Annotated in this window: 54 protein-coding genes, 1 other RNA gene and 1 riboswitch (2 of these 56 cut by a window edge); of the genes, 23 read left to right on the top strand and 32 right to left on the bottom strand. The window is 63.0% G+C overall.

All coding sequences use genetic code 11. The features are described from left to right. Window positions 1-333 carry the 5' portion of a thiamine diphosphokinase gene (locus tag ACO06J_RS01435; protein WP_421758920.1) on the bottom strand. 342 nt of this gene lie to the left of the window's left edge, so the window shows 333 of its 675 coding nt (coding positions 1-333); its start codon is at window positions 331-333; the stop codon falls past the left edge of the window. Window positions 334-407: 74 nt separating this feature from the next. Next, window positions 408-505, top strand: a riboswitch (TPP riboswitch). A 66-nt stretch (window positions 506-571) separates the two neighbouring features. Here ACO06J_RS01435 and thiB point away from each other — a divergent pair. The 3 genes from thiB to ACO06J_RS01420 are packed head-to-tail and all read left to right on the top strand — an operon-like array spanning window position 572 to window position 3,792. Beyond that, a complete protein-coding gene (gene thiB, locus ACO06J_RS01430) occupies window positions 572-1,570 on the top strand; it encodes a thiamine ABC transporter substrate binding subunit (RefSeq protein ID WP_421758919.1) in 999 nt (332 codons plus the stop codon). Further along, window positions 1,545-3,164 carry a hypothetical protein gene (locus tag ACO06J_RS01425; protein WP_421758918.1) on the top strand — a complete coding sequence of 540 codons (1,620 nt, stop codon included), beginning with the start codon at window positions 1,545-1,547 and terminating at the stop codon, window positions 3,162-3,164. Before thiB ends, ACO06J_RS01425 begins: the two co-directional genes overlap by 26 nt. Beyond that, entirely contained in the window at window positions 3,151-3,792 is a 642-nt protein-coding gene (locus ACO06J_RS01420) for an ATP-binding cassette domain-containing protein (RefSeq protein WP_421758917.1), read from the top strand. The genes ACO06J_RS01425 and ACO06J_RS01420 overlap by 14 nt, the downstream gene beginning before the upstream one ends. Before the next feature lie 55 nt (window positions 3,793-3,847). Here ACO06J_RS01420 and ACO06J_RS01415 read toward each other — a convergent pair whose 3' ends face one another. Together ACO06J_RS01415 and ACO06J_RS01410 are read right to left on the bottom strand one after the other, a co-directional pair. After that, entirely contained in the window at window positions 3,848-6,004 is a 2,157-nt protein-coding gene (locus ACO06J_RS01415; protein WP_421758916.1) for a hypothetical protein, read from the bottom strand. Window positions 6,005-6,051: 47 nt separating this feature from the next. Further along, the gene (locus ACO06J_RS01410) at window positions 6,052-7,341 is read right to left on the bottom strand and encodes an adenylosuccinate synthase (RefSeq protein ID WP_421758915.1); all 1,290 of its coding nucleotides are present in this window, start codon (window positions 7,339-7,341) and stop codon (window positions 6,052-6,054) included. 1,076 nt (window positions 7,342-8,417) lie between these two features. On the opposite strand from ACO06J_RS01410, the gene ACO06J_RS01405 reads away from it, so the two are divergent. After that, a complete protein-coding gene (locus tag ACO06J_RS01405; protein WP_421758914.1) occupies window positions 8,418-9,386 on the top strand; it encodes an IS110 family transposase in 969 nt (322 codons plus the stop codon). A 1,386-nt stretch (window positions 9,387-10,772) separates the two neighbouring features. Here the strand turns inward: ACO06J_RS01405 and serA are convergent. From serA to ACO06J_RS01390, 3 genes are all read right to left on the bottom strand, one after another. Further along, complete coding sequence (gene serA, locus ACO06J_RS01400; RefSeq protein ID WP_421758913.1) at window positions 10,773-12,356, bottom strand: phosphoglycerate dehydrogenase; 1,584 nt, start codon at window positions 12,354-12,356, stop codon at window positions 10,773-10,775. 181 nt (window positions 12,357-12,537) lie between these two features. Continuing rightward, complete coding sequence (locus tag ACO06J_RS01395) at window positions 12,538-13,710, bottom strand: phosphoserine transaminase (RefSeq protein ID WP_421762421.1); 1,173 nt, start codon at window positions 13,708-13,710, stop codon at window positions 12,538-12,540. A 448-nt stretch (window positions 13,711-14,158) separates the two neighbouring features. Then, window positions 14,159-14,584 carry a MucR family transcriptional regulator gene (locus tag ACO06J_RS01390; RefSeq protein WP_421758912.1) on the bottom strand — a complete coding sequence of 142 codons (426 nt, stop codon included), beginning with the start codon at window positions 14,582-14,584 and terminating at the stop codon, window positions 14,159-14,161. Between the two features lie 290 nt (window positions 14,585-14,874). Here ACO06J_RS01390 and ACO06J_RS01385 point away from each other — a divergent pair, with 290 nt between their 5' ends. From ACO06J_RS01385 to ACO06J_RS01360, 6 genes are all read left to right on the top strand, one after another. Continuing rightward, complete coding sequence (locus ACO06J_RS01385) at window positions 14,875-16,809, top strand: BTAD domain-containing putative transcriptional regulator (RefSeq protein ID WP_421758911.1); 1,935 nt, start codon at window positions 14,875-14,877, stop codon at window positions 16,807-16,809. A gap of 23 nt (window positions 16,810-16,832) precedes the next feature. After that, complete coding sequence (locus tag ACO06J_RS01380; protein WP_421758910.1) at window positions 16,833-17,051, top strand: hypothetical protein; 219 nt, start codon at window positions 16,833-16,835, stop codon at window positions 17,049-17,051. Between the two features lie 63 nt (window positions 17,052-17,114). After that, the gene (locus tag ACO06J_RS01375; protein WP_421758909.1) at window positions 17,115-18,236 is read left to right on the top strand and encodes a YcaO-like family protein; all 1,122 of its coding nucleotides are present in this window, start codon (window positions 17,115-17,117) and stop codon (window positions 18,234-18,236) included. Beyond that, a complete protein-coding gene (locus ACO06J_RS01370) occupies window positions 18,233-18,946 on the top strand; it encodes a TfuA-like protein (protein ID WP_421758908.1) in 714 nt (237 codons plus the stop codon). Before ACO06J_RS01375 ends, ACO06J_RS01370 begins: the two co-directional genes overlap by 4 nt. An 82-nt stretch (window positions 18,947-19,028) precedes the next feature. Beyond that, a complete protein-coding gene (locus ACO06J_RS01365) occupies window positions 19,029-21,083 on the top strand; it encodes an ATP-dependent helicase (RefSeq protein WP_421758907.1) in 2,055 nt (684 codons plus the stop codon). Continuing rightward, a complete protein-coding gene (locus tag ACO06J_RS01360) occupies window positions 21,071-22,222 on the top strand; it encodes a winged helix-turn-helix domain-containing protein (protein WP_421758906.1) in 1,152 nt (383 codons plus the stop codon). Before ACO06J_RS01365 ends, ACO06J_RS01360 begins: the two co-directional genes overlap by 13 nt. Here ACO06J_RS01360 and ACO06J_RS01355 read toward each other — a convergent pair. The 20 genes from ACO06J_RS01355 to ruvC form a co-directional block, all read right to left on the bottom strand. After that, window positions 22,219-22,911 carry a pentapeptide repeat-containing protein gene (locus tag ACO06J_RS01355; RefSeq protein WP_421758905.1) on the bottom strand — a complete coding sequence of 231 codons (693 nt, stop codon included), beginning with the start codon at window positions 22,909-22,911 and terminating at the stop codon, window positions 22,219-22,221. The genes ACO06J_RS01360 and ACO06J_RS01355 overlap by 4 nt on opposite strands. 106 nt (window positions 22,912-23,017) lie before the next feature. Continuing rightward, window positions 23,018-23,773, bottom strand: a complete 756-nt coding sequence (locus ACO06J_RS01350; protein ID WP_421758904.1) for a hypothetical protein — start codon at window positions 23,771-23,773, stop codon at window positions 23,018-23,020. Window positions 23,774-23,975: 202 nt separating this feature from the next. Then, window positions 23,976-25,337: a phosphoglucosamine mutase gene (gene glmM, locus ACO06J_RS01345; RefSeq protein WP_421758903.1), complete on the bottom strand. Its 1,362-nt coding sequence runs from the start codon at window positions 25,335-25,337 to the stop codon at window positions 23,976-23,978. A gap of 154 nt (window positions 25,338-25,491) precedes the next feature. Further along, window positions 25,492-26,586 carry a hypothetical protein gene (locus ACO06J_RS01340; protein ID WP_421758902.1) on the bottom strand — a complete coding sequence of 365 codons (1,095 nt, stop codon included), beginning with the start codon at window positions 26,584-26,586 and terminating at the stop codon, window positions 25,492-25,494. Between the two features lie 297 nt (window positions 26,587-26,883). Then, on the bottom strand, window positions 26,884-28,815 hold the full coding sequence (gene ftsH, locus ACO06J_RS01335) for an ATP-dependent zinc metalloprotease FtsH (RefSeq protein WP_421758901.1): 1,932 nt from the start codon (window positions 28,813-28,815) through the stop codon (window positions 26,884-26,886). A gap of 139 nt (window positions 28,816-28,954) precedes the next feature. Further along, window positions 28,955-29,995, bottom strand: a complete 1,041-nt coding sequence (tilS, locus tag ACO06J_RS01330; RefSeq protein WP_421758900.1) for a tRNA lysidine(34) synthetase TilS — start codon at window positions 29,993-29,995, stop codon at window positions 28,955-28,957. Then, on the bottom strand, window positions 29,980-31,023 hold the full coding sequence (gene ybgF / locus ACO06J_RS01325) for a tol-pal system protein YbgF (RefSeq protein WP_421758899.1): 1,044 nt from the start codon (window positions 31,021-31,023) through the stop codon (window positions 29,980-29,982). The genes tilS and ybgF overlap by 16 nt, the downstream gene beginning before the upstream one ends. Window positions 31,024-31,207: 184 nt before the next feature. Further along, a complete protein-coding gene (pal, locus tag ACO06J_RS01320; protein WP_421758898.1) occupies window positions 31,208-31,690 on the bottom strand; it encodes a peptidoglycan-associated lipoprotein Pal in 483 nt (160 codons plus the stop codon). 173 nt (window positions 31,691-31,863) lie between these two features. Continuing rightward, entirely contained in the window at window positions 31,864-32,376 is a 513-nt protein-coding gene (locus ACO06J_RS01315) for a GNAT family N-acetyltransferase (RefSeq protein ID WP_421758897.1), read from the bottom strand. A 5-nt stretch (window positions 32,377-32,381) separates the two neighbouring features. Next, window positions 32,382-33,689: a Tol-Pal system beta propeller repeat protein TolB gene (gene tolB / locus ACO06J_RS01310; RefSeq protein ID WP_421758896.1), complete on the bottom strand. Its 1,308-nt coding sequence runs from the start codon at window positions 33,687-33,689 to the stop codon at window positions 32,382-32,384. A 32-nt stretch (window positions 33,690-33,721) separates the two neighbouring features. Beyond that, window positions 33,722-34,843, bottom strand: coding sequence for a hypothetical protein (locus tag ACO06J_RS01305; RefSeq protein WP_421758895.1), 1,122 nt, complete (start codon window positions 34,841-34,843; stop codon window positions 33,722-33,724). 4 nt (window positions 34,844-34,847) lie between these two features. Beyond that, a complete protein-coding gene (gene tolR / locus ACO06J_RS01300; RefSeq protein WP_421758894.1) occupies window positions 34,848-35,303 on the bottom strand; it encodes a protein TolR in 456 nt (151 codons plus the stop codon). After that, window positions 35,303-36,007 (bottom strand): protein TolQ, encoded by a 705-nt coding sequence (gene tolQ / locus ACO06J_RS01295; protein WP_421758893.1) that lies wholly within the window; start codon window positions 36,005-36,007, stop codon window positions 35,303-35,305. The genes tolR and tolQ overlap by 1 nt, the downstream gene beginning before the upstream one ends. A 172-nt stretch (window positions 36,008-36,179) precedes the next feature. Beyond that, window positions 36,180-36,575: a YbgC/FadM family acyl-CoA thioesterase gene (locus ACO06J_RS01290; protein WP_421758892.1), complete on the bottom strand. Its 396-nt coding sequence runs from the start codon at window positions 36,573-36,575 to the stop codon at window positions 36,180-36,182. Beyond that, entirely contained in the window at window positions 36,572-37,090 is a 519-nt protein-coding gene (locus ACO06J_RS01285; RefSeq protein ID WP_421758891.1) for an NUDIX hydrolase, read from the bottom strand. Before ACO06J_RS01285 ends, ACO06J_RS01290 begins: the two co-directional genes overlap by 4 nt. Then, complete coding sequence (gene ruvB, locus ACO06J_RS01280; RefSeq protein ID WP_421758890.1) at window positions 37,090-38,133, bottom strand: Holliday junction branch migration DNA helicase RuvB; 1,044 nt, start codon at window positions 38,131-38,133, stop codon at window positions 37,090-37,092. The genes ACO06J_RS01285 and ruvB overlap by 1 nt, the downstream gene beginning before the upstream one ends. Next, a complete protein-coding gene (locus ACO06J_RS01275; RefSeq protein WP_421758889.1) occupies window positions 38,130-38,528 on the bottom strand; it encodes a PIN domain-containing protein in 399 nt (132 codons plus the stop codon). Before ACO06J_RS01275 ends, ruvB begins: the two co-directional genes overlap by 4 nt. Continuing rightward, window positions 38,525-38,800, bottom strand: a complete 276-nt coding sequence (locus ACO06J_RS01270) for an AbrB/MazE/SpoVT family DNA-binding domain-containing protein (RefSeq protein WP_421758888.1) — start codon at window positions 38,798-38,800, stop codon at window positions 38,525-38,527. Before ACO06J_RS01270 ends, ACO06J_RS01275 begins: the two co-directional genes overlap by 4 nt. A 59-nt stretch (window positions 38,801-38,859) precedes the next feature. Further along, window positions 38,860-39,477: a Holliday junction branch migration protein RuvA gene (gene ruvA / locus ACO06J_RS01265; RefSeq protein ID WP_421758887.1), complete on the bottom strand. Its 618-nt coding sequence runs from the start codon at window positions 39,475-39,477 to the stop codon at window positions 38,860-38,862. Further along, on the bottom strand, window positions 39,474-39,977 hold the full coding sequence (ruvC, locus tag ACO06J_RS01260) for a crossover junction endodeoxyribonuclease RuvC (protein ID WP_421758886.1): 504 nt from the start codon (window positions 39,975-39,977) through the stop codon (window positions 39,474-39,476). The genes ruvA and ruvC overlap by 4 nt, the downstream gene beginning before the upstream one ends. 212 nt (window positions 39,978-40,189) lie before the next feature. Here ruvC and ACO06J_RS01255 point away from each other — a divergent pair, with 212 nt between their 5' ends. Then, the gene (locus ACO06J_RS01255; protein WP_421758885.1) at window positions 40,190-40,918 is read left to right on the top strand and encodes a GGDEF domain-containing protein; all 729 of its coding nucleotides are present in this window, start codon (window positions 40,190-40,192) and stop codon (window positions 40,916-40,918) included. A gap of 92 nt (window positions 40,919-41,010) precedes the next feature. Further along, window positions 41,011-41,793 carry a GGDEF domain-containing protein gene (locus ACO06J_RS01250; RefSeq protein ID WP_421758884.1) on the top strand — a complete coding sequence of 261 codons (783 nt, stop codon included), beginning with the start codon at window positions 41,011-41,013 and terminating at the stop codon, window positions 41,791-41,793. A gap of 7 nt (window positions 41,794-41,800) precedes the next feature. Here ACO06J_RS01250 and ACO06J_RS01245 read toward each other — a convergent pair whose 3' ends face one another. The 4 genes from ACO06J_RS01245 to ssrS all read right to left on the bottom strand — a co-directional run bounded on the left by ACO06J_RS01245 (window position 41,801) and on the right by ssrS (window position 44,261). Further along, window positions 41,801-42,547, bottom strand: a complete 747-nt coding sequence (locus tag ACO06J_RS01245; protein ID WP_421758883.1) for a YebC/PmpR family DNA-binding transcriptional regulator — start codon at window positions 42,545-42,547, stop codon at window positions 41,801-41,803. 74 nt (window positions 42,548-42,621) lie between these two features. Then, the gene (locus tag ACO06J_RS01240; RefSeq protein WP_421758882.1) at window positions 42,622-43,437 is read right to left on the bottom strand and encodes a TIGR00282 family metallophosphoesterase; all 816 of its coding nucleotides are present in this window, start codon (window positions 43,435-43,437) and stop codon (window positions 42,622-42,624) included. Then, a complete protein-coding gene (locus tag ACO06J_RS01235; protein ID WP_421758881.1) occupies window positions 43,434-44,030 on the bottom strand; it encodes a 5-formyltetrahydrofolate cyclo-ligase in 597 nt (198 codons plus the stop codon). The genes ACO06J_RS01240 and ACO06J_RS01235 overlap by 4 nt, the downstream gene beginning before the upstream one ends. 74 nt (window positions 44,031-44,104) lie before the next feature. Beyond that, window positions 44,105-44,261: non-coding RNA, 6S RNA (ssrS, locus tag ACO06J_RS01230), on the bottom strand. A 91-nt stretch (window positions 44,262-44,352) separates the two neighbouring features. On the opposite strand from ssrS, the gene ACO06J_RS01225 reads away from it, so the two are divergent. Further along, window positions 44,353-46,029, top strand: a complete 1,677-nt coding sequence (locus ACO06J_RS01225) for a cation:proton antiporter (RefSeq protein ID WP_421758880.1) — start codon at window positions 44,353-44,355, stop codon at window positions 46,027-46,029. A gap of 51 nt (window positions 46,030-46,080) precedes the next feature. Here ACO06J_RS01225 and ACO06J_RS01220 read toward each other — a convergent pair whose 3' ends face one another. Both ACO06J_RS01220 and ACO06J_RS01215 read right to left on the bottom strand, forming a co-directional pair. Then, on the bottom strand, window positions 46,081-46,446 hold the full coding sequence (locus tag ACO06J_RS01220; RefSeq protein WP_421758879.1) for a cell division protein ZapA: 366 nt from the start codon (window positions 46,444-46,446) through the stop codon (window positions 46,081-46,083). A gap of 4 nt (window positions 46,447-46,450) precedes the next feature. After that, window positions 46,451-46,738, bottom strand: coding sequence for a DUF4164 family protein (locus tag ACO06J_RS01215; RefSeq protein ID WP_421758878.1), 288 nt, complete (start codon window positions 46,736-46,738; stop codon window positions 46,451-46,453). A gap of 214 nt (window positions 46,739-46,952) precedes the next feature. Between ACO06J_RS01215 and tkt the strand changes: the two genes are divergently transcribed. The 10 genes from tkt to ACO06J_RS01165 form a co-directional block, all read left to right on the top strand. Next, window positions 46,953-48,929: a transketolase gene (gene tkt / locus ACO06J_RS01210; RefSeq protein WP_421758877.1), complete on the top strand. Its 1,977-nt coding sequence runs from the start codon at window positions 46,953-46,955 to the stop codon at window positions 48,927-48,929. Window positions 48,930-48,977: 48 nt separating this feature from the next. Further along, window positions 48,978-49,985, top strand: coding sequence for a type I glyceraldehyde-3-phosphate dehydrogenase (gene gap, locus ACO06J_RS01205; protein WP_421758876.1), 1,008 nt, complete (start codon window positions 48,978-48,980; stop codon window positions 49,983-49,985). A 157-nt stretch (window positions 49,986-50,142) separates the two neighbouring features. Further along, on the top strand, window positions 50,143-50,430 hold the full coding sequence (locus tag ACO06J_RS01200) for a hypothetical protein (protein ID WP_421758875.1): 288 nt from the start codon (window positions 50,143-50,145) through the stop codon (window positions 50,428-50,430). A 78-nt stretch (window positions 50,431-50,508) separates the two neighbouring features. Continuing rightward, window positions 50,509-51,708 carry a phosphoglycerate kinase gene (locus ACO06J_RS01195; protein WP_421758874.1) on the top strand — a complete coding sequence of 400 codons (1,200 nt, stop codon included), beginning with the start codon at window positions 50,509-50,511 and terminating at the stop codon, window positions 51,706-51,708. Between the two features lie 92 nt (window positions 51,709-51,800). Next, window positions 51,801-52,826 (top strand): class I fructose-bisphosphate aldolase, encoded by a 1,026-nt coding sequence (locus tag ACO06J_RS01190; protein WP_421758873.1) that lies wholly within the window; start codon window positions 51,801-51,803, stop codon window positions 52,824-52,826. A gap of 121 nt (window positions 52,827-52,947) precedes the next feature. Continuing rightward, window positions 52,948-53,496: a thiamine phosphate synthase gene (locus tag ACO06J_RS01185; RefSeq protein WP_421758872.1), complete on the top strand. Its 549-nt coding sequence runs from the start codon at window positions 52,948-52,950 to the stop codon at window positions 53,494-53,496. After that, complete coding sequence (locus ACO06J_RS01180) at window positions 53,493-54,611, top strand: tetratricopeptide repeat protein (protein WP_421758871.1); 1,119 nt, start codon at window positions 53,493-53,495, stop codon at window positions 54,609-54,611. The genes ACO06J_RS01185 and ACO06J_RS01180 overlap by 4 nt, the downstream gene beginning before the upstream one ends. 69 nt (window positions 54,612-54,680) lie before the next feature. Beyond that, on the top strand, window positions 54,681-55,472 hold the full coding sequence (locus tag ACO06J_RS01175) for an inositol monophosphatase family protein (protein ID WP_421758870.1): 792 nt from the start codon (window positions 54,681-54,683) through the stop codon (window positions 55,470-55,472). Between the two features lie 136 nt (window positions 55,473-55,608). Beyond that, window positions 55,609-56,604, top strand: a complete 996-nt coding sequence (locus ACO06J_RS01170) for a flagellar motor protein MotA (protein WP_421758869.1) — start codon at window positions 55,609-55,611, stop codon at window positions 56,602-56,604. A gap of 23 nt (window positions 56,605-56,627) precedes the next feature. Further along, window positions 56,628-56,768: the start of a peptidoglycan -binding protein gene (locus tag ACO06J_RS01165; RefSeq protein WP_421758868.1), read on the top strand. The gene runs 888 nt beyond the window's last position; the window shows 141 of its 1,029 coding nt (coding positions 1-141); it begins with the start codon at window positions 56,628-56,630; the stop codon falls past the right edge of the window.

The following is a 56,768-nucleotide window of genomic DNA, read 5'->3' as shown; positions in this document are numbered from 1 at the left end:
CGCGGCGTATCGCGTCACCGCGTCCAGCGCCGCGAGCGTGTGATCGAACCGGCGCCCGGTCATTCCCATGGCCACGGTCACCGGCGCACGGGTCGAATAGAGCGCCTTTTCGAAGTCGGTGGTCTCCTGCTCGCTGATCTGCATCAGACGGGTTTTGCCCAGCCAGCTATGCGGATCCTTCAATGAATCGAAGTCGCCGACGATCAATTCGGGCTTGAGGCCAGCCGCAACGATCTGGTCGGCGCCGCCGTCCGCGCCGACGAGGTGACCGCCCGAAGCGTAGAGATCGGTGAGCAGTTCGGCATCGACCGTGCCGCCGCCAACGATGATCAAGAGGTCCTCGAAGACCGCTACGGAAGTTTGAGGGGGGTGCGCTTGCAAGGGAAGAAAACTCTGTCTATCTGTCAGGTGTCTCGCTGGGGTGTTCCGGATTTTCCGGAGCTGAGAGTTACCCATTGAACCTGAACCAGGTCATGCTGGCGGAGGAAGTTCGAGATGGCAAGGGCGCTTCGGCGTCCGACCCATACACGTCCCCTTCATTCACATGGCCGCAAAACCGAAGGGAACGACCATGCTTTCGTTCATGCGCTTCGCGTTGGCGGCAACCGTCTGCGCCATCGCTTTTCCTGCCCTCGCCGAGGACAAGCCCGTCCTCGACGTCTACACTTATGACAGCTTCGCAGCCGAGTGGGGCCCCGGCCCGGCGCTGAAGGTCGGGTTCGAAAAGACCTGCGGCTGCACCGTCAAGTTCACCACCGCCGAGGACGCGATCTCGACGCTGCGCAAGATCCAGCTGGAGGGTAAGACCACCAGCGCCGATGTGCTGGTGGGGCTCGACACCGCCACAATGGGCGAGGCGCGCGCCACCGGCCTCTTCGCCCCCACAGGCATTGTGCCGCCCGGATTGTCCCTGCCCAAGGCCTGGACTGATCCCGACTTCGTGCCCTTCGACTACGGCTATTTCGCCTATGTCTATAATAAGGAAAAGACGCCCAACCCGCCGACCTCCTTCGAAGAGCTGATCGCGCTGCCGCCGAGCTTCAAGATCGTCATCGAAGATCCGCGCTCCTCGACGCCTGGCCTCGGCAATGTGATGTGGGTGCAGGCCGCCTATGGTGATCGGGCGCCGGATATCTGGAAGGGGTTGAAGCCCCATATCCTGACCATGAGCAAGGGCTGGTCTGAAGCTTATAACCTGTTCCTCGACGGGCAGGCGGATATGGTGCTCAGCTACACCACGTCGCCCGCCTACCACGCAATCGCCGAGAACGACACCAAGTATGGCTTCGCGCCGTTTAGCGAAGGGTATGTGGCCCAGGTCGAAGTTGCTGGTTTGTTGAAGTCGGCCGACCAAGTCGAGCTTAGCAAGGCCTTCCTCGCCTATCTGATGACGCCGGAGGCCCAGAAGATCATTCCGACGACCAACTGGATGTACCCGGTGGTCGATCTCGGCGCTGACCTGCCGGCTGCGTTCGGCACGCCACCAGACAAGGTGCTCGACATCGACGAAGCATCGATCATCGCGAACAGCCGGGCCTGGGTTGATGCTGCGCTTACCGCGCTTCAATAGCCACGTCCTGCCAAACCGTCCGCTCCGGCTGATTGCCGGAGCGGCGGTTGCCCTCGCTATCGCCGGCATGGTCGCCCTCATCCTGCGGGCGATCCTCACCACCGCTGCCGAGGTGCCCCCGGCAACTGGCCATAGCGTCGATCTCTGGCATCTGGTCAGCATGACGGCGATCCAGGCGGGGCTGACCACTGTGCTCTCGCTCACTGTCGGGACTGCGCTCGCCTGGGCGCTGAACCGTCTGCACTTTCCCGGCCGTGACCTAATCGTCGGACTGTTTGCCTCGGCAATCGTCACGCCCGGGCTGATCGTTGCCTTTGGATTACTGACGATCTGGGGCCGCGCGGGCTGGATCAACCAGGCGGCACTGGCGCTTTTCGGCAAGCCGCTCGAGTTGCCGATCTTCGGGCTCGGCGGCATCCTGATGGCACACGTGATCCTCGATGGCGCCTTTGCCGCACGCATTCTGCTGGCCCGGCTCGACGCTATTCCTGCGCCACGGCTGAAGTCCGGGCAGAGCCTTGGCCTCTCGGCTGTGCAACGGTTCACCATCATCGACTGGCCCATGCTGGCGGGGGCGCTTCCGGGGTTGGCGGCGTTCATCTTCCTCCTTGCATTCACCAGTTTTCCCATCGTGCTGCTCCTCGGGGGCGGACCAGCCAACCAGACGCTTGAAGTGGCGATCTATTCCGCTGTCCGGCTCGATTTCGACCTCAACGGAGCCGTGCAACTGGCAATGGTGCAGATCGGCATCTGTGCCTCCGTCATTCTTGTCGCCGCTATTTTCGCTCCGGTCTCAGCGACGACCGGGCGCTCGCCTCCTTCCAGCTGGCGCGACGCCTTTGCGCCGAGGGTCCTGCAGTGGGTGATCCTCTTGTTGGGCATCGTGGGATTTGGCCTGCCGCTGCTGGCGACCCTGATTGGCGGGATTGGGCCAGGTCTTGCAGAGGTTCTGGCCCGGGAGAGCTTCTGGCGGGCGCTCGGCACCAGCGTGGCGCTCGGGGCAGGTTCCGCAGCCCTGACCCTGATCCTCGCGCTTGTGATAGCGCTGGGACGGGCGGCTACCCTGGCGCCGCTCTATCGAGTGAGCATTGGCACACCGGCATACGCATATCTCGCAGTGCCCTCTGTCGTGCTCTCGCTCGGGTTCTTTCTCCTGGTGCGCAATATGGGCCTGCTGCCGTCGGCGGCGGCACCAGTGGTGGTACTCATCGCCAATGCCTTACTTTCTCTGCCATTCGCGTTGGCAACACTGGGCCCGCCGCTCGATGCCATTGCGCTTAGCCGGGGCAAGCTGATCCGGTCGCTTGGACTTGGTGGCTGGTCGCAATGGCTGGCCGTCGAGTGGCCGCTGATTGCCCGCGACGCCGGCGTTGTGGTGGCGCTGGCCTTCTGCTTTTCGCTCGGCGACCTCGGGGTGATCGCCCTGTTCGGCACCGAGGACTTCATCACCCTGCCGCTGCTGATGTATCGCGCCCTCGGCGCCTACCGCTCCAACGACGCTGCCGCGATTGCGGCCCTGATGCTGGCGCTGACCATTGCCGCCTTTGTGCTGGTCCCAAAACTGTTCGGAAGGCTGACAGATGCTTCAAGCTGATCGCCTCGCCTATACCTACCCGGGCGCTGACCGGCACTACGAGCTGAGCTTTTCGGCATCTCCCGGAGAGGTGACCGCGGTCAGCGGGCAGAGCGGGGCCGGAAAGTCCACCCTGCTGGATCTGGTCGCCGGGTTCCTCATGCCGACAAGTGGCAGCCTAACGCTGGACGGAAGAGACCTCCTGCCACTGCCGCCGGAGCAGCGGCCCGTCTCCATCTTGTTTCAGACTGAAACCCTGTTCGACCATCTGACTGCTGCGCGCAACGTTGCCCTAGGATTGCCGCAACATACACCCGCCAATGATGCACGGGGACAAGTCGAGGCGGCGCTGACCGAGGTGGGGCTCGCCGGGATGGGGCCGCAGCGCGCGGCAACGCTCTCAGGAGGAGAGAAGCAGCGGGCGGCGCTGGCCCGGACGCTGCTGCGCAACCGGCCGGTGCTGCTTCTCGACGAGCCCTTCTCGGCGCTCGACGACGAGACCCGCGGCACGGTGCGGGAACTGGTGCGGCAGCTGACCGTGCAGCATGGCTGGACCACCATCCTCGTCAGCCACCATGTCGATGACATCGAAGCGCTGGCGGCAAGGCGCTACCAGTTGCACGATGGACGCTTGGCGCTCGTCCCGTAAATGCAAAAGGCCCCGGTGAACCGAAGCCCTTTATCGCTGAACGTCGCCAGTGGGCTTATGGCTTGGCGGCAACTTTGTTCCAGGCACCGATCACATCGTCGAACATCTTCTGGGCCGTCTCGTCTTTTTCCAGCGTGATGATGGCCCGCTGGCCCGTGGCGTAAATCAGGGCCAGATCCATCCACTTGCGCGACGTCAACAGCCCAGTATTGGCCGCGACGTCACTCGGCGAAGCGCTGAGCGCAAACAGGAACGAGTTCCCCACGACGCGCGCGGAGGCGCCGACGAGCGGCGTGCCCTGGACCAGCTCTTCGTTCTTGAGCAGCACGCCAGGCAGACCGGCAATCGACCCACCGATGAAGGTGTCATTGACCCGGAAATTGATTTCCATCAGGTGACTGGCCGGCAGGCTCGGGTCGGAATTCTTCCGGATCAGCACGTCAACCGAGAGGTTACGCGCCGGGATCACGGCCTTGCCGATCAGCGTCGGGAGGCCCGTCTCGTCGGTGCCCTTTGACCAATCGACAGAACCGGAGAACGGAACTGCGCCGGTTTTGCCGTTTTCGGCCGCTTCGAGCAGGAGCGACTGGCTGCCCGCTGCGGTGGCCGGATCAACGGAAGCCACGGCGGCAGCGGCGCTGTCGGCGCCAGGGGCATCGGTCGCACCGAGGCGCTCTTCGGTCTTGCCGGGATCGACCAGCGGCAACGCCTGCGTATCGGCCGCAGGAGCGGCAGCGAGGCGATCGTCCGCTTTCAGCTCAACCGCAGGTGCGGAAGTGTCTGCGGGCGTATTGGTATTTCCCGGACCGGTCGCCGGTGCATCGGCCTGACCGCTCGCAGGCGTTACCAGTGTCACCTTGGCCTGCTCGGAAACGGTGGGGCCACGACCGAACATGGCATCGAGATTGATGAAGCCTTCGCGCCAGGCCCAGAGGCCAGCACCACCGGCGCCCAGCAGCAGAACGGCAAAGACGATGAGGAAGATGGTAACCGCGCCGATACCGCGCCGGTCATCCTCGACCCGCGCCCGGGGGAAGGCCTGTTCAGCCGGACGTACGTCGCGCCTGGCCGCCTTCTTGGCTTTGCCTTTGGCCTGGCCACCGCGTGCATCTCGGGCGAACGACGAGGCGTTGGCTGACACGCCGTCACGGGTCTGGCGGGGCAGCGCGATCGGGTCGGGCGCTGGGGCAAATCCACTCTGCCGCGCAGGCCGCTCCTCGGCCTCCTCGGTCTCGTAAGCCTCGTGATCGACGCCATTGGCGTAGGTCTCGTCGGCCTCGCCGCGCGCCTCGCGATCAAGCGTCGCAATGGCGCGATCGATGGCGCCCTGCGGATCGACCGACTGGGGCTCGAGATCGACCTCGCGCACCGCCGACATGGCGGCCGCGATCGGCGGATCCACATAGGAAACGGGCTCTGAAAGCTGGCGTGCGGCAATCTGCTGGTTGGAACGCGGTGCCGCGATCTCACGGCGCGGTTCAAGCGTCGGGCCACGGGCCGGACCACCAATGGCAGCGCCGAACGGGGACGCTCCGGTGCGGCTCTTGGCGGCTTCAGCACGCGCGACGATAGACGGCAGCGGACGCCCGACCGGCAACTTGGACACCGGACGGGACGGCGGCGGCGGCATCGCCGGGAGCTCATCGGCCTCGTCTTCGGGCTCCGGATCAGGCTGGCGGCGCGAATCGGTCAACTGCGCCTGCGGCCGCGGCTGGGCGACCAGCTTGGGAACAGGCTTGCCCATCGGCTTGTCTGGGCGGACGACAGCGCGGGATTGATCGGGTGAGCGCTCGACATGTTCGGCATTGGCTGCAGCGATGATCTCTTCGATCGACCCGCCAGCCGGCAGAGGGCGCGGCGGCTCCTTGGCGGGCGCGGCAGGCGGCTTGGCGACGGGCTTCGCGACAGCTGCAGGCAGTACTTTTTTCGCCGGCGGATCAAAATACACCGGCGGCGGGGGCGGCGCTTCCTCGCGGGAGCTGCCCAGCCCGGCGATCACGGCTTCGCTGGCTTCCTGCTCGACCTGGCGGATGCAATCTTCGAGCTGCAGGCGGTGGGCGGTGATGTCGCGCGCGGCAAGCGGGGGATTGATGGCGCGCAACTGCCCGACGAGAGCGGCGCGCGCCTTCTCGTAGACGGCGCGCCGCGCCGCGCCGTTGTTTTCGGGCAGAGCGTCTACTGCCCTACGTAACAGCTCTTTGTAGTCCGCCATTCGCTACACGACATCCGTGATTTGTGGGTCAGTTTTAGCAAAAAAACTCAGTCTTGAAACGGGTCCTGCACAAGGATGGTATCCAGGCGCTCCGGGCTCGTTGAGAGCATCGCCACTGGCGCGCCGATCAACTCTTCGATGTACCGGACGTATTTTACCGCCTGTGCCGGCAGTTCCGACCAGCTTCTTGCGCCAGCCGTCGTTTCTGACCACCCCTCCAAGGTCTCATAAATCGGCTTAACAGCCGCTTGTGCTCCCATTGAGGCGGGCAAGTAGTCAATTTTTTGACCGTTCAGCTCGTACCCGACACAAACCTTGATTTCTTTCATACCGTCCAGAACATCAAGTTTGGTCAGCGCAATACCGTTTATCCCCGATGTTTTGACGGTTTGGCGCACCAGCACCGCGTCAAACCACCCGCAACGGCGCGGACGGCCGGTATTTACGCCCACTTCGCGACCAACGGTGGAGAGGTGGCGGCCCACATCGTCGAACAGTTCGCACGGGAACGGGCCCTCGCCGACGCGAGTCGTGTAGGCCTTGGTGATCCCCAGCACGTAGCCGATGGCGGTGGGGCCAAGGCCCGAACCGGCTGCGGCCTGGCCGGCGACGGTGTTCGATGAGGTGACGAACGGATAGGTGCCGTGGTCGTTGTCGAGCAGAGCGCCCTGCGCGCCTTCGAACAGGATGCGCGCGCCGGCCTTGCGCTTTTCATCGAGCAATCGCCAGACCTGATCGACATAGGGCAGGATCTTGCCAGCCACTGCGATCAGCTCGTCGTAAAGCACCTGCGCCTCGACTTCGGCCATGCCCATGCCGCGGCGGAGCGCGTTATGGTGGGACAGCAGCCGCTCGATCTTGGGCATCAGCGTTTCGGGCTCGGCGAGATCGCAGACGCGAATGGCGCGGCGGCCGACCTTGTCTTCATAGGCGGGGCCAATGCCGCGCTTGGTGGTGCCGATCTTGAGGCCGGTATTGGCGTTTTCGCGCACCGCATCGAGCTCGCGGTGGAGGCTGAGGATCAGCGGCGCGTTGTCGGCGATCTTCAGGACGTCTGGGGTGACGAGGATGCCCTGCCCCGCGATCTTTTCCACTTCCATGACGAAGTGATGCGGATCAACGACCACGCCATTGCCGATGATCGAGAGCTTGCCGCGCACCACGCCTGAGGGCAGCAGCGCCAGTTTGTAGCTGGTGCCATCGATGACGAGGGTATGGCCCGCATTGTGACCGCCCTGGTAGCGCACCACCACATCGGCGCGCTCGCTCAGCCAGTCGACGATCTTGCCTTTGCCTTCGTCACCCCACTGGCTGCCGACGACGATCACATTTGCCATGCGTTTTATGCCCCTCGAGCGGCCGGGCCAGGCGATTGAACGCCACAGGCGGAGCCGCAAAAACCTTGTTCAAGTTCGGCGCATCTGCCGGCTGGGCTCATCTGAGGCCCAGACTGTTCGGCGGCAGTTGCGTGAGACCCTTAAACCAGTCGGTGCCGGATGACAAATCATCCTGCCAACGATCCTCATGTGCTTTTGCCGCAGGCCGAAGCGCCCGACCGCCATTGGCGTCGGGATGAGTGACAGTGAAGCGGGGCCGGCGAGGCGTTGGCCTCGACGCGGGTAGACCGCAAATGGAGTGAGGCTCCAGCCATTCGAGCGTAGCTCTCATGGCCTCCCTTCTCTCGAAAAGCTCCACTGGAGCTTTTCGTCGGCAAAGCCGAACGTTCGGGAGTCTCGCCGGCCGACCGGGGTTTTGGGCTTATGCCATGGGAGGCCGGGTGCATCCGTGCCGCATCGCGAGAGGTCTGGGGGGCAGAACTTTGGCAGCCTAGCCGCAAGAGTCCTGCTGGTCCCGGCCGCGTTATGCCGCGCAGCCTTGACCCCCTGGACCCTCCGGCATCGGAGAGCCCTCGCGTTGGTAGCGACGTCACCGGCGAACCGGTGCATCCCGCCATGGTTTGGGCCTGGAATGCAGCGACCCGCACCCCACCCGATCCCCCTCACACCAACCACTCGTCATCATCTCGCTTCGATGCGATGGGTGGGAGGAGAATACAGCAAGTGGAGAGGGTGGGGATAAGTGGGGGATTTCGTAGTTCTTTCAAAGCGCTGGCCCCTCTTGCCTTCTCCCCTTGCGGGAGAAGGTGGCGCGCAGCGCCGGATGAGGGGTTCTCTCCGAGCACTGTGACCGCTCGTCGCTTCGCTCCGATCGCGCAACACCGTGGTGTTGCGGACCCCTTGCATGTTGGTTTTTGCGGCATTTGTTGGAAGGATGCCGCGATCCCCGGCAGATGGCCGTCTGCCGGGGATCGGACGTGCGGGACCGTCGACCCCTTGGGCTTTGGCCCGTGGATGAGTTTGGTCCGTTCGTCCTTGGCGCTGGTCCTGAACAGATGATGGGGAGCAAGTCCCGCATGCAAGGCAAGGTAATGCCCGAACCAAACGCGACGCCAGTTTATGCTGGTGTCGATGTGTGTAAAGAGTGGCTGGATGTGCACGTGCACCCGTCCGGCCAGACGCTGCGTGTCAGCAATGATGGGGTCGGTCTGAGGCGGTTGAAACGGCTGCTGGGTGGACTGGTGGTCTGCCGTGTCGTGATGGAAGCGACAGGTAAGCATCATCGGGCGGCACTGCGCTCGCTGCATGCGGCGGGTCTGGCGGTGGCGGTGGTCAATCCGCTGCGGGCCCGGCTGTTCGCCGAAGCGGCCGGCCAGCTCGCCAAGACCGATACGATCGACGCCAGACTGCTGGCGATCATGGGTGCGGCGCTTGAGCCGGCCGTGACGCCGCCACCGCCTGAGGCGCTGGAGGAGGTGTGCGAACTGGTCAATGCGCGCACCGCGGCCATGGCTGAGCGCACTGCGTTGTCCAACCGGCTGGCGACCGCCGGGACAGCCTTTCTCAAGACCGAACTGCGGCGTCTGCTGCAGACCTCGGAGCGCCATATCAAGCGGCTCGATGCCGAGATCGAACGGCGCATCATGGCCGACCCCGGGATGGCACGACGCCATGCGATACTGTGCTCGATACCAGGCATCGGATCGGTCACCGCAGCCAGCTTCCTCACTGGCCTAGCCGAACTCGGACACTGTTCGGCAAAGCAGGCCGCCATGCTGGCCGGCGTCGCGCCCGTCGCCGACGACAGCGGCGCGCGAACCGGCCGGCGCGCCATCAGGGGAGGAAGGAGGCAGGTCAGGAACGCAGCCTACATGGCCGCGCTCTCGGCAAGCCGCTACAACCCCGACCTCGCAGCCTTCGCACGACGCCTCCAAAGCACCGGCAAACGACCAAAAATCGTCCTCGTCGCCGTCATGCGAAAACTCATCGTCCTCGCCAATACTCTCATCAAACAAAATCGCCTCTGGAGCCCAATCAACCCTTGACCGAAAACACAGATGCTCATCCGGCGCTGCGCGCCACCTTCTCCCACAAGGGGAGAAGGAGATCGCCGAGAGTTCAGTGCACCCCTTCCGCAAGATTGCAGCAGTCGAAGAATCAAGTTTCACCTCTAGAGGATAGTCGTCAAAATGAGACGCTCACCTACTCAATAAGCGCCGTGTCAGATACATTTTCTGGACAGCTTGTATCTAACAGAGGAGGAACTAGAGATGGCAGCTCCCCGTTACTTTAAAGTTACAAACGTGCAGGGTTCTGACTACGGTTTGTGAGAGGTTCGACAGGGTACGGCCGACAGACTGTTAGGTCATGACGTCGAACGGGGTCCCGGGAACCGATTCATACTGGAAGTAGGAGAGGACTTTGAAAGTGGGTTTGTTCGCCATCATGACGGCCCTAGTCAGCTGCGCTTTATTGTGCACGAACTACGTGCCCAGATCGGGGTAGTCTTCCCTCGAATTGGCAGGCCACGCCTGGGTGTACACACTAAGTTCCTGGAGGAGCTGACCGGCATCTACCAAAACCAGTTGGCGATCGCTGGTGGACAAGTGGCGAACCTGACCGCTCGGCTCGCTGAACTCTGTCAGGTTGTTCATCCTGATGGAACCAACCTCCAAGCATACGGCCACGAAATCCGAAATCTGCTACTCCTTGCTTCGACAGAAGCTGAGGCCCAACTGAGAGCGGTGCTGGAGGCTAACGGCTACGTTCGCCAGAGCAAAATGTTCAGGACACAAGCGACTACTGGGAACTGCGCGATCCAATGCGGCTTGATGGTTACCGGCTCGTTCCGGTCCACTACCCTTGGATGAACGCGCTAACGCCCTTTGCAGGTTGGGATGTCTCATGCGCCACTCAAAGTCTCCGATGGTACGATGCCTACAACTCGGTGAAGCACAATCGAGAGACTGAGTTTTCTAGCGCTACGCTAGAGAACGTATTCGATGCCGTTGCCGCTTGCCAGATTCTCCACCTAGCTCAAGGTGGGCTGCCGCAGGGGCTAATGTTCTTCAACGTCGAATTCCCACCGTTCTCCCTCACTGACTGCTATTTCTCGCACCCGATGTCCGACGATGTCTGGACGACGACAAACTACCCGTTCGGAAGCAGTAGCGTAGCCACCGATACCACCCCATAGTGGTTGTTCAAGTCTGGACCTGATTCAAGCCTAGACTTGAACTGAGCGCAACGCGATTTGAAATCGCGCGCGATGGCAGCGGCCCGCACGCCAACCGCCCCCTTCGGGCGCGAAAGGCGCCTACGGTCCCAGCTTTCGCTGGCATGACATCGTGTGAGGGGAACCGCCGTCGCCCTAGAAACACCAAAGGCCGGAGTTGCCCCCGGCCTTTGCACCATTCAGCTCTGCCTCACCCTCAGAACTTCAGCGCTTTCGCCTGCTTGACGCCTTCCAGCGCGGCGATTTCCTTGAGTTGGGGCTCGGTCAGGGTGCCGTCGATCGAGAGGAGCGCGATGGCGTCGCCGCCGACTTCGGCGCGGCCGAGGTTGAAGTTGGCGATGTTGATGCCGAGTTTGCCCAGGAGCGTCCCCAGCCGGCCGATATGGCCCGGCTTGTCCTCGTTGGTGACATAGAGCATCGAGGGCGTGAGTTCGGCCTCCATGTTGATGCCCTTGACCTGGATGACGCGCGGCTTGCCGTTGGCGAACACCGTGCCGGCGACGCCGCGTTCCTGCCGCTCGGTGATCACCGTCAGCCGGATGTAGCTTTCATAGGCGCCCTGCTGGTCGCGGTTGGTGACCTCGACCACGATGCCGCGATCCTTGGCGATCTGCGGGGCCGAGACCATGTTGATCTCGCCCATCTGCGGCTTCAGGACGCCATTGATCGCAGCGGCAACCATCGGCTTAGTGTTGAGGGCGCTGACGGCGCCTTCGAACTCGACCTTGATGCCCTTGATGGCGGTTTCGGTGAGCTGGCCGGCGAACGAGCCCAGCGTTTCGGCGAGCTTGACCCAGGGGGTGAGCCGCGGCGCTTCCTCGGCGGTGATCGAGGGGAAGTTGAGCGCGTTGGCGATTTCGCCGGTGTTGAGATAGGCCGAAATCTGCTCGGCCACCTGCAGCGCCACATTCTCCTGCGCCTCGGTGGTCGAGGCGCCGAGATGCGGGGTGCAGATCACGTTGGGCAGTTCGAACAGCGGGTTGTTCTCGGCCGGCTCGACATTGAACACGTCAAGCGCGGCGCCGGCGATCTTGCCCGACTTGAGGCCATCGTAGAGGGCCTTTTCGTCCATCAGGTCGCCGCGGGCGCAATTGATGAAGCGCACCCCGTCCTTCATCTTGGCGATGGCTTCGGCATTTATCATGCCTCGCGTTTCGGCGAGCGAGGGCGTGTGGATGGTGATGAAATCGGCGCGGCGGTAGAGCTCGTCGAGGTCGACCTTTTCGGCGCCGATTTCCATGGCCTTTTCCGGCGACAGGAACGGATCGTAGGCGATGACCTTCATCTTGAGGCCCAGCGCGCGATCGATGACGATCTTGCCGATATTGCCCGCACCGATAACGCCGAGGGTCTTGTTGGTGACCTCCACGCCCATGAAGCGGTTCTTTTCCCACTTCGACGCACGGGTCGAGGCATCGGCTTCGGGCAGCTGGCGGGCCAGCGCCATCATCATAGCGATGGCGTGCTCGGCGGTGGTGATCATGTTGCCGAAGGGCGTGTTCATCACGATGATGCCCTTCTTGGTCGCAGCCGGAATATCGACATTGTCGACACCGATGCCGGCGCGGCCGATGACCTTGAGATTGGCGGCGGCGGCGATGATCTTTTCGGTGACCTTGGTCGCCGAGCGGATGGCGAGACCATCATACTGCCCGATCACCTCGAGCAGCTTTTCCTTGTCCTTGCCGAGGTCCGGCAGGTAGTCGACCTCGATATTGTTGTCCTTGAAGATCTGAACGGCAGTCTTCGAAAGCTTGTCCGAAACGAGAACCTTGGGCATGGGAGCGATCCTGGATGTGGGTTCGGCCTTGGGGCCGTAGAAACAGTCGGAAACTGGCGCGTGGGGCCCACCCCCTCCCATTCTCCCCCATCAAGGGGGAGGTGCCGTTCCGTGAGTTGGGCACCAACTGGCCTCAATCACCGGCAGTAAGGGTTGGGGAGGGGTGTGCGGCGCGCTAGAACTAAGCCGCGGCCTTGCTGAGGGCGGCTTTTTCGGTGGCGAAGGCGAAATCGAGCCAGGGCGTGAGAGCGGCGAGGCTATCGGCATCGACGGTAGAGCCGGCCCAGATGCGGAGGCCCGTGGGGGCATCGCGATAGCCGCCGATGTCATAGGCGACGCCGGCCTTGTCGAGGCGGGATACGATTGCCTTGGCGAACGCCGCCTGGGCCTCGTCGGAGAGCGCGGTGATCGCCGGGTCCTTGATCACGAGGCAGACCGAGGTGTTGCTGCGCTCGGCCGGGTTCTTGGCGAGGAACGCCGCCCAGTCGGACTTGCCGACCCAGTCGTTCAGCACCTTGAAGTTGGCGTCGGCGCGGGCCTGCATGGCCTTGAGCCCACCCAGCGACTTGCCCCACTCCATCGCATCGACCGCGTCTTCGATGCAGAGCATCGAAACGGTGTTGATGGTGGCGCCCTCAAAAATATCGGCCATCAGCTTGCCGCCCTTGGTGAGGCGGAAGATTTTCGGCAGCGGCCGGTCGGGCTTGAAGGTTTCGAGCCGTTCGACGGCGCGGGGCGAGAGGATCAGGATGCCGTGCGCAGCCTCGCCGCCGAGCGCCTTCTGCCAGGAGAAGGTGACGACATCGAGCTTGGCGAAATCGAGGTTCTGCGCAAAAGCCGCCGAGGTGGCGTCGCAGATAGTGAGGCCGGCGCGATCGGCCGGGATCCAGTCGGCGTTCGGCACGCGGACGCCTGACGTGGTGCCGTTCCAGGTGAAGACCACGTCATTGTCGAAGTTGACGGTCTTCAAATCCGGCAGCTCGCCATAGGGCGCGGTGAGGGTGCGCACGTTCTGCAGCTTCAGTTGCTTGACCACATCGGTGACCCAGCCTTCGCCGAACGATTCCCAGGCCAGCATGTCAACGCCGCGGGCGCCAAGCATCGACCACATCGCCATTTCGACGGCGCCGGTATCGGAAGCGGGAACGATGCCGATCAGGTAGTCGGCGGGCACTTCAAGCAGCTCACGGGTGAGCGCGATGGCCTTCTCGATGCGGGCCTTGGCGGGCTTGGCACGGTGCGAGCGGCCAACCAGCGCGCTCGCCAGCACATCCACCGTCCAGCCAGGACGCTTGGCACAGGGGCCCGACGAAAAATTGGGGTTTGCCGGTTTTACTGTCGGCGCAGTGAGCATATCAGCCATGGCGACCCTCCCAGGTCGAAAGCCTTGCGTTAGGGCAAGGTGTCCTAACGCGGTGGATACGCCCGCCGCCGGGTCGCCGTCAATGGGATGTTTAGTGAGAGCCTGGCTGGGTCATACGGCCGCAGGTTCGGTCTGCAGGCGCATCTTCGCGGCAGCACCGGATAACGCCAGCGTCACGCAGGGTGCTCTAGACAGGCTGGGCATGGGAAATTCGGGTCCTGTGTCGACTGCTTCCTCCGCAAACCGGGGGAAGCAGTCACCCTCAACGAAGACCTCCAATAACTTCTGGCTTGCAACAAGCTCCGACATTGCGCCTCCGGCACCAACAGGTTTGGTGCCGGATCTCTCTTTGCTGCCAATTCTGGCGCTTGAAAAGCAAACGACGCCCTTCTTGGGGGCGCCGTGCAAGTCGCTGAGATATAAGTGGAAACCCGTAGTTCTAGACGGCCTTGACCTTGGCGCCGCGGCGCGCCGGCACCGGGGCAGCTTCAACCTTGCGGCCGAGCCCGATGCTCTTGGCGAGACGCGAGCGCGCCTCCGAATAGCTCGGTGCAACCATCGGATAGTCTGCCGGAAGGCCCCACTTGGCGCGATACTGATCTGGGGACATGTCATACTCAGTGCGCAGATGGCGCTTGAGCGACTTGAACTTCTTGCCGTCTTCAAGGCAGATCAAGTAATCGGGCGTGATAGACTTCTTGACAGGCACTGCGGGGCGCACGTCAACAGGCGCTTCCGGCTCCGAGACACCGGCCAGACCCAGCAGCGCCGAGTGCACCTGAGCGATCAGTTTCGGCACATCGGTGGCGCTGAGCGCATTGTGACTTACGTATGCACCAACGATCGTAGCACTCAACTCGATCATTTTAGCACTTCGCAAATCACCGGAAGCTGCAGAGGCACCCGCGGATCCTGACACCATTGACTCCATATTCGATCTCCATTTCCGCTCACGGGGACAAGCGCACGAATATACGCGTTATACACCTGACCAGTCACCACGCGGTGGCCGATAGCTTAGCCTTGTGAGGGTCTTTTCTGTCTGTTATTTAAACGCGTTATCTCATCGTTATCTGGTTACACTTTGGTCTTTACTTCGTCAAGGGAAGTTAGGTCACGTGAAGTAGGGCAAAAAGTGGCATGGGACCAACTATCGTGCGTGAGACGATCACACTGCAGCTGCTGGGCACACCTGTGCTGCGACTTGCAGACGGCACTGCTGTTGAATTGCGGCAGAAGGCCTATGCACTTGCTGCGGTCCTGTATCTCGAGTTTCGCGAACGCGCCCGCCGCTCCGCAGTAGCCGAGAAAGTCTGGGAGGCAAGTACCCCGGAGCAGGCTATGACCAACCTGCGGCAGACCTTGCTGCACACACGGGGTCTCGAAGCCCAATATGGCTTCGAATTGTTTGACGCCGACTCTTCAAAGATCGAACTCAACCGCACTATCTCATTGGATTTGCGAGAGATCGGCCGCATTCGTACTGCCAGCGACGCGGCTGAACTGGAGCGGCTGGTTGGCCTCTACAATGGCGAGCTACTGGGCGGGGCGAGCGATCTGGGGCCTGAATTCACCCAGTGGCTGCGCACCGAGCGGGTGCATATCGAGGAAGCTTTCGCCAGCCAGGGCGTCGAGGCCGCGCTGCGTATCGGGGGCACTGGCGGCATCGCGGTGCTGACGAAAATGAGCACCCAATTGCCCCTCAGCGAAGAGGTTTGCCGGGCATTGATGACGCTGCATTTGCGGAACGATAACGATACCGCCGCAAAATCGGTTTTCAACAGCTTCCGAAACCGCCTCATCCGCGAAGTGGGTGCGGAGCCCTCCGAAGAGACCACTTCGCTGATTCGGCACCCGGTCGAGCGGCCTAGTGCTAAAATCTACGCCCTGCCCAGCAACCAGATCCTCGAGCGGGCGCGGCCGGCGTTCGTTCCGCGGGTGGTGCTGCTGCCGCCTCTGCAGGACCTCAAGCAGGGCCGCCTGCCCCGCCACCTGGCGCCGGCACTGATCGAGGACGTGACCATCGGGCTGACCCGGCTCAAGTCGCTCTCGGTCATCGCTCCTCACACCGCCTGGCAGCTCGATCCTTTTTCAGCGCTCGATGAGGTACGTGCACATCAGATCGACTATGCTGTGGAAAGCCGGGTCGCCCCGGATTTCGCCTCCGACGCGCTCTCGATTGCCATCCGCCTGGTGCGCTCGGCGGGCCGGGAGATCGTCTGGGCTGATAAGTTCGTGTTCCGCAGCAGCGACGCACCGGAAGTCTATTGGAACTTCGCCAACGGCATCGCCCGCTCGCTGGCGGACAACATCGAGTCGGCCGAGTTGGCCAGCGAGCGCACGATGCGCGACGCGGATGCCTATGGGCACTATCTCAACGGGCGGCACAATTTGCGCTCGTTCGACCTGCCCAAGATACGTCGCGGCCGCAAATCGCTTCGACTGGCGCGGGACATGGACCCTGAGCAGGCGAGCATCGAAAGCCTGCTGGCCCGCAGCTATGTGGTCGAATGGGTCCTGCGCTCCGGCTCTGATCGTACCTTGCTGAGCAAGGCGAAACTCCATGCCGAGCGCGCCGTTGCGATCGATCCCAATGACGGCACCGCCTATCGTGAGCTGGGGCGCGTGGCACTGTTCGATCGCGACCTCGATGGTAGCCTTGCCCACATGAGCATGGCGGCAGAACTGGCCCCCAACCACGCCGATGTGCTGGCGGACTACGCCGACACACTTGCACACAATTCCAACTTCACCGCCGCGCAGCAAAAGATTGAAGAGGCGATCCGGCTGAACCCCATCGCTCCGGACGAATACCTATGGACACTGGGCGGCATTTACTTCTTCCGCGGGCGCTGGGAAGAAGCACTGAGCGCGCTGCAACAGATGCGCAACCAGGACCCGGCGCTGCGGCTCATGGCGGCTGTCGCCGCCATGGCTGGGCAAATGGACCTGTCGCGTACCTACCGGTTGCGAGCTCTCGAGCTGCAGCCGGACTTCAACGTCGCCCGCTGGGCCTCGCGCATGCCGCAAAGGGACCCGGCGGACGTCGACTTCTATGTAGAAGCCTTGATCAAAGCCGGTTTCCGGTAACCCAATCCAGAAGGAAAAGATCTATGCGCTATGTGATTATTGGACAAAAGGGTGACTCCCAGCTGCTCGTCGTCGATACTCAGCAGATGACGGTGATCCCTATCGATTCCGCCAACGTCATGCCGGACAAGCTGCACTCCATGCGTGCCGAGGGCGGCGCGGTGAGCGATGGCATCGACCTCGCCATCACCGCCGATCCGCGCGAAGACGGCAGCTCGATCTGGTATTTCCAGGGTAAGTAAACCTTCATGCTGACCGGGACGTCTGATCCCGGAAGTCCCGCGGCGCTGCTGCGGGACTTGTCTTTGCATTTTGAAACGCTTGGCATCACCCGGCTCGCCGGACAGACCGGGCTCGACCGGCTGGGCATTCCATGCGTCGCGGCGATCCGCCCAAATTCGGCGACGGTAGCGACCCATCAGGGCAAGGGGATTGATGAGGCGTCCGCCCGCATCTCGGCCGTGATGGAAGCAGCGGAGTATGCGCTGGCGGAAGTGCCCGATGTGGCGACGCTGACCATGACCGCCAATTCCGCAAGCCTCGCAGGCTATGCCCGGATGAGCGTGGCGCACCTGATGCCGCACACTTGGACGCTGGATGAGGAGATGCCGCTCGACTGGCTGCAGGGCGAAGCAATAGGCGACCCGTTCCCTGTTCTTGTTCCTGCCGAAGCGATCGTGCTCGGCCGCGCACCGCGCCAGCTCATCGGCATTTCGCAATCGACCAACGGGCTGGCCGCCGGCACCAGCCGTGACGGTGCCCTGCTCCATGCGCTCTGTGAACTGATCGAGCGCGATGCGGTGTGCCTTTGGGGGTTCAAGTCCGATGCGGCGGCGCACGCGACCGCAGTGGCGCCGGAGGCATTCGCGGACGCCGAGATCGACGCGCTTGTGAGGCGGATTGCAACCGCAGGGTTTAGGCTCAACATCTACGACCAGACAACCAATACCGGCGTGCCGTGCATCTATGCGGTACTGTCCCCGGACGGACGCCCCGATCGCCATTTCGACGCCGCAACCGGAGCAGGATGCCACCCGGTGCCGGCAATTGCGGCGCGGCGGGCCATCGTGGAGGCGGCACAGACCCGGATCAGTATCATTGCCGGGTCCCGAGACGATATCGCCGAGGCGGACTATGGCGGGCGTCTGAGCCGCGACGTTGCTTTGCTCACCGCGCCCGGAGCAATAGCGACCCGCCCTGCCCCAACGGGATTGGGGCGGAACACGAGCCTGTTGGCGCAACTGGAGTTCGTGAAAGCCGGGCTGGCGAAAGCGCAGCTCAACCGGATCATCGTGGTCCCACTGGGTGGCGGGCGGTTTGGCATCCATGTGCTCCGCGCCTTTGTGCCCGGGCTCGAGGACCGCCTCACCAACAAGCACTGGCGGCCCGGCCCGCGAGCGACGGCAGCCATGCTGGGGTTCGCATGAAGGTGCTGTTCGCCGGCCCATCGCTCCATGGTCAGGAGTATGTTCGTGCCGAGCTCGAGCTTCGGGCACCGGCGCGTCAGGGCGACGTCTACACTGCTGTGCGCGAGGGGGCGGTGGCGATCGGCCTCGTCGACGGGGTGTTCGGCGCGGTGCCGTCGGTGTGGCACAAGGAGATCCTGTTCGCACTGTCAGAGGGCGTACGCGTGATCGGCGGGGGCTCGCTCGGGGCGCTGAGGGCCGCTGAATGCCACGCCTTCGGCATGGAGGCGATCGGCACGATTGCAGCGGACTATCTGAGTGGCGCGCGGACAGAGGATTCCGATGTTTGCCTTGCCCATTGCCCGGCCGAGCTTGGCTTCATGCCGCTCAGTGAACCGCTGGTGGATGTCGAGACGACGCTGCTGGCGCTGGAAGCCAATGGAGTGATTTCAGCGGCAGAAGACACGGCTCTGCTTGCGGCGGCCAGCGCGCTCTACTTCGGCGCTCGCACGGTGGAGGCGCTGACCGGCGCCACTGCGCTCCCTCCAGATCGATGCGCCGCCATCGAGCGTGCCTATCGCGCGGGACGGATCAGTGTGAAGGCAACAGATGCACTTGCCGTAATCGACAGGCTTCGCGCCCTGCCCGATGAGCGCGGCAGCCGTCCGGGCTGGAGGTTTGTTGAGTCTGATCCGTGGCGGCACTTTCTCACCCAGCAAGCAGGCGCATAGTGCTCCCGGTCAAAAACCCGGTCGTTGCGAACAAAACGGGAATAGTGCTCACTGGCAGCTCACTGTTCCCGGATCGATTCGCGTGCTGGACACCCCGAGCTATCTCGACAAGCTGAACCCTGAGCAGCGGCTGGCTGTGGTGCACGAGGATGGCCCGCTGCTGGTGATTGCCGGGGCGGGTTCGGGCAAGACCAATACGCTGGCGCATCGGGTGGCGCACCTGATCGTCAATGGTGCCGATCCGCGCCGTATCCTGCTGATGACCTTTTCACGCCGGGCGGCGAGCGAGATGCAGCGGCGGGTGGAGCGTCTGCTGGCGCAGGTGATGGGCCCTAAAGCGGGACTGATCACCGATGCGCTGAGTTGGGCCGGAACGTTTCACGGCATCGGCGCGCGACTGTTGCGCGAACATGCAGAACAGATCGGGCTCGACCCTGGCTTTTCGATCCATGACCGTGAGGACTCGGGCGACCTCATCAACATCATCCGCCACGAGATGGGGTTTTCCGAAGCCAAGGAGCGGTTTCCGACCAAGGGCACCTGCCTTGCGGTCTACTCGCGCGTGGTCAATGCGCAGGATGAACTGGATGCGGTGCTCAAACAGGCGTTTCCGTGGGTCGCGATGTGGAGCGACCAGCTGCGGCAGCTGTTCGGCGCCTACGTCGAGGCCAAGCAACGCCAGCAGGTGCTCGATTACGATGACCTGCTGCTCTACTGGGCCGCCATGATGCGCGACACGGCAGTGGCGGCGGACCTCGGATGCCGCTTCGACCATGTGCTGGTCGACGAGTACCAGGACACCAACCGGCTGCAATCCTCGATCCTGTTGGCGCTGAAGCCAAATGGGGCCGGACTGACGGTGGTGGGCGACGACGCGCAATCGATCTACTCGTTCCGCGCCGCCACGGTGCGCAACATTCTCGAGTTCCCGCAGAGCTTTACCCCGCCCGCGCGCATCGTGACGCTCGATCGCAACTATCGCTCGACCCAGCCGATCCTCGCGGCGGCCAACGCGGTGATTTCGGAGGCGAGCGAGCGTTTCACCAAGAACCTCTGGACCGAGCGGCTGGCGACAGAAAAGCCGCGGCTCGTTGCCATCAAGGACGAGGCAGACCAGGCTCGCTATGTGGTCGAAAGCATTCTCGCCTGTCGCGAGGGTGGCACGGCGCTGAAGCAGCAGGCCGTACTGTTCCGCACCTCGAGCCATTCGGCGGAACTGGAGATCGAACTCACGCGCCGCAACATCCCGTTCGTGAAGTTCGGCGGGCTGAAGTTCCTCGATAGCGCACACATCAAGGACCTCTTGGCAGTGCTGCGCTTTCTCGAGAACCCGCGCGACCGGGTGGCTGGGTTCCGTGTGCTGCAGCTGCTGCCAGGGATTGGTCCGGGGACGGCCGGTAAGGTGCTCGACGCGATGGCAGAAAGCGATGCGCCGCTGAATGTGTTGCTCGCCACCCCACCGCCGCCGCGCGGCTCGGAAGGCTGGCCGGCGCTGCTTGAAATGGTCGGCGACATCGGCGCGCGAACTGCTGGCTGGCCGGCAGAACTGCAGCGCGCGCGGCTCTGGTATGAGCCGCTGATGGACGCGGTTTATGACGACGCCATGGTGCGCAAGGAGGACCTGTACCAGCTCGAACAGATCGCCTCGGGTTACCAGAGCCGCGAGCGCTTTTTGACCGAACTGACACTCGATCCGCCGGACGCGACCTCGGACCAGTCGGGCGTGCCGCTGCTCGATGAGGACTATCTGATCCTCTCGACCATCCACTCGGCCAAGGGCCAGGAGTGGAAGAACGTGCATGTGCTCAATGTGGTCGACGGCGCTATTCCGTCGGACCTCGGCACGGGCTCGACCCATGAACTCGAAGAAGAGCGGCGGCTGCTCTATGTGGCGATGACCCGGGCCAAGGACGAATTGCACCTGATGGTGCCGCAGCGGTTCTATGTGCACCAGCAGGCCCAGTATGGCGACAAGCACGTTTATGCGCAGCGCAGTCGCTTCATCACCAAGGCCATGCTGCCGCTGTTCGAGGATATCTTCTGGCCGCTGGTGAAACCCGCCGCGCTGAGCCCGCTCAGCCCCGGCGCGCCGCGCATCGATATCGGCGCGCAATTGCGGGGCATGTGGCAGAAGTGAAAAAGCCGGTTGAAATCAGCCAGCGCGAGGCGCGGCGCATCTGGCTCAGGGCGCAGCGGCTCGACACGCGCGCGCCGTTTGGTGCGGGACCGGTCGCCACACAGGCAGCGGTTGAACACCTCGGTTATGTGCAGATCGATACGATCAACGTCATCGAGCGCGCTCACCACCACATCCTCTTTTCCCGCATCCCGGATTACCGGCGCAGCGACCTGACGCAGGCGCAGTCGGCCGACAAATCGGTGTTCGAGTACTGGACGCATGCGCTGGCGTTCGTCCCGACGCGCGATCTTCGCTATTACGTTGCCGACATGAAGCGGCATCGTGATGAGCCGCTGAAATGGTCCGCCAATGCCAATCTGGGTGATCTGAAGCGGCTGTTGAAGCAGATCGAGGCGGAGGGACCGATTTCGATCCGCGACATCGAGGACGATGAACTGGTTGAGAAGGACCATCCCTGGGCTAGCAAGAAGCCGTCCAAGCGCGTGCTGCAGTTTGGGTTTTTCAGCGGCGCTCTGACGATTTCCGAACGGAACGGCATGCTGAAGAGCTACGAACTGATGCACCGGCACTTCGGCTGGGCGGCGGCGCCGAAGCCGGCATCGGAACGGCAGACGGCAGAGTATCTGCTGGACCGCTCGTTACGCGCGCATGGGCTGATCAGCGCCGCATCGGTGATGTATCCCAAACTGCGATTTTCGGAGCCCCTGACGCAACTGGTGGAGAGCCGGGTGCGCCGGAAACTGTTGGTGCCGGTGACGGTCGCGGGCGATCCGACGGCGTACTGGGCAACGCCAGAGACGCTGGCGCAACCGGTGACCGACACCGAGCCACTTGCGCATATCCTCTCGCCCTTCGATCCACTAATCATCCAGCGGAAGCGGACCAGCCAGTTCTTCGGCTACGAACACGTGTTCGAGGCCTATGTGCCCAAGGCCAAGCGGCGGTACGGCTATTTCACCCTGCCGGTGCTGGTGGGCGACGAGATCGTGGCGGCGCTCGACCTGAAGACAGACCGCGCGGCAGGCAAGCTGCTGATCCAGGCTTGGCATTGGGTCGGTGCGGGTGATCCGGGGCTGCACAAGGCGGTGATCGAAGCCGAGCTCGGGCGCTTCGAGCGGTTTCAGCTCTCCAGCTAGCGCGCCCGAACCCTGAGGCCGACCTCGCTGAGGATCAGCTCAGCCTGCGCCGCCGAGACCACTGCGCCACGGAAACGCACCGCCTCACGCAACAGCGTCAGCCCGCCAAGATCGGCGCCGCGCAGATCGGCATCCTGAAACTTCGCCTGTTCGATATTGGCTTCGCGGAGGCTCGAGTTTTCGAAGATCGCGTCGCGGAAATCGCAGTTGGCCAGATCGGCGCTGGAGAAGTCGAGCCCAACGAGCTTCAGTTTGCGGAAGGAAACGCCGGAGAGCTTGGCCGACACCAGCAGCGTGTTGGCGAAGTGCACATCGAGCGTCTTGGCGTCAGAGAAATCTCCGCCCGTCAGCTTGCAGTTGTCGAACTTGGCTGACGAAAGCACCGCGCTGCGGAAGCTGGAATTGTTGAAATCGGACGATACGAAGGCCGCGTCTTCGAGATTGGCGCCCTTGAAGCTGGCGCCGGGGCCCTTGCAATGGCTCCACTTGCTCAGCTCCAGCGTCGCCTTGGCGAGGTTGGCCTGCTTGAAGCCGCAGCGCTCGAACACCCAGCCGGTGAGATCGAGCCCGCTGAGATCGGCTTCTTCGAAATCACACGCCACAAGGCGCACTGCGCCCTTGCCGCTGAGAGGAGCAATGTCAGATCGGCCCAGGGACCGGTCGGCGAATTGGGCGATGTATTCAGTCATGCCCGCTTCTAGTCGCCGGCGGGCCGAGTCGCAAAAGCAAACGGCACCCTTCTGGGTGCCGTCGCCTTGAACCTGGTGTCGTCTGGCATAGAGCCGTGGGGCTCGTTTAGTCGAAACGGTAACGGACCGTGCCGCGGATCTCGTTGATCCAATTGTTGTCGATCTCGAAGGCGCTGGACGTCGAGGTGTCGGTCGGCGCGTTGCTGATCTGATTGATGTAAAGGCCGCGATAGCCGACATCGGCGACCCACTTGCCCATGTCGTAGCCGACACCGACCATAAACGCAGCGGCGCCCGAGACGTTGGTGCCGGTGGGAACCGGGATCGGTACGCCGACCGGGGAATTGGTTTCGACGTGGTTCCAGGCGACACCGGCGCCCGCGCCGACATAACCAAAGGCACCGCCGCCGCCAGAATAGCCGCTGACGCCGCCATCAAAGCCGAAATCATAGTAGACGTTGGCCAGCGCCACGGTGGAGCGCAGCATCAGCGTGTAATCGCCGGCATCGCCGGTCGGCGGAGCCGTGCCGGTCTTGGTGATCTTGAGACCCGAGGTTTCGACCGAGTCGATCGTGCCGTCGAAGCGGAGGCCGGTGCCGGTTTCGTAACCGAAGCCAGCGCCCCAGCTATAGCCGTAGCCATAGTCGACGATCTCATCGATGTCCGTCGAGTCCCACGGGTGTTTGACTTCCGGAGCCCAGTGCCAGTTCAGCGCCGCGCTGCCGCGCAGGTAGAACGAGCCGCCAACGCCGTAGTCGACATCGGGAACTTGTACGTCGGGATATTCAGGCATGTCGGCCGCCATGGCCGGGCCGGCGAGCAGGGCAGCTCCCAGAGCCGCCGAAGCAAAAAATCTACGCATTGAACAGGTCCTTGTTGCCATCACGACACCAGTCGAGTGAGGCCACTATGCCTGCCGTTTGTTAAAGGGCACTTAACCCTAACGCTTAACCCTAACAGCCGATGAAAATGACAGGCGCCAACACTTAAGGAAGTGTTGACGTCGACTTGCGGTCTACTTGGAGCTGTTGCGGAAACGCGATCGCGGCCGGGCCCCGCCGGCGTCAGGCGACCTTCTTGATGGTCGCTGTGATCTCGCTGACGATCGCAGCAACAAGGCTCTCGTCGTCGCTCTCTGCCATGACGCGGATCACTGGCTCGGTGCCGGACTCGCGGATCACGAGGCGCCCGCTCTCGCCGAGCCGCGCCCGGCTCTCTGAGATAACCTGCAGCACCAGCTTGTGCTCGAGTGGCTTGCCGTCTTTGTAGCGCACCGACTGCAACAGCTGCGGCACCTTGTCGAAGCGGCGGCAGATTTCGGAGATCGGCTTGTTGGCCAGCTTGGCCACCGCGAGCAATTGCAGTGCCGCGATCAGGCCGTCGCCTGTCGTGGTGAAATCGGTGAGGATGATGTGGCCGCTCTGCTCACCGCCGACATTGTAGCCCTTGGCCCGCATGGCTTCGAGCACGTAGCGGTCGCCCACCTGGGTGCGTTCGAGCCCGAGGCCGATACCAGTAAGGTAGCGTTCGAGGCCAAGATTGCTCATCACAGTCGCCACCAGCCCGCCGCCCTTGAGTTCGCCACGGCTGTGCCAGCTCTCAGCGATCACCGCCATGAACTGGTCGCCATCGACGATTTCGCCCTTCTCGTCGACAATGATCACCCGGTCCGCATCGCCATCGAGCGCGATGCCGATATCTGCGCGGTGCTCGCGCACCTTGGCCCTAAGCGCGTCGGGCGCGGTGGAACCCACACCATCATTGATGTTGAAGCCATCCGGCTCGACGCCAATGGAAAAGACCTCTGCGCCCAGTTCCCACAGCGCGATCGGCGCGACCTTGTAGGCCGCGCCGTTGGCGCAGTCGACCACGACGCGGAGGCCGGTGAGGTCCATGCCCTTGGGCAGCGTGCGCTTGGCATATTCGATGTAGCGGGTCTGCGACGCCTCGCCACCGGCGGGACCCGCGTCGCGGTGGGCGCGGCCGATCCCCCTGCCCTTCGACAACTGGCTCGACAGGTCCTCATCCATCATCCGCTCGATATCGGCTTCGACGGCGTCAGAGAGCTTGTAGCCATCGGCGCGGAAGAGCTTGATGCCGTTATCGTCATAGGGGTTGTGCGAGGCGGAGATCATCACGCCAAGGTCCGCCCGCAGCGAACGCGTCAGCATGGCAACAGCGGGGGTCGGCATCGGCCCGAGGAGGTAGACGTCCATGCCCACCGCGGTGAAGCCAGCGGTGAGCGCATTCTCAATCATATAGCCCGAACGGCGGGTATCCTTGCCGATCACCACGCGGTTGCGGTGGTCGCCATTGACGAACTTGAGGCCCGCCGCCATGCCGACCTTCATCGCCAGCTCCGGGGTCAGCTTGTCGCCATTGGCGAGGCCACGGATTCCGTCAGTGCCGAAATACCTGCGTGCCATGCGATGTCCCCTCGAAATGCGTCTGCGCAACTTGTAGCGCCTAGCGGTAAACATACGAAACAGATTGGTGCTGTTTCGTTAATCAGATGATCGGGGCGGCAGTGGGGCTTGAGTGAGTTCAGGCTTGAGGCTGGGTCCGAACGGAAGCGTCACCCTACTGCGTAAAGTCGGTCGGGGAACTATCCTGGAAGAACGAAACTCCCCGGCCTGTTACCGGGTGATAAAACTGGAAATGCCCATGCAAATCGTCCTGCGCCGTGATGTCGAAGCACTGCTGTTCGAGACAAAGTTTCCAAGCCCACTGAAAGTAGGGGAACGACGCCTTTTGCATCGCATCCCCAGCACCTTTCAAGCTGGTCGGAACGCCGGCCGCCTCTAGCATGTCGACGGTGAAAGTCAGTTCGCCCGTTCGCGGAGCGGACCTCAGGTCGATATCTACGCGCGAAAAGTCTGAACTCACCATCAGTTCAGCGGATCGCCGAGGCGCTACACCAAAGCACAAACCATATGTGATCGGCACCCACCCCGCTTGTTTGGCAAAGCCAGCGATGGCTGTCTGACAATCCTGGCTTTCCCGCTGGCCAGTGACCTGTTCAACCGTTGCAATCCACGGTGTCAGCACAACATTGGTGGCTCTGGGCCCCCTCTCAAACGAGTGAAGATATGAAGCGCTGAGCACAAGTTGCGAGGTTATTGGGATATCGGATGTCAACGAACTGGTTGGCGCGTCATCAGTTGCAGAAACGCTGAGGCTGAAGTCCGCAATGCGTGGCGAGAGGTCGTAGGCAAACTCGTCGAGTTCAAAGTACTCGATCGGTGCCGGCCTGTTGGCGCTGCGGAGCCAAGCCACACGGCCCGCCATGGACCCGTCCGCCTTCGGCAAATCTCTGTAGCTTCCGCCTCGGTCGACGGCATTGAGGGCAAGGCTCGTGCCGGGCCCAGGGGGCGACTTCTTCCACAGGCATGGTGACATCAGGAAGAAGACGATCGCCGATCCATCTGGAAGAACGACGTAGGCATTGTCTCCTTCGGATACGCGGGCGAAGACGGCCGACAAGTCGTTGCCAGCGCCACTTACCCCTTCACCACCCTTCATCACATCGCACTTGGCCACACGGCGGGCCTCGGCGGGTTGGCCTTCAACCTTGAAGGACGCCACCATCTCGATGTCGTACGAGAACAGGAAAGTCGGCGGGGAACCACGAAGCGATGCCATGATCAACATCGGAAAGGCCACAATGCCGATCATTCCGGCAACCATGACACCGAGCAATATATAAATTAAAATACGCATGATCTGAAAATAGCAACGATCAGTTACGAAAACACTCGTTGCTTGCGGTAATTTGACAAAGGAGAGACTCGCCTAGAGACGAACTTATGTCTGGTGTGATCTGGCCCCGTGATCCAGAGTGTGCGGAGAGAACTCCTCATCCGCCCTTCGGGCACCTTCTCCCGCAAGGGGAAAAGGCGATCACAGATGCGACAGGTACGGAAAGAAGAAGGGCCGCCCCGAGGGACGGCCCTTGATTGGTTCAATTTGGCCTCAGCTGCCGGGCTGGGGCTCTGGTGTAGCGTCGGGCTCGGCGTCGGGGCGCTTCTTGCCTGACTTGCCGGCGGTCGGCACGCCCGTTGACTTGGGCGGCAGGTCCGCGTCGGTCGGGCGGTAAGGCGTCTTGCCGTCCATCAGGCCGCGGATTTCGTCGCCGGTCAGCGTCTCGTATTCGAGCAGCGCCAGGGCGATCGTGTGGAGATCAGCGATGTTCTCGCGGATCACCGTCTGCGCCGTCTGGTAGCCCTCTTCAACGAAGCGCTTGATCTCGGAGTCGATGATCTGCTGCGTATCGTCAGACATGTGGACGCCGCGCTGCCCCATGGAGCGGCCAAGGAACACTTCTTCCTGGGCATCGCCGTAGAGCAGTGGGCCGAGCTTGTCGGACATGCCCCATTCGGTCGCCATGGCTCGCGACAAGCTGGTGGCCATCTTGATGTCGGCCGAAGCACCAGAGGTCACCTTGTCGTAGCCGAATATCTCTTCCTCGGCGACGCGGCCACCCATGGCGACCGCGAGATCGGCAAAGGCCTTGCGGCGGGTGAGCGACACCTGATCGCGTTCCGGCAGGCGCATCACCATGCCCAGCGCACGACCGCGCGGGATGATGGTGGCCTTATGGATCGGATCGGAAGCTTCCATCTTGATCGCGAGCAGGGCGTGACCGGCTTCGTGATAGGCGGTGAGCTTCTTGTCTTCCTCGGTCATGCTGAGGGTGCGGCGCTCGGCGCCCATCATCAGTTTGTCCTTTGCATCTTCGAACTCGGCCATAGTGACAAAGCGCTTGTTACGGCGCGCCGCCAGCAAGGCACCCTCGTTGACGAGGTTCATCAGGTCCGCACCGGAGAAACCGGGCGTGCCACGAGCCAGCACCTTGAGGTCCACATCGGGAGCCAGCGGCACCTTGCGCACGTGCACCTTGAGGATCTTCTCGCGGCCCTGCACATCGGGATTGGGCACCACGACCTGACGATCGAAGCGGCCCGGACGCAGCAGCGCCGGATCGAGCACGTCGGGACGGTTGGTGGCGGCGATCAGGATGATGCCCTCGTTCGCCTCAAAGCCGTCCATCTCCACCAGCAGCTGGTTGAGGGTCTGCTCACGCTCGTCATTGCCGCCACCGAGGCCCGCACCACGGTGCCGGCCAACGGCGTCGATTTCGTCGATGAAGATGATGCACGGGGCGTTCTTCTTGGCCTGCTCGAACATGTCGCGGACGCGGCTGGCGCCCACGCCGACGAACATTTCAACGAAGTCCGACCCGGAAATGGTGAAGAACGGGACGTTCGCTTCGCCGGCAACGGCGCGCGCGATCAGCGTCTTACCGGTACCCGGAGGGCCGACCAGCAGCACGCCGCGCGGAATCTTGCCGCCCAAGCGCTGGAACTTCCCCGGATCGCGAAGGAACTCGACGATTTCTTCGAGGTCCTGCTTGGCCTCGTCGACACCGGCGACATCCTCGAAGGTGATCTTGCCCTGCGTCTCGGTGAGCAGCTTGGCGCGCGACTTGCCAAAGCCCATCGCGCCGCCGCGTCCGCCACCCTGCATCTGCCGGATGAAGAAGAACCACACGCCGATAATGACGATGAACGGCAGCCAAGAGGTCAGCAGCGCCGCCCAGAGCGAGTTGCCCTCGGGCTGACGCGCGGTGATCTGCACGCCGCGATCCTGCAGGCGGTTGATGATATCGGCGCCCTGCGGGATCACCGTTTCGAACTTGCTGCCATTGGTCGAGGTGCCCGTGACCACGTCGTTGGTGATGGTCACCGAACTGACGCTGCCAGCGTCGACATCAGTCACGAACTGGCTGTAGCTCTTGTCGCTGACGGCAATGGATCGTGTCGATGACTGGAAGACCTGGAACAGGCCCATCAGCATGAACAGGATCACCAGCCAGATGGCGAAGTTCCGGAAATTGACGTTCATCAGTTCTGTCCTGAATACCGGCGGAAGGCCGGTGAGATAGGCGAATGTAGGCCTCGTGGGGGGGCCTTACAAGGGAGGCACGAACCCGTTCAGGTGCGGCCATTTGAGCCAAAAGTCGAGTGAGAATGCGCCTGCGCGGTTAATTCCGCGTCACATTATCCCCAACCGCCTCGGTAGCTTCGGGCATCACCGCAGCCCCGCGACGCCCGGTCTCGCGGCGGATGGTGATGGTGGTGCCATCCGATGCGATGAGGCAACCATGCAAACTTGTCCGCTTGAGGGCCGCAACGGGGCCGAGCCGATCACAAAGTGTCTCCAGCGCCCCCAGCGCGTGCGGCTTGCGATCGCCACCGATCGTGCCGAGCACTCGGCCGATCAGCCGGACGGCGACAGGGCGCGGCAGGGCGGAGAAATCGGCATGCGGGAGCGCGGCTTCCGACGCTGAGGGGAGACGCAGCAGGCGCACCTGGGCGGTGTCGGTATCGATTGTCACGAGGTCATCGAGTTCGTTCATTCGCAGCGCAAAGGTCGCGAGCCGCCGGCCGTCGAGTCCAAGCGCTGCCAGTTGCGGCAGTTCCTGGCGCCAGCGCACACGCTCATAGTCGGAATCGCGATTGCTGGGATCATCGGCGGGGATGAGCCCAGCGCGGTCGACGATGGCGCGGAGGTCGGCGGGATCGACGTCGAGCAGCGGGCGAAAGAGCAGGCAGCCTTCGGCAAAGCCGAGCCGGTCCATGCCGCGCAGCCCTTCGATGCCGCTGCCATGGGCGAGCCGCATCAGCACGGTTTCGGCCTGGTCGTTGAGATGGTGCGCGGTGAGCAGAATATCGGCGCCATCGGCCGCCATTGCAGCCGCCATCAGGCGATAGCGCGCTGCACGCGCCGCCGCCTGCACACCAGTGTCGGGTTTTTCCCCATCCCAGCGGAGGGCCCGGGCGGCAAAGCCCAGCCGGGTGGCTTCGGTCGCCACCATGCGCGCTTCATCGGCGGCCTCCGGGCGGAGGCCATGGTCGACGGAATACACGAAGATCGGTGGCGTCGGGTGGTGACTTGCCCACTCGGCCACCAGCAGCATGAGTGCCAAGCTGTCCGCTCCACCCGAAACGGCGAGCCCGATGCCGCGCCGCCCAAGGAGCGGCGCGAACATCCGGTCGGTGTCGAAGGTCACGACACCGGGCATTTCGCCTTCTGGTTCTCCTCGGCCAACCGCTTCTGGAAGGCCGGCGAGAGGTCGGGATAACGCTCCTTGAGCGTGAAGAAGGTGCGGCAGGCCACATCGGGCTTGTCGGCACCAGCCAGCGCCACGCCCAGCTTCAGCATCATATCGGGAGCCCGCTTGCTCTCCTTGTACTTGGTGTAGCCATTGGCCAGCACCTCGGCGGCATCGGTGAAAGCGCCGCGCTGCAGCAGCGCTTCGCCCAGCCAGTTGGTGGCATCGGGCGCCTGCGGATCATCGGGATAGAGCGAGATGAACTGCTGGAACTGCTCTTCGGCAAAGGCGTAGTCGCCGCGGGTGATGGCATCATACCCGGCGGCATATTGTGCCTCGGCGTCACCATTGGAGATTGTGCCGCCATCGAGCGACAGGTCGAGCGGCCGATTCGGATCAAGGCTCAGCTGATCGTCGGTACTGAGCGTGCCGAGCTGATCGGTGCCGCCGCCCAATAGCGGATCGGCCGACTGGCCGAGCCCGCCATCCATCGGCTGGTCGGTGCTGGCGAGTGGAGCAGCATCGGTCGCTGCCGGCTGGTCGGCAGCCACTGCGGGGGCGGTGCCCTGCGGCAATGCGTCTGACGGCGTCGCGCTGTCAGTTGGCACTGCCGCCTGAGGTTTTTTTGCGGGGGTGCCCCCTTCCAACTGCTGGAAGCGGAACTCGTTGTCTTCGTTCTGCTTTTGCAGCATGGTCTGCATCTGCGTGAGCTGGAACTGCAGCCCCTCGACCTGACCGGTGAGGGTGCGGAGCTGCTCTTCAAGGTCCTGAATGCGGACCAGCAGTTGCGCCTCGCTCTTGTTCTGCGCCACCAGAATGCGGCCATCGCCGAGATCGGCGGGCGGCACGGCCTTGGCAAACCCGAGCGTCGGGTTGGCGATCAGGTCGCCGGAGGTGCCGGCGTGTGCAAAGCCGGCGACCAGCAATGTGCTGGCAACGGCCGCAACGAGGAGCGCCGGCCGAAGCGCCGGACCGCGAGGTTTGGGAACAAGCACCATTAAAGCTCCGTTCGGATCTGTGCGCAGCTTCATGCTGCATGAAGCGGCTGTAGCAGAGGATTTCGACAAAAAGAAAGCGCCGGGCCCAAATACATGGAACCCGGCGCTTATGCCTCCAGACAAACCTCGTTCGGGGATTACGCGGGCACCGCGCTGCGGTGCCTGCCCCGAACCCGGCTCGCCCTTACTGTACCACCGTCACAGCGCGGCGGTTTTGTGACCAGCACGAGATATCGTTGCAGATGGCCACGGGACGTTCCTTGCCGAACGACTTGGACGTGATGCGACGGGCATCGACACCTTTGGACGACAGATAGTTCACGACCACCGAAGCGCGGCGGGCGCCGAGCGCAATGTTGTACTCGCGGGTGCCGCGCTCGTCGGCATGGCCTTCGATCATAATGCGGTAGTTCTTGTACTGGTTGAGCCAGGCGGCCTGCTTGTCTAGGGTCGCGGTGGCCGTCGGGGTGAGGTTCGACGAGTCGGTCTCGAAGAACACGCGGTCGCCGACCGAAACCAGGAATTCCTGCTGGCTGCCAGGGGCGCCACCGCCAGGCCCGAGATTGCCCACGCCAGTGCCATTGCGCGCACACGCGGCAACCGCGACGACGAGGACCACCATTGCAAGGGAGCGCAGAACGGTGATGAGGGGCGTTACAGAACGCATCCGGAGGTTCTCCAAGTAAAGGAAATTGCTGGGGCGATTTTTACCGCCCGTTATCTTAAGGCGAGGTTCCTGCGCATGGTTAATTGTTCGCTATTCAGGCCACAATATGGCCGGAATCCGGGCTTTTTCGTGATGTTGCAGGAAGGGCACGACTTGCTGGCGTGGTAAACCGATCAGGCGCGTTCGAGCGCATTGAGCGCGAGTTCACCGTCCTCGGGATGGACGCGGTTGCCGACGGAGGCGAACCCACACTTTTCCAGCAAGCCGCGAGACGCAGTGAACGTGACGGGTGTTTCAGCCGTGATGCGCTTGACGCGCACATCGGCAAACGCCTGCCGCACCAGTGCCGCCACCATCGCCGTACCGATCCCCATCCGGTGGTAGGCGGGAACGATGGAATAGCCGATTTCGACCATGCCGCTCGCGTCTGGCGGCCCTTTGTATCCGGCTGTGCCGACAAGGGTTTCGCTGCCATCTATGGTGCAAACGACATAGTGGCCAAGCCATGGAGCGAGGGCTGGATCAGCTCGCAACTGATTGCGAAACCAGTTGCGCACGGCATCTTCATTGAAAGGCGGCGGCCAGCTGACCGGCTGGGCTACCTCCAGGTGCACACACAGCGCGTCTGCCGAGCGCTCTTCAGCATCAAGCGCTGCGACAGAAAACGCGATGAGCCGGGTTTGCACCCGGATCAGCTCCTCAGCGGCGACCAGCTGGGGTCGGAGGCATAGGATTCGGTCGGGATCTGCTGCTCGTTGCGGCCCCAGATATCGACCGACCAGAGCGCCGGGCCCGTATCGCCGCCCGGATCGCGGAAGAACATGATGACGCGGCCGTTGGGGGCCCAAGTGGGGCCTTCCTGCACCGAGTTCGAGGTGGAGAGCACACGCTCGGCAGACCCATCGGGCTTCATGATGCCGATCTGGAAGCCGCCGGCGGACTGGCGGGTATAGGCGATCAGGTCGCCGACGGGCGACCAGACGGGGGTGGAATAGGTGCCATCGCCATAGGAGATACGCTGCGCACCGCCACCGCCGGCACCCATCATATAGAGCTGCGGGCTGCCGCCGCGATCGCTTTCGAACACGATGCGCGAGCCATCCGGGGAAAAGCACGGCGAGGTGTCGATGGCCGCGCCGCTGGTCAGCTGGCTCGGTTTGCCGCCATTGACGCCCGCCTGGTAGATATTGGTGGTGCCGCCATTGCTGACCGAGAATACCACCGTGCCACCATCGGGCGAAAAGCGCGGGGCAAAGGACATCGGCGCATTGTCGATCAGCAGCCTCGAGCTGCCGCCGATGGCCGCGAGATAGACCTGCGGGTTGCCGCCGTCATAGGAGGTGAAGGCGAGGCTGTCGCCTGAAGGCGAAATGCGCGGCCCGAGCGTCAGTGACTTGCCCGAGGTCAGGTACTGAATATTGGCGCCGTCCTGGTCCATGATAGCGAGGCGCTTGACGCGGTTGGCCTTGGGACCGCTTTCGGCGACATACATGACGCGCGTATCGAAATAGCCAGAGCCGCCAGCGAGCGACGCATAGATCGCATCCGACACGATGTGGGCGATGCGGCGATAATTGGCGGCATCGGTGCTGAGTGACTTGCCGACCACCTGCGCCGAGGCCTGCGTATCCCAGACGCGCACCTGCGAGGACACCTGGCCGCCGCGCTCCACCGAGCCCATCACCAGCGCATCGACGGACGCAGCGCGCCAGCTGGCAAAATCCGGCTCATTGGTCACATCGCCCACCTTGATCGGCAGCGAGGCCGGATCGAGCGGCACGAACAGGCCAGACCGCTTGAGGTTGGCGCGCACGATATCGGCGATTTCCTTGCCGAAGGCCGGATCCGAGGAGGCAAAATCGGGAATGGCGATCGGCAGCGGCGTGAAATTGCCGCCGGTAACCACGATTTCCACGAGGGCCTGTGACGGGGTGGTGAGCGCAAAGGCGCCGCCTGCAACGCCAAGCTTGAGCGCATTGCGCCGGGTAATCAGGGTCATCTCAGTCTCCATCTCAATTCTGGGGGCACGGATCAGAAATCCAGAGCCCTAAAGAGTGCTTTCACGTCCTGGCCAGCGACCAGCGGATAGGGACCACACCGCATGACGGCACGTGACACCGCTCGAGCGTAGGCCCCTTCTACATCACTATTGACGCCGCTGGTAATCTGCGGCTGTCCAACCACAGAACCGTCGGCAGCAACTGTAAAGGTCAGTTCGGCAGTAGCGGCTGCATCCTCGGCGCCCGCAGGCATCGAAATACAACCCTTGATTTGGCTCGCCAGCCCGTCGAGTTCCGACTGGCTCAGGGTCGCCGACCGGCCATCGGCCTTGCCGAGGGTCTTTTCACCACCGTCACCAGTGGTCGCGCCACGCGTATCCTCGTTGTTGATGATGTTGGCGACATCATCGGCAAGCTTGGCGGCATCGTCAGCCTTGGCCTGTTCGATCCGCTTCTGTTCGTCGGCCTTCTTCTTGTCGGCAGCCTTCTTGGCATCAGCATCCGCCTTTTTCTTGTCGGCAAGCTTTTTAGCTTCTTCCGCGGCCTTGGCGTCGGCATCGGCCTGCTTCTTGGCCTCGTTCTGCTTTTTGAACTCGGCACGCTTCTGGTCGAGCGCGGCGGTCTTGACGATTGGCTTGGGTACGGCCGCGGTCGGATCCGGCGTGGCATCGGGAGTGGCCAGCGCGGGATCAGGCTGGACCGGATCGGGAGTCGGCTCCGGCGCAGGTTCGGGCTGCGGCGCAGGCTGCTCCACCGGGCGCTCGGCAGGAACCGGGGCCGCCTCGGGCGCAGGCGCGGGATCGGGTTCGACGACCGGTTCTGCCGGAGCGGGCGCTGGAGCGGTCTGTTCCGTCGGCTTGGGCGAAACCGTGGGGGAATCTGTGGGCGTCGGCTGATCTTCGGTGGTGTTGCCGGTGGGCTTGGCGATCTCGGCGGGCTTTTCGGCATCAACAGCCGACGGCGTTTCGGTTTCGACGACCTTGCTCTCGAGAGAACCCTGCCGGATGTTGGTGAACTCAGAAATCGGCACCAAGTCGACCGCGATCGATTCGACCGGCGCGGTCTCAAGCTGCTTGCCAAAGCTCAGGCCCAGGATCGCGAGGGCGATCAGGCTGGCATGGACGATAGCTGAAACCGCGAGGCCGGTGCGCATGGCCTCACTTATCCTGTGCTTGTTCCGTGATGAGGCCAATCTTGGAATAGCCGGCGCCGCTGAGGGCACCCATCACCTTCATCACCGCGCCATAGTTTGCCGTGGTATCGCCGCGCACATAGATGCGATCCTCGGTGCCATTGGCAGCAAGCGCCGCCACCTGCGCCGGCAGGTCTTCGATCGTCACGGGATTGTCGCCCAGAAAGATCGCGCCTTCGGGCGTGACCGAAACGGTGATCGGCTTCTGCTCGGTGTTGAGTTGCTTCGCTTGGGTCTGCGGAAGATCGATGGGAACGCCTACCGTCATCAGCGGCGCGGCCACCATGAAGATGATCAGCAGCACCAGCATGACGTCGACCATCGGCGTGACGTTGATCTCGCTCATTGGCTTGTTGCCGCCACCACGACGGCGACCCCGGCGGCGGCCACCGCCACCCCCGCCTGCGACTGACATGGCCATTAGCGGGTGCCTCGCGATTCGAGCTGGCGGGAAAGGATGGTCGAGAACTCGTCGGCAAAGCCTTCAAGCCGCCCAATCATCTTGTTGGCGTCGCCGGAGAGCTTGTTATAGGCGATCACCGCCGGGATAGCGGCGAGGAGGCCCAGGGCGGTCGCAAACAGTGCTTCAGCGATCGGGCCAGCGACGACCGAAAGGTTGGTGCTCGATGCGGCGGAAATGGCGGTGAAGGCGTTCATGATGCCCCATACCGTGCCGAAAAGGCCAATGAACGGCGAGGCGGAACCGACGGTGGCGAGAAAGCCGAGGCGCTTTTCCAGATTTTCGCTCTCGCGCGAGATCGCCACATCGAGAACTTTGTCGAGCCGGCCCTGGACGCCCATGAACGAGGACGCGTTTTGCTCGTGGCTGCGCTTCCACTCCTTCATGGCGGCGACGAACACCGCGCCAAGGCCGACGTTCGGCTTTTCGGACATCTCCTGGTAGAGCTCTTCCAGCGATTGGCCAGACCAGAAGACGCGCTCGAAACGGTTCATCTCGCGCTTGGCGCGGCCATAAAGCATCGACTTGTCGACGATGATCGCCCAGCACCAGACGGAGGCGCCGAGCAGCCCCGTCATCACTATTTTTACGACGATATCGGCCTGCCAGAACAGCGCCCAGATCGACAGGTCAGCGTGCGGCGCGACCGTGGCAGCGGCATCCATGTGTGGGTCCTTTCAGTCCGGCCCCGGCGACCGAAACCTGATGGTTGGGTCGATGCGGTTCAAATTTGTCAAATTTAAGAGAAAAGCCCGGTTTCCCGGACCTCTGGCACGTCGCCTGATGCAGTGCCCCAATTATCGTCAACAAGAGGTTAAGATTTGGAGTCTGCGCTCATCACGCTATGACGAGGCGCGCCGCAAGATCCTTGGGGAGACGCGCCACGCCACCCCCGGTCTTGATCGCCACCACCAGCACGTCTGCCTCGGTGATCACCCCGCCATCGCGCAGAATCGACTGCTTGAGGGCGAGCCGAACGGGACTGGCAGAGGTGACTTCGGTCACCACTTCAAGCAGGTCATCGATATGCGCAGCAGCGAGGAACTCGACGCTCATTGAGCGCACGGCAAAAGCGATGCCGATCTTCATCAGCTCCGAGTGATGCACTCCGCGCTCACGCAGGAATTCGGTCCGCGCCCGCTCGAAGAAATGGAGGTACGCCGCGTGATAGACGTTGCCGGAAAAATCGGTGTCTTCGTAGTAGACGCGAACGGGGAAGAGGGAGGACGTCATATGTCCTCGCGATCGAGAATATGGACAGTCGTCGTCGGCAGATTGCCCAGCCGCATTCGCAAGGCAGCCGGACGGAACCGTTTCGCCGCCAGCGCGACGCCCGTGGCCGGTACGCATCGATATTCCATCTCCGCCGTCCCCTCGAAGCAGCGGTGGCAGATGTCGGTGTCGTGGTATGGGAAGTCATCGCCCACGGTGATCCGATAGTAGAGCGACACCTCGTGGAAGAGCTGCGACCGGTCTGGGTAAAACGACTCCATGACGAAGACGAGGTCGCCGACCTCGATTGCGTGCCCGAACTCTTCCTGCATTTCGCGCACCAGCGTGTCCGCGCTGGCCTCGCCCTGCTCGATCCGTCCGCCGGGCAGAAAAGTCGTCGGGTTGCCGGCGATGTTCTGCACCAGCACCCGCCCATTGCGGATGGCGATTGCCGCCGCGCGCATCTGGAAACGATCCACGCCATCATCGAAACAAACCATGCGGTCGTGCCGCAGGATCGGGCGGTGCTCGACCATCAGCTTTCACCCTCGGGTTCTTCGAACAGGCTCGCCTGGGTCCCAATAAAACCCTGCGGCACGGCGAGGCCCATGTGCTGGAAGGCGATGCCGGTGAGCATGCGGCCGCGCGAGGTGCGCTGAATGAAGCCCTGCTGCAGCAGGTAGGGCTCTACGATCTCTTCGATGGCGTCACGTGGTTCGGAGAGCGCGGCGGCAATGGTTTCGATGCCTACGGGTCCGCCATTGTAGAATTCGGCAATGACCTTGAGATAGCGCCGGTCAAGCTGGTCGAGCCCGCGCGCATCGACGTCGAGGCGCAGCAGAGCCTTGTCGGCGAGCTTGCGGTCGATGGTGGCGGCGCCCTCGTAGAGGGCGAAATCCGCGACCCGGCGGAGCAGGCGACCCGCGATGCGCGGTGTGCCGCGCGAGCGGCGGGCGACTTCCATCGCGCCATCGGAGGCCATCGGCGTTCCCATCAACCGGGCGCCGCGCTCGACGATCTTCACAAGCTCTTCCGGGGTGTAGAAATTGAGCCGGATCGGGATGCCGAAACGATCGCGCAGCGGCGTGGTCAGTAGCCCGGCACGTGTCGTTGCACCGATCAGGGTGAACTTCGCCAGATCGATCCGCACCGAGCGGGCAGCCGGCCCCTCCCCGATGATCAAATCGAGCTGATAGTCCTCCATCGCGGGATAGAGGATTTCCTCGATCGCCGGATTGAGCCGGTGGATCTCGTCAATGAAGAGCACATCGCGCTCTTCCAGATTGGTCAGCAGCGCCGCCAGATCGCCCGCCTTGGCGATGACCGGGCCGGAAGTTGCGCGGAAACCGACGCCAAGCTCCCGCGCCACGATCTGCGCCAGCGTGGTCTTGCCCAGCCCCGGCGGGCCGACGAACAGCACATGGTCGAGTGCGGACTTGCGCTGCTTGGCCGCAGAAATGAACACCTCGAGATTGGCCCGTGCATCGGCCTGCCCGACAAACTCGGAAAACCCGCTGGGCCGCAGGGCCACATCGAGCGGCTCGTCACGACCGGCGATTGGGGAGGTAAGGTCGGTCACTTGAGGAGTTCCATACCGGGAATACGGTTCGCAGCGGGTTTGTCAAAAGTCACAATCTTGGAGGCGCCAGCGTCTTTGGCCACTGCAGCGATTATGCAGTCGGCAATTCCCGCTCGAGCACTATGGGCAACAGAGAGTGCCCGCTCGACGAGATCGGCCCGCTCGACAATAATGTTCGCGCTTTCCATTACCCAGTCGAAAACACCCTCAATGCGCTCGTGAGAAAAACCGTATGCGCGATCGAGAACCCATGCCAGTTCTGCAAGAACAACGGCGCTGATAAAGGCTGGATCGTCAACGCTTCGTTGCGCCAAAAATGCTTGCGCTGCAGTAGTTTGAGCAATGTTGTCTTTCACCGCTACGCGGACGAGGACGTTGGTATCGACACCAATCATGGTCTGGAGCGCCGATCGCGCTCGGCAACCGCCTCGCCGATCGCCTCATCCATCTCCTCAATGGACAACTGCCGACCATTAGGTGGCACCATCGGAACGAAGTCCTCAAGCCGCTTGGTTTTTGGTCGCACCGTCAGGACGCCACTTTCAAGCTTCCACCGCAGCGGCGTACCTTCTTTGATGCCAAGCGCATCGCGCAATTCCTTGGGGATGGTCGTCTGGCCCTTGCTTGTGACCGTAGACTGCAGATGAATCGTAGAATGTTCGTTCATTGTTGCACCGTCCGATCCTTACCCATAGAGATTAGTAAGGAAAGTAACTTCCCGCAAGGCTAAGTTGCCAATTCCCTGAGCCCAAGCCGGATCAGCTTGTCCGTGGCGATGTCATCGCCCTCCCGGCCGATCACACGGGCAACCGCAGCTGAGGCCTGGGCGCTGGAATAACCGAGGTTGGTGAGAGCGGAGACGGCGTCCGCGACATTGCCGGCAGCGACCTTGTCCCCCAGCGCCGCCTGGAGGCCGAGAACGCCGGCGTCGATAGCGCCACCGGCGGGCACTTTGCCCTTGAGTTCGGTGACGATGCGGACCGCAAGCTTGGGGCCGACGCCGTTGGCGCGGCCGATCATGGCCCTGTCCTGCAGCGCAATGGCGCTCGCGAGTTCTGACGGGGTGAGCACCGACAGGACGCCCAGCGCCACGCGCGCCCCGACCCCCTGCACCGTCGTCAGCGTCATGAACCAGGCCTTTTCGGCTTCGCTGGCAAAGCCATAGAGCCGAATCAGGTCCTCGCGGACCAGCATGTCGATGTGGAGGACCGTCGCGTGCCCCACCTGCGGCAGCGCCGCGAGCGTCTTGGACGAACAGAAGGCCTCGTAGACCACCCCGTTGACGTCGAGATGGACGAAGTCGTCGCCAAAACCGTCGACCATCCCCTTGAGCTTGGCGATCATGCGGACACCGCCAGCCGGCGCATTGTCCGGTGGTGCGCGTGGCAGATGGCGATTGCCAGGGCGTCGGCCGCGTCAGCGCCTTTGAAGTCTGCGGTGGGCAAGAGGATCTTCACCATCGTCTGCACCTGGGTTTTCTCGGCATGGCCGGTTCCGACCACGGACTTCTTGACAAGGTTGGCGGCATATTCGCCGACCGGCAGTCCGCGGCTGGCGGGCGTCATCAGCACCACGCCGCGCGCCTGCCCCAGCTGCAGCGCCGAGCGCGCGCCGGCCGAAACGAAGGTCTCTTCAACGGCCGCTTCGTCGGGCCGGTACTGGTCGAGCAAGGCCAAGAGGCCGAGGTGCAGTTGCACCAGGCGCTCGGCCAGCGACAGGTCAACCGGCGGCGTCAACGTGCCCGAGGCGACGTAGCTCAGCCGGTTGCCTTGGCTCTCGACAATGCCCCAGCCACACCGCCGGAGCCCGGGATCGATCCCGATGATTCGCACCATTTCTGCCATGAGACATCCCTAAGCCAACCGGGCGCAGCCTACCAAGCAAATTGCGAACAAACAGGAAACCTTCATCCCCTGTGAACCAATTCTGCGCAATTGCGATGGCGACATGAACCAGCCGTATACGTAATGGCCGCTACCACTTTCTCTCGGGGAGGGTGGTCAGTTGGAGTGTGCTGATGCGACTTGGCGAATTGCCACCTGCAGGATGGGCGCGAGTGTGGCGCTGGACCGCTATCGTTTCCCTGACGTCGGCGACCGCTTCGGTCGCCATTTCCCAGGCGATTATGCTGGCGATCTCGCAAGGAATGAACATCCAGGGCTGCATCGCCGCCTTCATCTTGCCGCTGCTGCTCGGCACACCGATGATGTTTTACCACCTTACCCGCACCGAGCAGTTGCGGCTGGCCAACCAGAAGCTTGAAGTGCTGGCCTCCACCGATTGGCTCACCGGCTGCCTCAACCGTCGGGCCTTTACCGCAAAGGTCAGTGCGCACCTGCAAAGCGGAAAGAGCGGCCCGGGGGCCCTGCTGATTATCGACGCCGATGATTTCAAGCTGATCAACGACGCGTTCGGTCACGACCAGGGAGATGCCGCGCTGCAGATGATCGCCGACAGCATCCGCGCCAACGTCGGATCTCACGATTTGGTGGGCCGCCTCGGTGGTGAGGAGTTCGGTGTGCTGCTCGTCAATGCCGACAAGGAGGCAGTGGTTGTCGGAACTGAGCGGATTCGCAGCGCAATCAATAGCTTGAGCGTTGGCAGGGACGGCGTCGCCCGGCAATTGTCGGTTAGTATTGGCGGGTTCAGTTTCGCCGGTGAGGCGTTGTTCTCTGAGTTATTCAGGTCAGCCGACCAAAGGCTCTATGTTGCCAAGCGCGACGGACGGAACCGCGTCGACATTGGACACACTGTTGCGGCCCCGCCTCTATCGCAGGTAGCGTAAGCGGATCGATATATTCGTGATCCACATTTAAAGGACTTTGAAACCTCAGCGCCGCACTCTGGGCTTTGCGAGAAAAAGCATGCGGGACTTAGGTGGACAAATTCGACCTGTCAGCGTTGGGACGAACTCGAGTTGTGCTGGGCACGATCGGGATCACGCTGGCCTGCGTGGCCGTGGCGCTCGGGGTGGATTCATTCAACTGGCCAACCCTGACGCCAGACCAGCAGTTCCGAGCCATCATGGTGGATGTGGCATTGCCGCTCCTGCTCGCGGGGCCCCTGACTTATGTGCTGCTCAGCAAACTGCGCCAGCTTGCCATCGCCCACTGGCAACTCAGCGTGCACGCCGCGACAGATAGCCTGACATCAGTACTTAACCGCGGCGCCTTTACCGCGCTGGTCGAGGCCTACCTGAGCGAGGTGAAATCCAGCGAGCGCGAGACCAAGGGCGCGCTGCTCATCATTGACGCCGACAACTTCAAATCGATCAACGATCGCTACGGCCACGACAAGGGCGACGATGCCCTTCGATTGATTGCCAGCTCAGTAAGTGGCGTGCTGCGGAGTGTCGATCTGGTTGGCCGCATCGGTGGCGAGGAGTTCGGCGTTTTCCTGCCGGGCAGCTCGCCGATCTCGGCCGAAGCGGTAGCAGAGCGCATCCGCCTCACCATCAATGGCGCCGAATTCCTGCCGGAGGGGAAACCGCAACGGCTGTCGGTCAGTATCGGCGGCGCGGCCTTCGATCGGCGCTTGCCTTACCGCGAGTTGTTCAGGTTTGCCGATCAGCAACTGTACCTCGCCAAAGAAAATGGGCGAAACCGGGTCTCGGTTTCGCCCATCACGCATTACGAGGGATTTGCGGCGGCGGCAGCCTGACCGGCGATCAGCCAGCCAGCCGCTCCATGTCTTCGTCGCTCATCTCGAAATTGGCATAGACGTTCTGCACGTCGTCGTCCTCTTCGAGGATGCTGATCATCTTGAGCAGGGTCTCGCCCTTGTCGCCATCGACGGGCACATTGTTGTGCGGCTTCCAGATGAACTTGGCCGATTCCGGCTCGCCCAGCACCTTTTCGAGCGCCGCAGCGACTTCGTTCATGGCCTCGAACGAGGTGTAGATCCAGTGGCCTTCTTCGTCGCTTTCGACGTCATCGGCACCGGCCTCGATCGCCGCTTCCATCACCTTGTCTTCGCTGCCCACGGTAACCGGATAGGCGATCTCGCCGACGCGGTCGAACATGAAGGCGACCGAATTGGTTTCACCCAGCGCGCCGCCGTTCTTGGAAAAGGTCGAACGGACGTTGGACGCGGTGCGGTTGCGGTTGTCGCTCAGCGCCTCGACGATCACCGCCACGCCGCCGGGGCCGTAGCCCTCATAGCGGATTTCTTCGTAGCTTTCGGTGTCCGCGCCCGACGCCTTCTTGATGGCGCGCTCGATATTGTCGCGCGGCATCGACAGGGCGCGCGCGTTGCTGACGGCAAGGCGCAGGCGCGAGTTGAATGCCGGGTCCGGCACGCCGAGCTTGGCGGCGACCGTGATTTCACGGGCGAGCTTGGAAAACACCTTCGAGCGGACGGCGTCGGATTTGCCCTTGCGGTGCATAATGTTCTTGGCATGCGAATGGCCGGCCATGCGGACATCCCCCTCACAATGCTGGTTCGATTGGTCGCGGCTTATAGGCAAAGACCGCGCAAAAGTGAAGCCGGTCAGAACTCCGGCAGCGCCTGAGCCAGAACGCCGCCAATTCGAACCGGCAGCACGCGGGTGGTGAGACCGGTTTTTGGGTCGGTCTCGATGGCCACGCCGCAAAGCGTCGCCTCGCCTTCAGCCGGTGTGAAGCGGCCCTGCGCGATGCCGGTGAGGAAGCGATTGAGCGGCTCATCAGTCTCGACCCCGATGACGGAATCGAAATCGCCGCACATGCCCGCGTCAGCCATCAGCGCCGTGCCGTGCTTGAGGATGCGATGGTCGGCCGTGGGAATATGAGTATGGGTGCCAACGACGAGGCTCGCCCGGCCATCGAGAAAATGGCCCATGGCTTGGATTTCGGACGTCGCCTCCGTGTGGAAATCGACGACGATCGCGTCAGCCTGTTCGCCGAGGGGACATGCGGCGATAGCAGCCTCGACGGCGCGGAACGGATCATCCACCGGATGCATGAACACCCTACCCTGCGCGTTGATCACCAGGACGCGATGCCCGTTGCGTCCCTCAATGAGGTTGGCGCCCCGCCCCGGCGTTCCCGGCGGAAAGTTGATCGGCCGGATGAGTGTCGGCTCGCGGGCAATGTAGCTGAGCGTGTCGCGCTGATCGAAGGCGTGGTCGCCCAGCGTCACGACGTCTGCGCCGGCCGCCTTGATGTCGGTGAAGTGCGGCTCCGTCAGGCCCTTGCCATGGCTGGCATTCTCGCCGTTGACGATGACGAAGTCGAAGCGATAGCGCTCAATCAGTCCCGGCAGGCGATCCGACACACCGTCGCGGCCGGATCGGCCGACGACGTCACCCAGAAACAATAGTCTCACAGAACAGCAGCCTCATGGGTGAACATCCGAACCCCGTGTTCGGTGACAATGGCATCAAGCGGCACATCGTGCGGCTCGCGGGGGATATGGTCAACCTCCTGCAGGCCGAAGGCAAAGCCGATGAGGCGCGGGCGCTTGCTCATCGCTGCGAGGGTCCGGTCATAATAGCCGCCGCCATAGCCGAGCCGGGTGCCGGATTTGTCGAAGCCGAGGAGCGGCATGAGGATCACATCGGGTTCCACCTTTGGAGCCCCCTCCTCCGGTGCCAGCGTTCCGAAGCCTGCCTCGTAAAGCGGTGCTCCATCCTGCCACAACCTGAGTTCCAACGGCTGCTCGTCCCCAAGCACGACCGGCAGGCAGACCGGCTGGCCACTGTCCATCAGGCGGCTGATCACTGCCTTCAGGTCGAGCTCATCGCGGATCGCCCAATAGCCGGCAACGATCTCATCGGCCTTGAGCGGCACAGCCGCAAAAAAGTGCTGTGTCGCCAACCCGGAGGCCTCAGAGCGCTGGCTGTGATGGAATGCCGCGCGCTTCTTGTGCGCTACGGCCCGCAGAGCGGTCTTGGTCGTTTCGATTTGTGGGTCTGTCATCGGGCCATTTTCAGCCGGAGAGGACTTCGCCGCCTGTTGGGCAAGCCTGTCCGATCCAGTATCCTCCCCAGAATAAAGGTGCCGCCACGGCCGTGGGATACAGATCCTGGGAACCTACTTACGTAGGTGGGCGCCGTGTGTCCAAACCCACGGGTCAGGACGGGGACAGCTCCCTTAAGGATCAGTACGGCCCCAGGGAAATAAGATCCTACACGCACCGGGCAGCACCCCAATATAGGTGCGCGATGCCGCTAACGCCAACCGCTTCTTTTCATTTCCACCACGCACCCTGTATGAAGCCTCATTGCAGCAAGGCAAACCAATGATTTCCCAGATCCTTATCGTGATGATTGCCGCAATTGCCGTGGCGATTTATGCCGAACACCGCAACATCCAGCCGCCCTTGCTGCTGGCTCTTGTGGGCGTCGCTGTGTCGTTCGTGCCGGGCATCCCGCGCCTCGAGCTCGACCCGGAGATCATCCTGACCATCGTCGTGCCGCCGCTGCTGTTTTCGGCGACAAGCGACTTTTCCCTCGAAACCTTCGTCAAACGGCTGGGCTCGATCGTCAATCTGGGCGTCTTGCAGATCCTCGTTACGACGGCAGTGGTGGGCGCCGTCGCGGCGGCCCTGATGCCGGCGCTGACCCTGCCGGTGGCGCTACTGCTGGCCGCCGTCGTCTCCCCGCCCGATGCCGTCACCGCGGTCGCAGTGGGGCGGAAGCTTAACCTGCCCGGGCGGCTGATGTCGGTGCTGAAAGGCGAGAACCTCATCAACGATGCCGCCGCGCTGACGCTCTTCACGTTCCTCTCAGCGCGCGTTACCGGCGCCGATCTCTTCATTTCCAACGTGTTGCTCTACCTCGCCTACAACGCCGTCGTGGGCGTGATTGTCGGCATCGTCCTGGGCATGATCGTCCGGCGCGTGCGCAGCCGCATGGACAACCCCTCGCTGATCACCGTGTTGACAGTGCTGGTGCCGTTCACAGCCTTTCTCATTGCGCAGGAACTTGGCGCCTCCGGCGTTCTTGCCGTCGTCGCGGCAGGGTTCTCGCTTGGACACACCTCGACCGGGGCCGGTTATGCCGCGCGCCTTCAGGAGCGGCAGTTCTGGCGCACCGCCGACGCTCTGCTCGAGGCATTCATCTTTGCATATATCGGGTTGCAGATGCGCTTTGTCCTCGGCGATGCGCTGGCGGCCGGTTACTCGCTGCCGATGCTGCTGGGGATGTCGGCTGCCGTGCTGCTGGCCGTGATCCTCGTGCGCTTCGGCTGGGTGTTCCTCACCTCGGCGCTCTCGCACTGGCGGGCGCGGGTCAGGGAAAAGAAGCTTGCCAACCCACGCCCCCAGCGCCAGAAGCGGCGCGACACCGGCAAGGCCGCAAAAGTGCGCGGGGACAGCCGGCGCGGTGGTTTTGAACACCAGAAGCCGTTCACCTGGCAGGAAAACCTAGTCATCGCCTGGACCGGTATGCGCGGCGTCGTAACGCTTGCTGCGGCCGCCGGTATTCCCCTCGTGACACTGGCAGGCGAAGACGTTCCCGGGCGCGACGTTGTTCAAGTGATCGCCTTCACCGTGGCCATCGGCACGCTATTGCTGCAGGGGCTGACGCTGCCGTGGCTGATCCGTGTTCTGAAGATCTCCGATCCCACCGAAGCAGTCTACCGCGCCGGGCAGCGCCGCAAGGCGGCTGAGATCGGCAAGGCGGCCTCCATCGGCGCTGCGGTGGCGTTCCGGGACCAGCAGACCGAACCCGGCGCGCGCGCAGCCGCCGAATTGATGCTGGAACGCGTCATGGACGAGAACGGCGCCGAGCGCCAGTTCCGCGCCGGCAATGGCGAGCTGATGCTCGCCTTCGGCGAAAAGGTGCTGCAGGCTCGGCGCGAAGCCTTGATCGCGGCACGCGACAAGCGCCAGCTCGATGACGAGGTGGTGCGTGAGCTGATCGAAGCCATGGATCTGCAGGAAGCCGCGCTCACCAACTGGCAGCCGCTGCGCTAGAGCAGGAAAAGCGGTAGCTTTCCGGTTCGGAAACGCAACAAAACTAAAGCCTCAGGCGCCAGTCTCGTCGATGGCCGTCGAGATCGACTCGATCTTGCGTGCCGCCTCATTGAGCCGCTTGGCGAACTTCAGCTCAAGTTCCTCGGCCTCGCTGCTGAGCGCTTCGCCCGCAGCTGTGAGGCTTGCAACGTCGTTCTGCAGCGCCGCTATCCGGCGCTCGGCTTCGGCCAGTTCATCCAGCACCGCGATCCCGGCCATCACGGTCAGCCGGTTGTCGCCGATCTCGCCGAAATCACCCTTGAACGCGTCGATATGCTGGTTGAACCGCTCGGCCAAGAGCATCAGGTGCGTCTCCTGACCCTCTTCGCAGGCCATGCGGTACTTGCGGCCGTTGATATCGACATTGACCTCGGGCACGGCGCTACTCCTGCTTCACGAGCACTTCGCGCACCGTGTCCATCGCCACTACCAGCCGGCGGGCGACTTCGGCAGCGCTGTCGTCGAGGCGTTTCGCCTTGGCGCTGGCTTTGTCGAGTTCGGAGGCAAGGCGCGCCCGCTCCGAGACCAGCTTGGCGGTGTCGGCTTCGATGCGCGTGTGCGAGCGCATGCGGCCATTGAGGCTGCGCACGCTGGCTTCAAGCCGGGCGAAGGCCTTGTCGAGCCTCGCAGCGGCGGCTTCATATCCGTCTTCGGCGGTGGGTTCGGCCAATCTGGTCCAATCCTCAAAAACGGGCGATTCCTTATGGCACTATAGCGCAAAGCTTGCGTGCCATGGCAACGGGCTCGTGGACGAGCCTCCGCCTTCTGGCTAAGCCTGCTGACATTGACAGGTCATCGGAACCTGCTAAGCCTCCTCGTGCCTCGGCAGGAGGGTCCGAGGCGCCCGGTTTCCGGCCTCCGCACCCTTAGAGCGAGCACGATTCATGCCCAACTCGAAGACCGCCAAAGACATGGCGAATGCCATCCGTTCCCTTGCCATGGACGCGGTTGAAAAGGCCAATTCGGGTCACCCCGGCCTGCCGATGGGCGTTGCCGACATCGCGACGGTGCTCTTTACCAAGGTGATGAAGTTCGACCCGGCCGATCCGCACTGGCCTGACCGCGACCGCTTTATCCTGTCGGCCGGCCACGGTTCGATGCTGCTCTACGCCTCCCTGTACCTGCTCGGCTACAACGACATGTCCATTGAGGACATCAAGAATTTCCGCCAGCTCGGTTCCAAGACCGCCGGCCATCCTGAATACGGCCACGCTGAGGGCATCGAGACGACGACTGGCCCGCTCGGGCAGGGCATTGCCAACTCGGTAGGGTTTGCCATTGCCGAACAGAAGTTGGCTGCCGAGTTCGGCACCGACATCGTCGACCACCGCACCTGGGTGATCGCCGGCGACGGCTGCCTGATGGAAGGCATCTCGCAGGAGGCCATTTCGCTCGCGGGTCACCTCAAGCTGAACAAGCTGACGGTGATCTGGGACAACAATAACATCACCATCGACGGCCGGGTTTCCAACGCCGACTCGACGGACCAGATCGCCCGCTTCAAGGCGGTGGGCTGGAACACCATCGAGGTCGACGGGCTGGACCAGGACGCCGTCGAAAGGGCGCTGGTCGCATCCAAGAGCTCGGACAAGCCGACGCTGATCGCTGCCAAGACCATCATCGGCTTCGGCGCGCCCAAGAAGGCCGACTCGCACTCTGTCCACGGGTCGCCGCTCGGCGCCGAGGAACTGGCTGCCGCCAAGGTCAACCTCGGCATCACCTACCCGGCTTTTGAGATTCCCGCGCCGATCCTCGAGGCATGGCGTGCCGCCGGCACTCGCTCTGCCAACCTGCGCGGCGCCTGGGAAGGGCGTCTTGCCGCCGCCGACGCGGCCAAGCGCGCCGAGTTCGTACGCCGCATCGACGGCAAGTTGCCGGCCGGGTGGAATGCGACCATTGAGGCCTTCAAGGCCAAGCTGATCGCCGACAAGCCGAAGGTGGCATCGCGCAAATCGAGCCAGATGGCACTGGAAGTGATCAACAAGGTGCTGCCCGAGACCATTGGGGGCTCAGCCGACCTCACAGGCTCGAACCTCACCAATACGCCCGAGACCCTGCCCTTCACTGCCGAGGACCGCACCGGGCGCTACTTGCGCTACGGCATCCGCGAGCACGAGATGGCTGCAGCGATGAATGGCATCGCACTCCATAAGGGCCTGATCCCCTATGGCGGCACGTTCCTGGTGTTCACCGACTATGCCCGACCGGCGATCCGCCTGTCGGCGCTGATGGGGCAAAAGGTCATCTATGTGATGACCCATGACTCGATCGGACTTGGCGAAGACGGCCCGACCCACCAGCCGGTCGAACATGTCTCGACCCTGCGCGCCATCCCCGGGCTTCTCGTATTCCGTCCCGCCGATGCGGTCGAAACCCTCGAATGCTGGCAGCTCGCCATTGAGGCCGACAAGCCTTCTATCCTGGCGCTCAGCCGCCAGAACCTGCCCGCGCTGCGCACCGAGGCGGTCGAGGGCAACCTCTCGTCCAAGGGCGCTTATGTCATCGCCGGCGACAAGTCGGCCGATGTGGTGATCTTCGCCACCGGCTCGGAAGTTGCGATCGCCGTTGGTGCCCTGGACCTGCTGAAGGCGGAAGGTATCGCCGCCAAGGTGGTATCGGTACCCTCGATGGAGCTTTTCAACGCGCAGTCGCAGGCCTATCGCGACAGCGTCATCGGCACCCCGCGCGCCAAGGTGGCAATCGAGGCCGGCATCGAAATGAGCTGGTCCAAGCTGCTCGGCGACAAGGGTCGGTTCATCGGCATGCACTCGTTCGGCGCCTCGGGCCCGATCGAAAAGCTGTACGAGCATTTCGGCATCACATCTCAGGCGGTAGTTGAAGCCGTCAAGGCGCAGTTGTAAGTAACCGCGCCCTCCTCCCTTTACCCCGGCATTCACAAGGAGCCATTCATGGCTGTTCGCGTTGCAATCAATGGCTTTGGCCGCATTGGCCGTAACATTCTCCGCGCCATCGTCGAAAGCGGCCGCACCGACATCCAGGTCGTTGCCGCCAACGACCTCGGCCCGGTCGAGACCAATGCCCACCTGCTGCGCTATGACAGCGTGCACGGCAAGTTCCCACACGAGGTGACCGTCAACGGCGACACCATTACCGCCGGCAACCAGACCTTCAAGATGACCGCGGTCAAGGACCCGTCGCAGCTGCCGCACAAGGAGCTCGGTGTCGATATCGTGCTCGAATGCACCGGTATCTTTACCAGCAAGGAAAAGGCCTCGGCTCACCTCGCCGCCGGCGCAAAGAAAGTCATTATCTCGGCCCCCGGCGAAGGCGCCGACAAGACCATCGTCTACGGCATCAACCATGCCCTGCTGGGCAAGGACGACGTGGTGATCTCGAACGGCTCGTGCACCACCAACTGCCTCGCCCCGATGGCCAAGGTGATGAACGATTTGGTCGGCATCGAAAAGGGGATGATGACCACCATCCATTCCTATACCGGTGACCAGCCGACGCTCGACACCATGCACAAGGATCTCTATCGCGCCCGCGCTGCGGCGCTGAGCCAGATCCCGACCTCGACCGGCGCCGCCAAGGCCATCGGCCTGGTGCTGCCGGAACTGAAGGGCAAGCTCGACGGCATTTCGATCCGTGTGCCGACACCCAACGTGTCGCTGGTGGACCTGAAGTTCATTGCCAAGCGCAACACCACCGCGCAGGAAATCAACGACGCGCTGAAGGCAGCCGCCGAAGGCCCGCTGAAGGGTGTGATGACCTTCACACTGCATCCGCTGGTGTCATCGGACCTCAACCACGATCCGCACTCGTGCACGATCCTGATCGACCAGACCAAGGTGCTCGACGGCAACTTCGTCAACATCATGGGCTGGTACGACAACGAGTGGGGCTTTTCGAACCGCATGGCCGACGTCACGGCCGTATTGGCCAAGACGCTCTGACCTTACGGCACCTGCCGGCAGACATCGCGAACGGGGGGCTACCGCCCTCCGTTCTTTTTTAGCCCCAGTTCGCTGTCATCAGAGCGCCATCGGGGATTCGCATGACTGTTACAGCACTATGCAAAGCTCAATCCATTGGTCGATCCGAGGGCTGACCTTGCGTGATATCGAACGTTTGCTCGCTGTGCTGAGCATTGGCGGCAGCCTGCTTGCCGGGCTCTGGGGCAACCCCGCGTGGTTCCTGGTGCTGGCGATGGCACTGGGCGGTTACCTGTTGCGCGAGGACCGTGCCCTGAGGCGACAGATCAGCGACAGGGCCTGGCCCAGCGAGGGCTTTGCCCGCTTCACCTTCAACACCAACCTTTATTTCTGCGTGCGCCAGATCGGGATTGGAGCGCTGGTTTTCGCGCTGGCCGGCTCGCTCAAGACCATTCTCGGCCTCTGAGCCGCACCGTGCCCCTGTTGTCCGGCTGCATTTTGTTGCTATAGCAGCGGCTCACTCAGCGAACAGCGGACGGGTCCCATGGCCGATTTCAAGACTCTCGATGACCTCGACCTTTCGGGCAAGCGCGTGCTCGTCCGCGCCGATCTGAACGTGCCTGTCGCCGACGGCAAGGTCACCGACGCGACCCGTATCGAGCGTCTGGTGCCGACCATCCGCGAGATCATCAAGGTCGATGGCAAAGCCATCATCCTCTCCCACTTTGGCCGCCCCAAGGGCAAGGTGGACCCCGAATTCTCGCTCGAGATGGTGGTTGCCGAAGTGGCCAATGCCATGGGGCATCCGGTTGGCTTCATCGCCACCGACTGGGTCGATGTCAGCAAGGCCAAGCAGGCCATCGATGATGCGCCGGCCGGCTCGATCCTCGTTCTCGAAAACACCCGCTTCCATCCTGGCGAAGAAGAAAACGACATCGAACTGGCCAAGCGGATGGCATCGCTGGGCGATATCTTCGTCAATGACGCGTTTTCGGCCGCCCACCGCGCCCACGCCTCAACCGCTGCCATCGCGCACCAGTTGCCCTCTGCTGCCGGACGGGCGATGGAGGCCGAGTTGAAGGCTTTGGAAGCCGGCCTCGGCAAGCCGCAGCGCCCGGTCATCGCCATTGTCGGCGGCGCCAAGGTTTCGACCAAGATCGATCTCCTCGAAAACCTCATCTCAAAGGTGGATGCGCTGGTCATCGGCGGTGCCATGGCGAACACCTTCCTCCACGCCGGTGGGCTGGGCGTCGGCAAGTCGCTCTGCGAAAAGGACCTGGCCGAAACTGCAAACCGCATTCGCGACAAGGCGGAAGCGGCCCATTGCGCCATCATTCTCCCCATCGATGCGACCGTGGCCTGGCACTTTGCCGCCGATGCGCCGCACCGTCTTTACGGCGTCGACGCGATCGACCCCGATGGCATGATGCTTGACGTCGGCCCAAGCTCGATCGAGCGCATCAAGGGCGCCATCGACGAAGCGCACACTGTCGTCTGGAACGGCCCACTCGGGGCGTTCGAAATGCACCCGTTCGATCAGGGCACCGTCGAGATCGCCCGCTATGTCGCGGCGCGCACCAAGGCCGGCAAGGTAGTTTCGGTGGCGGGCGGTGGAGACACGGTTTCGGCCCTCGCCCACGCTGGGGTCAAGGACCAGTTCACCTATGTGTCGACCGCTGGTGGCGCATTCCTTGAGTGGATGGAGGGCAAGTCCCTCCCCGGCGTCGAGGCGCTGAAGGGCTGACGCTTCTCCCTTGGTCTGATACCTGAACGTCTAATCGCCAGCCTCAGGGCCATGCGGCATGCTCCGGCAATTGCAATCCGGAGACCCGCCGCATGGCCTCACTTCATGCAATCGCCCGAAAGCTCGTGACCAAGGGCAAGGGCATCCTTGCCGCCGATGAGTCCGAAGGCACCATCGCCAAGCGCTTTGCGCTGATCGGCCTCCCGGTCACGCTGGAATCGCGCCGCGATTACCGCGAGATGCTGTTCCGTTCGACGGACGCCATGACCAACTACATTTCCGGCGTCATCCTCACCGAGGAAACACTGGAGCAGAAGGCAAGGGACGGCACGCCGTTCCACGAGTTGCTGAACGCAGCTGACGTCATCCCCGGCATCAAGGTCGATCGCGGCGCTTTCGAGATGCCCGGCAGCCGGGACGAAAAGATCACCGAAGGCCTCGATGGACTGCGCCAGCGCCTTGCCCACTATGCCAAGCTTGGCGCCGGCTTCGCCAAATGGCGCGGCGTTATCGCCATCAGTTCCTACGCCCCGTCGCGCAACGGCATCCGCGCCAATGCGCACGTCCTGGCGCGCTATGCCATGTACTGCCAGGAAGCCGGGATCGTTCCCGTGGTCGAGCCCGAAGTGCTGGCCGATGGTGAGCCCGGCGATCACTCGATTCAGCGCTGCGAGGAGGTGACTGGCGAAACGCTGGAAGCGGTGTTCAAGGAACTGCGCCTCGCCGGGGTCGATCTTGGCGGCATGCTGCTTAAGCCAAATATGGTAACGCCCGGCATCCGCTCCCGTGACCGGGTGAGCGTTGCCGAAGTGGCCAAGCGCACCGTCGACAAACTGCGCAGCTTTGTGCCCGCTGCGGTCCCCGGCATCGCCTTTCTTTCCGGCGGTCAATCGGACGAAGAGGCGACGGCGCACCTGTCAGCGATGAACCAGATCGAGGACCTGCCGTGGGCCCTGACGTTCTCCTATGGCCGCGCTCTGCAGACCCAAGCCCTCGTTGCATGGGGAGGTGAGGACGCCAATGTGGGCGTTGCCCAGGCGGCGTTCACGCACCGAGCCCGCATGAATGCCCTGGCCTCGCTCGGCCAATGGAAGCCAGAACTCGACCTCGCTGCCTGACGCGTTCCTGTCGACCTGACCCGTGACTTGGAGCGCATCCCCCGGTGCGCTCATTTTTCTTGTGGCAACCCTTTGGCAAAAACGGGCTCCACAAACTTTGCGGTGCCGCTATAACACGGCCATGTCAGCCGAACTCTTTCTCATCGCCCCATCCGATCTACCCGCCGACCGCCTGCTCGCGGCGCTTGGCGCTGCGCTGGCCGCTCATCCGGCCTCGGCAGTGCTGCTGCAGAGGGGTGAACTGGCCGAGAACGCCTACAAGGCGCTCGTCAAGGCTGTTGCGCCGACTGCCCAGAAGGCCGGCGCCGCTGTCCTTATCGAAGGCGAGCCGGGGCTGGTCCGCATGCTCGGGGTGGATGGGCTCCACGTCTCGGGGGGCATCAAGGCGGTGCGCGAGGCCGTGTCGGCACTCAAGCCCAGCATGATCGTCGGCGTCGGCGATATCGGCACGCGTCACGATGCCATGCAAAAAGCCGAACTCGACATCGACTACATCCTATTTGGGCCGCTTTCCGGCGCCATATCCGAGCCTGAGCGCGAGCTTGCGCAATGGTGGGCAGAGACCATGGAAATCCCCAGCGTATTGTCGGACCCCAGTGCCACGATCGAAAAGCGCGATGCCGGTGGCAGCGAGTTCATCGGCCTGGTGCTGCCGGAGATCGGCACGTGAGCGTGGCCCGCAGCATCGCCGGACTGGTGCTGACTGCATTGCTGATCGCGCCCGCCATGGCGCAGGACAACAGCTTCATCGATCTGCGTCCCAAGGACGTGCAGTTCCCCGACAATATGGAATATGAGGACCTGCCCATCGGTCCAGTGCCAAATGAGCTGGAAGCACCCACCGATCCGCAGGGCGTGAGCAACGAAGTCTTCGGCCCACGCGTCGATGAAGCCTTTGGCGCCTTCCAGCGCGGTTACTACCTCACCGCGCTCAATCTGGCGCTTCCGCGTGCCAAGAATGGGGACCACGCCGCTCAGACGCTGATCGGCGAGATCTATTCCAAAGGCCTTGGCGTCCCCGAAGATCCCAAGGCCGCCGCGGACTGGTACGCCATGGCCAGCAAGAGCGGCGATCCGCTGGCCACTTTTGAGCTCGCCCTGCTGTATCAGGACGGCCGAGGCGTCGAAAAAGACCGCAAGCGCGCCGCCGATCTGTTCAAAACAGCAGCCGACGCTGGCAACATGATGGCCAAGTACAATCTGGGCCTGCTCTATATCGAGGGCATTTACGTGCCGCCCAACCTCCTCGAGGCGGCCAAGCTGATCAAAGAGGCGGCGGACGCCGGCATTGCCGAGGCGCAGTATGATTATGCTGGCATGCTAACCGAAGGAGCGGGCGTCGCTCCCGACCTCGTCGCCGCCGCAGAACAGTTCCGCCTTGCAGCAACTGCCGGCATCGTTGCCGCCGAGGTCGACTACGCCACCGTGCTTTATCTTGGCAAGGGCACCGCACAGGATCGCCCCGGAGCCGTCAAATGGTACCACAAGGCGGCAGAGGCCGGGAACCCGGTGGCCCAGAACCGCTATGCCAAGCTCCTCGCCGCCGGCGAAGGCGTGGATGCGAGCCTCGAGGACGCCGCGATGTGGCGCTCGCTCGCCCGCCGGCAGGGCCTGAACGATCCGATGCTCGACAAGCTGCTGGTTTCGATCCGGCCTGAGGAGCTTACTCGCGCCGAGGAACGGGCGCGCTTCTGGCCATCGTCGCCCCCCACACAGGTAGCCGAGAACCAGCCGGCGGCAACGCCCGCTGCATCAGCGAGCGACGCACCCAAGGTCAGCCCTTGAACTGAGGGGCAATCTCGGGCACAAGGCGCCCTTCCCCACGCCCACTGGTTTTGTCCGCGGAGTTTTGGCATGCGCTCTGCGCTTTTGAACATCATGGTCCAGGCCGCCACCAAGGCCGGCCGCTCGCTCTCCAAGGATTTCGGCGAAGTCGAGAACCTGCAGGTGTCAGTTAAAGGGCCGGCCGATTTCGTTTCCAACGCCGACAAGCGCGCTGAGCAGATCGTGTTCGAGGAACTGCAGAAGGCCCGCCCGACCTACGCCTTTTTGGGCGAGGAAGGCACCGAAGCCAAGGGCACCGATGGCCAGCACCGCTGGATCGTCGACCCGCTCGATGGCACGACCAATTTCCTCCACGGCATTCCGATGTTCGCCGTCGCCATTGCGCTTGAGCGAAACCAGGAAATCGTCGCCTCGGTGATCTACAATCCGGTGATGGACGAGCTCTACACCGCCGAAAAGGGCGGCGGCGCCTGGCTCAATGACCGCAAGCGCCTGCGCGTCGGCGGCCGCAAGCACCTGGCCGACACCGTCATCGTCACCGGCATCAATTCGCGCGGCCGCGCCAGCGACCTCTTGCAGTTGCGCCAACTGGCCCATGTCACGCCCGCCGTTGCCGGCATTCGCCGCACCGGTTCGGCCTCCACCGATCTCGCCTGGGTCGCGGCTGGCCGCTTCGATGGCTATTGGGAGGCCGGCCTCGCCCCATGGGACGTCGCGCCCGGCCTGCTGCTGCTCAAGGAAGCCGGTGGCGTCATCTCGGATTTCTCCGGCACGCCCGGCGCCATCTGGAACGGCGAGGTCGTCGCCGGCAATGAGAGCATCCAGGGCCAGTTGCTCAAGATCATCAAGTCGGTCCAGTAGCGTCGGCGACCGGTCACGGTCGCGTCGCATTCTCGGGATTTCATGGGGTTAACGTCGATTGACGGGTGCCGGACATTGCGCCGCGCCCCGAAACGGCTAAACTTTAACTCCCACTCGATCGAACCGGGGCAGCGACATGTCGCAGACGTATGACCCTTACCGCCTCGCGAGTCCCGGGGTCTATCTGGTCAAGATCATCATCTTCCTGGTGCTGGTGGCGCTGGTGGCAGCGATCCTGTTCACCCAGCTGATGGTGTTCTTCTGGGCCAACCCGTTCATCAACAGCCTGATTTTGCTGACAATGGTGATTGGCGTGATCCTGAGCTTCCGCCAGGTGATCCGGCTGTTCCCTGAAATCGCCTGGGTGAATTCCCTGCAGGAGGGGCAAATCCCCTCGACCTCGCCACGGCTGCTGGCGCCGGTGGCCAACCTTTTGCGCGACCGCCTCGGCGAAGCGGTGATCACTCCCTCCTCGATGCGCTCGATCCTTGATTCGGTGGGTAATCGCCTCGACGAAGCCAAGGACACGTCGCGCTATCTGACGGGCCTTCTGGTCTTTCTCGGCCTTCTCGGCACCTTTTACGGCCTCCTCGAAACCGTGACGCACGTAGCCTCGACCATTCAGGCGCTGGATGCGACCTCCGGCGATATGGCGAGTCAGTTCGCCAACCTGAAGCAAGGCCTTGCGGCGCCGCTGGGCGGCATGGGCACAGCGTTTTCGGCTTCGCTTCTGGGCCTTTCCGGCTCGCTGATCCTTGGCTTTCTCGACCTCCAGACCAGCCAGGCCCAGAACGCCTTTTATACCGACCTCGAGGACTGGATGACCTCGATGACCGAACTCGACCACCCGATCAGCCAGATCCAGGCGGCGGGACTGGGCGTTTCCGGCGAGGAAATGTCGGAACTTTTGGCCCAGTTCGGCTCCACCATGCAGAACTCCTCGTCCTCGCAGAACGCCATCCGCGCCATGGCCGAGTTGGCACGCGGCATCGATGGGCTGGTCAAGCACATCCGCGCCGAGCAGGAAGACCTCCGCGGCCACATCATCGAGCAGGGCGAGACCAACAAGAAGCTCCGCGAACTGATGGAAGCAATGCTGCGCGAATCCGAGACCGACCGGCGTCCGAACTGACCACAGGGCGGAAAGAGTAAGCCATGGCCATGTCGACCCGTTCCCGTCGCTCCCAGGTGACCAATTACTGGCCGGGCTTTGTCGACGCGCTGTCGAGCCTGTTGCTCGTCATTATTTTCCTTCTCTCGCTGTTCATGCTGAGCCAGTTCTTCCTCGGCCAGGAG

It is taken from the genome of Devosia sp., assembly GCF_965229025.1.
Classification (GTDB): Bacteria; Pseudomonadota; Alphaproteobacteria; order Rhizobiales; family Devosiaceae; genus Devosia_A.
The sequence above is the reverse complement of the archived record's forward strand: the minus strand, read 5'-3'. Positions and strand labels throughout refer to the sequence as shown.

What these genes read in the sequence shown, in the direction of transcription:
- ACO06J_RS01235 (WP_421758881.1), bottom strand. Translation starts at nt 44,030, where the DNA reads ATGACAGACCCACAAATCGAAACGACCAAGACCGCTCTGCGGGCCGTA.
- ACO06J_RS01355 (WP_421758905.1), bottom strand. Translation starts at nt 22,911, where the DNA reads ATGACTGAATACATCGCCCAATTCGCCGACCGGTCCCTGGGCCGATCT.
- glmM (WP_421758903.1), bottom strand. Translation starts at nt 25,337, where the DNA reads ATGGCACGCAGGTATTTCGGCACTGACGGAATCCGTGGCCTCGCCAAT.
- ruvC (WP_421758886.1), bottom strand. Translation starts at nt 39,977, where the DNA reads ATGGCAGAAATGGTGCGAATCATCGGGATCGATCCCGGGCTCCGGCGG.
- ACO06J_RS01410 (WP_421758915.1), bottom strand. Translation starts at nt 7,341, where the DNA reads ATGGCAAATGTGATCGTCGTCGGCAGCCAGTGGGGTGACGAAGGCAAA.
- ACO06J_RS01285 (WP_421758891.1), bottom strand. Translation starts at nt 37,090, where the DNA reads ATGGTCGAGCACCGCCCGATCCTGCGGCACGACCGCATGGTTTGTTTC.
- ACO06J_RS01175 (WP_421758870.1), top strand. Translation starts at nt 54,681, where the DNA reads ATGCGCTCTGCGCTTTTGAACATCATGGTCCAGGCCGCCACCAAGGCC.
- ACO06J_RS01420 (WP_421758917.1), top strand. Translation starts at nt 3,151, where the DNA reads ATGCTTCAAGCTGATCGCCTCGCCTATACCTACCCGGGCGCTGACCGG.
- pal (WP_421758898.1), bottom strand. Translation starts at nt 31,690, where the DNA reads ATGCGTTCTGTAACGCCCCTCATCACCGTTCTGCGCTCCCTTGCAATG.
- ACO06J_RS01190 (WP_421758873.1), top strand. Translation starts at nt 51,801, where the DNA reads ATGGCCTCACTTCATGCAATCGCCCGAAAGCTCGTGACCAAGGGCAAG.
- ftsH (WP_421758901.1), bottom strand. Translation starts at nt 28,815, where the DNA reads ATGAACGTCAATTTCCGGAACTTCGCCATCTGGCTGGTGATCCTGTTC.
- ACO06J_RS01340 (WP_421758902.1), bottom strand. Translation starts at nt 26,586, where the DNA reads ATGATCGGCATTGTGGCCTTTCCGATGTTGATCATGGCATCGCTTCGT.
- gap (WP_421758876.1), top strand. Translation starts at nt 48,978, where the DNA reads ATGGCTGTTCGCGTTGCAATCAATGGCTTTGGCCGCATTGGCCGTAAC.
- ybgF (WP_421758899.1), bottom strand. Translation starts at nt 31,023, where the DNA reads ATGGTGCTTGTTCCCAAACCTCGCGGTCCGGCGCTTCGGCCGGCGCTC.
- ACO06J_RS01195 (WP_421758874.1), top strand. Translation starts at nt 50,509, where the DNA reads ATGGCCGATTTCAAGACTCTCGATGACCTCGACCTTTCGGGCAAGCGC.
- ACO06J_RS01270 (WP_421758888.1), bottom strand. Translation starts at nt 38,800, where the DNA reads ATGAACGAACATTCTACGATTCATCTGCAGTCTACGGTCACAAGCAAG.
- tolQ (WP_421758893.1), bottom strand. Translation starts at nt 36,007, where the DNA reads ATGGATGCCGCTGCCACGGTCGCGCCGCACGCTGACCTGTCGATCTGG.
- ACO06J_RS01185 (WP_421758872.1), top strand. Translation starts at nt 52,948, where the DNA reads ATGTCAGCCGAACTCTTTCTCATCGCCCCATCCGATCTACCCGCCGAC.
- ACO06J_RS01290 (WP_421758892.1), bottom strand. Translation starts at nt 36,575, where the DNA reads ATGACGTCCTCCCTCTTCCCCGTTCGCGTCTACTACGAAGACACCGAT.
- thiB (WP_421758919.1), top strand. Translation starts at nt 572, where the DNA reads ATGCTTTCGTTCATGCGCTTCGCGTTGGCGGCAACCGTCTGCGCCATC.
- ACO06J_RS01415 (WP_421758916.1), bottom strand. Translation starts at nt 6,004, where the DNA reads ATGGCGGACTACAAAGAGCTGTTACGTAGGGCAGTAGACGCTCTGCCC.
- tilS (WP_421758900.1), bottom strand. Translation starts at nt 29,995, where the DNA reads ATGCCCGGTGTCGTGACCTTCGACACCGACCGGATGTTCGCGCCGCTC.
- ACO06J_RS01370 (WP_421758908.1), top strand. Translation starts at nt 18,233, where the DNA reads ATGAAGGTGCTGTTCGCCGGCCCATCGCTCCATGGTCAGGAGTATGTT.
- ACO06J_RS01245 (WP_421758883.1), bottom strand. Translation starts at nt 42,547, where the DNA reads ATGGCCGGCCATTCGCATGCCAAGAACATTATGCACCGCAAGGGCAAA.
- ACO06J_RS01405 (WP_421758914.1), top strand. Translation starts at nt 8,418, where the DNA reads ATGCAAGGCAAGGTAATGCCCGAACCAAACGCGACGCCAGTTTATGCT.
- ACO06J_RS01170 (WP_421758869.1), top strand. Translation starts at nt 55,609, where the DNA reads ATGTCGCAGACGTATGACCCTTACCGCCTCGCGAGTCCCGGGGTCTAT.
- ACO06J_RS01305 (WP_421758895.1), bottom strand. Translation starts at nt 34,843, where the DNA reads ATGCGCACCGGCCTCGCGGTTTCAGCTATCGTCCATGCCAGCCTGATC.
- ACO06J_RS01380 (WP_421758910.1), top strand. Translation starts at nt 16,833, where the DNA reads ATGCGCTATGTGATTATTGGACAAAAGGGTGACTCCCAGCTGCTCGTC.
- serA (WP_421758913.1), bottom strand. Translation starts at nt 12,356, where the DNA reads ATGCCCAAGGTTCTCGTTTCGGACAAGCTTTCGAAGACTGCCGTTCAG.
- ACO06J_RS01425 (WP_421758918.1), top strand. Translation starts at nt 1,545, where the DNA reads ATGCTGCGCTTACCGCGCTTCAATAGCCACGTCCTGCCAAACCGTCCG.
- ACO06J_RS01350 (WP_421758904.1), bottom strand. Translation starts at nt 23,773, where the DNA reads ATGCGTAGATTTTTTGCTTCGGCGGCTCTGGGAGCTGCCCTGCTCGCC.
- ACO06J_RS01275 (WP_421758889.1), bottom strand. Translation starts at nt 38,528, where the DNA reads ATGATTGGTGTCGATACCAACGTCCTCGTCCGCGTAGCGGTGAAAGAC.
- tolR (WP_421758894.1), bottom strand. Translation starts at nt 35,303, where the DNA reads ATGGCCATGTCAGTCGCAGGCGGGGGTGGCGGTGGCCGCCGCCGGGGT.
- ACO06J_RS01395 (WP_421762421.1), bottom strand. Translation starts at nt 13,710, where the DNA reads ATGCTCACTGCGCCGACAGTAAAACCGGCAAACCCCAATTTTTCGTCG.
- ACO06J_RS01390 (WP_421758912.1), bottom strand. Translation starts at nt 14,584, where the DNA reads ATGATCGAGTTGAGTGCTACGATCGTTGGTGCATACGTAAGTCACAAT.
- tolB (WP_421758896.1), bottom strand. Translation starts at nt 33,689, where the DNA reads ATGACCCTGATTACCCGGCGCAATGCGCTCAAGCTTGGCGTTGCAGGC.
- ACO06J_RS01225 (WP_421758880.1), top strand. Translation starts at nt 44,353, where the DNA reads ATGATTTCCCAGATCCTTATCGTGATGATTGCCGCAATTGCCGTGGCG.
- tkt (WP_421758877.1), top strand. Translation starts at nt 46,953, where the DNA reads ATGCCCAACTCGAAGACCGCCAAAGACATGGCGAATGCCATCCGTTCC.
- ruvA (WP_421758887.1), bottom strand. Translation starts at nt 39,477, where the DNA reads ATGATCGCCAAGCTCAAGGGGATGGTCGACGGTTTTGGCGACGACTTC.